Source organism: Roseobacter sp. SK209-2-6 (genome assembly GCF_000169455.1).
GTDB lineage: Bacteria > Pseudomonadota > Alphaproteobacteria > Rhodobacterales > Rhodobacteraceae > Pseudophaeobacter.
In genome coordinates this window covers 1-55,894 of the sequence record NZ_AAYC01000006.1, presented here as the reverse complement: position 1 = coordinate 55,894, position 55,894 = coordinate 1, and the positions used below count along the sequence as shown (strand labels likewise).

The following is a 55,894-nucleotide window of genomic DNA, read 5'->3' as shown; positions in this document are numbered from 1 at the left end:
CTACAGTCTGGGCATGATCCTGCTTTATGGGCGCAGCGCAACGCTTGCCGTCTCAGGAAAGCCGCGTGATTTGATGACACTAGCCGCTTTTCGGGAAAGCGGCATGTTGATGGGGGTGATCCTGGCCGCAGTTGCTCCGGCTCTTTTGGTAGGGCTCGGCGCCAGTGGACAAGGCTATGCAGAATTTGGCCTCTTTCTGGGGGGCTTGGCATTGGCCACGGCCCTACTGACCAGGCAGATTTGGCTGCGGTCGGCTGTGGTGGGACGCTCTTTGAGTTTCGCCAACCTATGGCACTCCGGGGCATCAAACCTGATCATCCTGGCCGTTCTAAACAGTCTGCCGGTCGCTCTGACGTCCACCCTTTTTTTGTTCTATGTTCAGGACTTCCTGGCGCTGCCCCGTCTGGCAGGCCCGCTGTTGGTGCTGTTCTTTTTCTCCGCCGGGGTCAGCGTACCCCTTTGGACACTCGTTAGCCAAAGGATTGGCGCAAAACCTACCCTGTTGATCGCCATGCCGCTGGCGATTGCCAGCTTTGTCGGGGCCGCCTTTCTGGAACCGGGGAATGCGTTTGGTTTTGCCTTGATTTGCCTAACGTCGGGGGCGGCGCTCGGAGCAGATATGCTGCTACTGCCCGCCCTGTTCAGCATCGCCTTGACCAAAGCAGGCCTCAGCGCAGGCACGGGTTTTGGCATATGGTCCTTTGCCGGGAAGCTTGCCTTGGCCCTTGCGGCTGCAATCGCTTTACCCCTGCTAGAGGCTCGAGGTTTCACACCCGGAGCAAATAACACTCCGGCAGCTCTTGCGGCGTTGGTCACGGCCTATGCCATCCTTCCTTGTCTTCTGAAAACTGTCGCCCTCTGCTATGCGCTGAGGCTGCCCAACGAAAGCCCTCCATCATGAAACTTCTTGCTGCCTGCCTAGCCATTTTGCTGCTTGCGGTGATTGCCAAAACCTATCTGTTTAGTTTCCGGTTCCAATCCCCGCGCGACTACGTGGAAACCGGACCGCAATTTGATCTCAGGACCCATCTATCCGGGGAGATCCTGTCCGAAGGTCTGATCTTTGGGCCCAGCGGAAAAATGACCAATAGTTTCACCGCCAAGATGGTTGGTACCTGGGAGGGTGACACAGGGACTTTGACTGAGGAATTCACCTATTCAAATGGAAAAACTCAAAACCGAAAATGGTATCTGACACTCGGCCCCAACAATAGCTTTACGGCCACTGCAGATGACCTGGTAGGGGAAGCTCAGGGCGTTGTATCCGGTTCAACGGTGCGCTTGAGCTATGAGATCATTCTACCTGAAGAGTCAGGTGGTCATATCTTACAGGCCACAGATTGGATGTATCTGACCGCTGATGGAGCGATCATGAACAAATCAGAAATGCGTAAATTTGGCCTGAAGGTTGCCGAACTTATTGCAACAATGCGACCCCTTTGAAAACTTCGCAATATTCCAAACTAAGAGCAACCAACCTGTCTGGCCAGGGGACCTAGTTGTTGCAGCCGACAGGTGCAGACCTAAAACTTGGAAATTTGAACTTTTCTGCTTTTACCCAGGTTCTAAACGCGAAAGCGAATATCTGGAGCGGTGAAGGGCCGCTATGCTCCTATTCTCTATTGGTCAATGCTAGTACCGCGAATGTCTTCAAACAGTCCTTCGTAAATTGCCTTCCTAGAGTGCGGGTCAAGGAAACGAATGTCCAGAAAGGGCTGTGAACTGGCCTAGACACCTGCAGCACTCAGTGACATCAGGAATGGCGACTTAGGGTTCATAAAGCTGCCGAAGGCCTGCTTTCACCGAAATGATGTACCCAATTTGTGTCTGCCCGATAGTGAGAAAGTGCTTCCTCAATCCTGAGCGCCGGACCAGTTGTAAGTTCTGGCATGTTTTATCAGCGCCTGAACAGAAGGATGGTCTTCACGTCCGCTGGGAATTGTCAGATACACCGACCTTAGCAAATCGTGATCCTGCAAGGTCACTGATTTCAGGTTTGCTGAAATAGCCGAACTTGCTGGCATGATCGATATACCGTGATCCTGTGCAAGCAACGATTTGATCCAATCTTCCCGCTCGCTGCTGGCAACGACATTCAGGCTCAGGTCGTTCCTGTCCACCGTCGACAGGATCATTTCGCGAAACTCGCAACGTAACCGGTCGATATAAGGAAACTCTGCCATCATTTTCAGGGGAATCGACTCGCGGTGGGCCAGCCGGTTTTGAGCGCCGCAAGAAACAACCATATTCTCTTGAAACAGTTCATATGTGCGCAGCCGAGGAACCGCTTCGACCGGGCTGCCGATGATGGCGACATCGACTTTTCCATTCAAGAGCGCCTCTTGGATGGTGGCGGCTGTAAAGTCCAGCAATTCGATCGCCAAGGCCGGGTTATCCTGCTGAAACTGGGCCAGGCAACGGCCGACCATGCCCGGATCAATGGTACACATGATCGCGATACGGATGCACGCAGTCTCAGCCTTTGCAATCCTCGATGCGAGCCTTTCGGCGCGCTGTGCCGCGTCTTCCACCTCCTGAAGAGACGCATGCATGCGTTCACCCAACCGCGTCAGGTGCGTTAGCCGCCCTTCTCTTCGGACCAATCGCCCCCCAAACTCGGTTTCAAGCTGCTGAATTGCCTTGCTCAATGCAGGTTGTGAGATCTTCAGTTCCCTGGCGGCCTGAGAAAAATTGAGTGTGCGTGCAAGAGTAAGAAAATACCGAATACGACGAAGTTCCATGGGTTCTTGTACCTCAGAGGTGCGGGCAGGTTGGTTATACATACTATAACAATAACGCATGACAGGGGACGTTAACTTTGTGATCAGACACAAGGAGACCTCTCGATGAAACTAGCCAACATTGCCGCCGCCACCGGGATTTCTGCTGTTGCCTTAGCTGGTGCAGTTCTTGCCCAATCCGCATCCGGCAATATCGCCAAGGCGACCTTCAATGACGATGGATCAGTCAATGCCCCCTCAGACTACCGCCGTTGGGTTTTCATCGGCTCGCCATTGACCCCCAATGCTTTGAACGATGGAGAGGCACCCTTTCCAGAGTTTCACAATGTCTACGTCGAACCCTCAGCGTTTGATCACTTTGCCGAAACCGGTGAATGGGCGGATGGGACGCAGATCGCAAAGGAACTGGTGATGGTCCGTGAAGGCGACAATTGCACCGAAGAAGACGGCGCTTGCTTTGAGATTTCCGGAAACGGGTATTTCCAGGGTGAATTTGCCGGCCTTGAATTGACCGTCAAAGACACCAAACGTTTTTCTGGTGAACCAGGCGGCTGGGTCTACTTCAGTTTTGGCCATGGGGGTGAACCCTATGCGAAAACAGCGGAAGCTTTCCCGGCAGAATCCTGCAACGCCTGCCACGAAGCCAATGCGGATACGGATTTCGTCTTTACGCAGTTCTACCCGGTGCTGCGCGCCGTACAGGGAAACTGAGGCGTGAGACGTCTTTTGGGCTGCCTCGCTCTGATTGGCCCTATTGGAGCGCTCCCCGGTTTGGCACAGGAGTTTACTCAGACGACCAACGGCGTCGTTGGATCAAATGGCAGCATCCGCATGCCAATGGGTGAGTTCCGTGCCAGTTGGCAAATGCTGGGTAGCTGGACCATTCTGGATGAAGGCGAAGCTACCGGGCAGCATGTGGTCTACACGCAGCAGGGCGTTGTGGAGTACTATCTGGAAAACGGGTCGTTCCCGGATGGCGCGGTTTTGATCAAGGAACTGCTGGAGAGCAAAACAGACGAATACACCACAGGAACAGCGGCCTATGCCACCGAGGTTGCCGGATGGTTTGTCATGGTGAAGGATGAACATGACCGGTTTGACGGCAATGACCTCTGGGGAGATGGCTGGGGCTGGGCTTACTTCGGGGTGGATAATCGTGAAACAACCACCACCGAAGATTATAGTTTTGAATGCAAGACCTGCCATGTCCCGGCCCGGGAAACTGACTGGGTCTATACCGAAGCTTACCCGGTTCTGAACGCAAACTGAGACCAGCAAAGTGACCGCGCAACCTGACCCGCTCCACTCCCATCCGCAACGGGATTCGGATTGGTCAAACGATCCGGGGCCCGCTGCAGATGCGAGTGGTTGAATTGCCCTGGTTCTTCCGAGGACAAGCAGCACCCGGATCCACAGATGGTGCAGGCAGCCGACAATCTAATAGAGTATACACAACAGGTAGCGCGGCCAAAGCTGCGAGCCTATCCGCATTAGCATCAGGAGATTGCATGTCAGCCTCTATCCCCACCGCACCATCGCCTTCCAAAGCCTCTGACCTGTTGGTTGCGGCGCTTGAGGCTGAAGGCGTCGAATATATCTTTGCCGTGCCGGGTGAGGAAAACCTCGACGTTCTGGAATCGCTAAGAACCTCCAGGATTGAGCTGGTGCTGACCCGGCATGAACAGGGCGCGGCCTTCATGGCGGCCACCTATGGCCGGCTGACCGGAAAGGCCGGGGTCTGCATGGCAACGCTGGGTCCGGGGGCGACCAATTTTGCCACCCCGGCGGCCTATGCGCATCTGGGCGGCATGCCGCTAATCATGATCACAGGGCAAAAGCCGATCAAGAAATCCAAACAGGGCCAGTTTCAGATCATCGATGTGGTGGGCCTGTTTGCACCAATCTGCAAGATGTCGAAACAGATTGTGCATGGGAACACCATCCCGTCCCTAATCCGTGAGGCATTCCGTGTCGCACAAGAGGAACGCCCCGGTGCAGTACTGCTTGAACTGCCCGAGGATATCGCCGCCGAAGACACCTCGGAACCGGTGCTGCAACCGCATCCGCGCCATTATGCCGTGGCCGGTGACACGGTGCTGAACGAAGCGGCTGATATGATCCGCTCGGCAAGGATGCCGCTGCTGTTGCTGGGCGCAGGCGCCAACCGCAAACACGCGCGCAGCGCGCTCAGCCAGTTCGTGGAACTCACGCAAATCCCATTTTTCAACACGCAGATGGGCAAGGGGGTGGTGGATGAGCGGTCCGGTCTGTTTCTTGGCACCGCCGCGCTGTCTGACGGCGACTACCTGCACTGCGCCATCGAACGGGCCGATCTGATCATCAATGTCGGCCATGACGTAGTTGAAAAACCCCCCTTCTTCATGGAAGACGGGGGCACAAAGGTAATCCACGTGAATTACAAGGCCGCGCAAGTGGATCAGGTCTATTTTCCGCAGGTCGAGGTGATCGGCGATCTGGCGCAATCCATTGCCCAGCTTGGGGAAAAACTGGGCGGACCGGTGGATTTTGACCGCAGCTATTTCGAACGGGTCAAACGGGAAACCGATCTGCATACCTCTGAAGGGGCGGACGACATCCGGTTCCCGGTGATCCCGCAGCGCTTTGTGGCGGATACCCGCAAAGTCATGGGAGATTGCGATATCATCGCGCTGGACAATGGCATCTACAAGATCTGGTTCGCCCGCAACTATCAGGCCTATCAGCCCAATACCGTACTGCTGGACAATGCGCTGGCGACAATGGGGGCGGGGCTGCCCTCGGCGATGATGGCCGCCAAGCTGTACCCTGATCGCCGGGTCATGGCGATCTGCGGGGATGGCGGGTTCATGATGAACAGTCAGGAGATTGAAACCGCCGTCCGACTGGGGCTGAACCTGGTGGTTACCGTGCTGAACGACAGCTCATACGGCATGATCCGATGGAAGCAGGCCCACGCGGGCTTTGACGATTGGGGACTGAAGTTCAACAACCCCGATTTCGTGCAATACGCCAATAGCTATGGCGCAAAGGGACACCGGATTGAGCGAACCGAGGATCTGGTTCCGGCCTTCGAGGCGGCCTTCGCCGCTGGCGGCGTGCACCTGATCGATCTACCGGTGGATTACAGCGAAAACCAGCGCGTGCTGATCGACGAGCTGGCCGCAAAGGTCTGTCTGATATGAGTGGCGTTCTGGAAGTCCCGAACCCTTTTGACCTGACCAGAGTGGGCAGCGTGGAGCTGAGCGGTTGGGATGATACCGACGCCATGCTGGACGCCGCCTACGCCCTTTATCGCAATCGCGACAGGTGGCTGCCAGCCTACAAGAGGATCGAAATCCTGAAGGAAACCGCCCGCCTGATGTCCGGGCGTGCCGAGGAACTGGCCCTGCTGATCGCCAGCGAGGGCGGCAAGCCGCTGGTCGATGCGCGGGTTGAAGTCGCGCGCGCCATTGATGGGGTCGAACTGTGCGTTCACGGGATCGGTCAGATGTCCGGTCGCGAGATCCCGATGGATCTGACCGAAGCTGGGTCAGGCCGCATTGCCTTTACACAGAAAGAGCCGATCGGCGTGGTAGTCGCGGCCAGTGCGTTCAACCATCCTCTCAACCTGATTGTACATCAGGTTGCCCCGGCGGTGGCCACAGGATGCCCGGTGATCGTCAAACCGGCCTTAGATACCCCTTTGTCCTGCGAGGCATTCGTCGACATTCTCCATCAGGCAGGCCTGCCGCAAGACTGGTGCCGTTTCGCCGCCTGCGACAATGAGACGGCGGAACAAATGATCACCGATCCGCGCGTTGGCTTTTTCTCGTTCATCGGCTCTGCACGGGTTGGCTGGATGCTGCGCTCAAAACTTGCACCCGGAACCCGCTGTGCGTTGGAACATGGTGGCGCAGCGCCGGTGATCGTGGATGAAACCGTTGATATCGACACTATGATCCCATTGTTGACCAAAGGCGGGTTCTATCATTCCGGGCAGGTCTGCGTCTCCGTTCAGCGTGTCTTTGCCGCTGCAGCCATGGCCGCTGATATCGCGCAGAAACTGGCCAATGCAGCGGCTGCGCTGAAGGTCGGTGATGCCCGCGACCCCAATGTGGATTGCGGTCCTTTGATCCGCCCCGCCGAGGTTGACCGTGTCGAAGAATGGGTGGACGAGGCGGTTCAGGCTGGGGCGGCCGTGCTGACCGGCGGCAAGCGTCTAGGGCCCACAACCTATGCTCCCACGGTTCTGTTGAACCCGCCCGCAGATGCCCGCGTCTCAACCACCGAAATTTTCGGGCCGGTCATTTGCGTCTATGGCTACGACAGCCTGGAAGATGCCTATCAGGTCGCAAACAGCTTGCCCTTTGCGTTTCAGTCTGCGGTTTTTACAAAGAGCCTTGATACCGCGATGCAGGCCATACAACAGCTGGATGCAACAGCTGTTATGGTGAACGATCATACCGCATTCAGAGTGGACTGGATGCCATTCGCGGGCCGCCGACAGTCGGGCTACAATACAGGCGGTATCGGTTATACCATGAAGGACATGCTACAGGACAAGATGGCTGTGATCCGGTTGTGACGTGTTGGGGTTATGTAGTGATCTGCTTATTTTACCTCATCGTCTAATAGTTCGTCAGATTACCCTCAAACCGACCCTCCGAGAAACTGCGACGGATTTACGTTTTGTCCCGTCCTCAGCGATCGCTCCCTTTTTGCAGCGATAGGGCAGTTTGGATTTGGCGCAGCTTTCACCGAAGAATGACCGCAAACGGGAAGGCTTTAAAGAAACCCGATTGTTAGCAACGCGCGTTTGGCCCGCTCGACGGTGCGAACGTGACATCCCAGGGATTGGGCGATTTTCCGATGCGGCTGGCGGGTGAGAAGCGCAGCCCGGAAGGCCGCCATTTGCCGCCATTTTCCGAGCTTGGCTGGACTGTGTTCCAAGCGGGATTTGGATCCGACCCGGACCGTAGGTATCGACCAGCCAACGCGTGATCTTTTCGCCAAGCTGCTCGGTTACGATCGAATGCTTCAGGCTGCGCTCATGTGGGATGTGGGTCTCTGTGCCGCCATATAGGCCGGTCAGGTTCCAGACGGCGGCGGGGCCCAGGCTGTCTTCCAGCTCTTCCAGCATCTCGGAAACGGTCATTCCGAGATCGATCATTTCATCACAGGTCAGCAGGGTCGGAGGAGGGGATTTTGTATCTGCCATAGGCTCTTGATGCTGATAGGCGTCGGTTTCTACCGCCCCGTCAATTGACGGGTGCCAGACCTAAAGCGCAAGGGTGGCTATCTGAGGGGACTTTGGTAGACGGGGTGAGGCGATTTGCGGGCCTCTGCGCGTCGTTTCTGTCTGAAGGCCACTCCGGGGCGGAAAAGATCTCAAGCGCGCACCTAACCCCTTTATGTGGTATTTTACGGCGAAGCTGGGATCCTTCCGCGCCTTCGATTGTTGATCTGCAGAGGGGAGCGGGCTGATCGGGACGATTGGGTCCGCGATTTAGTCTGGAATGAACGACCAGAACGGGGGCTAGAGAAACAGATCAGGCTGCCTTTTATCTTTCGGGCGACGCAGCTCAGCGGACATACGTTCCACCGTCCGGATATGAACATCGACTTCTTTGGCAATGGCCGAATGGCTGAGGCCCTGATCCAATAGCATGGCGATCCGCTGTCGGCGTCCGGTTTGACCACAGAAGTTTCCGGCAGGAACCAGCATCTTGCCGCTGCCCAGAAGCCTGTAGAGCTTTTGCGCATTGGCCAGGCCGACGATTTTTGCCAGGGAACAGTCCGGGGCAGGGTCCTTCGCGATATAGATTTCGCGCCCGCCGCACTGCTTGGCGAGGCGAATGGCCAGATCGACGCCGATTTCCTCAGCGATCAGTGCCAGCACGCCGGGCAGATAGGGTTTGAACGCCGCACTCATGTGCCATGGCCCGTCCAGTTGAATTCAATCTCGACACGCTGGCCCCAGGCCTTGAGGGCCTGAATGACCTGGTCGATTTTTTCCTGATCACGCAGGGCATCCACATCGAGCGGTATATGCCCCCAAACCTTATGGAACCTAGCCCGGATAAAGCTGTTCAGCCCCTTGCGACTGGGATCCTCCAGCACACCCGCTTCGCCAAGCTTCTTCCAAAGCACATGCACCAGGCGCAGGTTTTGGCGAGAGGCCTGGGGGCGAGATTTTCCCTTTGCCTGAACTTTGAAGCCGTCATCTTTAAGCCGGTCTAAAACCAGATTTAACTCGGCGGTGTTCATGTCGGTCATAGACGCCTTGCCGGTCACTGCAAGTCGCAGCGCACGGCGCGCGTCACTGTCGATGCCAAGCGCGCAGCAGCCGACGTGGATCTTCTTTTGCAGGTCACATTTCATGACTCAGCTACTCGTCGCAATCAGGGGTACAAAGGGGTGAAGCTCAAGGATGCGGTTGACCAGGCGGTCCACGATGGGACTGCTTTCATCATGTGCGACCTGGGCCAAGAGGCCGGGGTGCAGATTGGTCAGCTCAAGCTGGGCTTCAGTGAGGGCAAGGCGACTGTCCAGAACCAGAGAGGCCGTGTTGACCCGCGTTGCATAAAGTCTGAAGCCTTCCCGGATCGATTTGCGGATCTGTTCTTCGGTCATTGCCATGAGCGCACCTCTCAAGCCTTGGCCAGGTCGATGGTGACCGGTTCAAACTTGTCCTCCGTGCTCTCACGGTTCTGGAACTGGATGTAGCTTGCGGAACCGATGACGCGGATCGCGTATTTGATTGCCCGCTGGCCATTCTGCCAGCGTTCGTCATCGCTTTCGGTGTTCAACAGAATAAACACATGGCTGCGATTAATCGTGCCCGCTTTGTCGGTGTCAAAGGCATTGGCGACAAAAGAGCGAAGTTCGGCGCGTGTATCTTCAGACCATTCGTTCAAACATTCATCAAAGAGCGCTTTGGCCGCAAAGATCTCAGGTCCAAACGCGATCCGGTCCTGAACCCGGATCTTTACCTGCATCAGCCCGTCAAAGGTCGAATAGGTTTTATTCCCGCGCATACCGCCTTTCTGTGCACTGTACTCTTGCGCCAGAAGGGCATCAAACTGGCCCAGGTTCTCATAGCAGTGTCCCTTGAAGCGCTTGATTTGACTGGAAAGCGCCAGCGCATAGCCGAACTCTCGCCGGACCAGCTCATCTTCAAGCCGATATTGAAGACGATATTGAGATTTGACGGCTTCAACGGGTTTCAGATCTCCGCGCGCATCCATCATGTAGTCTTTGCCCTGCGCGGAGATTCCCGGTGCTGGAATTGGAGCCGGTTCGAATTCCGAAGAGCTTGGGTTTAGGGGGGCGCGCAAGCCAACCAATATCAAAGCCATCCGCTTCCATATCCTTGGCCTGCTCCATGGGGAGGGGAACACTCCATCGGTGTTCGTTTCCGGAGCTAAGAATAACCGCTCCGATAGGCGTAAAGCTGAGGTCTTCCAGCTTGGCAAAAACTGGTTCCTGGTTCATGTGGAATTCTCCTGAGTGGTGGCTGCTCATCAGATCGGGATCACCACGTCCCGATGACCGCGCCCGGCAGAACCGGGCGGAGTTTCGCAAGGGGAGGGGGCTAGGCGTTCAGGCGGTCCTTTGCCGCCTTGGCGGGTTTGAAGGAAAGGGAGGAGGAGGCCGCGATCTCGATTTCCACACCGGTGGAGGGATTGCGCCCCTTTCGTGCGGCCCGCTCGCTGCGCTTGAACACGCCAAGGCCAGGAATTGTCGTGTCCGATCCGCCCTCAGCGGCTTTGATGATCTGTTCGGTGAGGGCCGAAAGTACTGCTTTCACAGCCTCTTGAGATTGGCTGGTTTCTTCTGCAATCGCTCGGATCAGGCCGGAATAGTTCAGTTTACCCATGGTTTTGTCTCCTAAGGTTGGGTGAATGCGCAAAGGCGCGGGGTTCAGGCCCCGGTGGGGTCCAGATGGTCGGCAAGGTTGCGAAGAAAGATCGCCAGCCGGATCTTCAGAGGGAGGGGTTCGGTCACTGCTCGCCCTCTTTTTTGAACATGCGACACGCGCGGCAGGCACGGGTCATACGCACCCGGAAGGGGCTGCCTGGGTCCAGTTCTCGGCTTGCTTGCGAAAGTTACGACAAGCGGCGCTTTCGACCTTCTTGCGAAGAGCCGGGCATTGGACCGGGGCGTTCATAAAGACGTCTCGCACCGCGTTTTCGATGCCCGCCAGGTTGCCAGGATAGCAATTGCGGATAGCCTGGCTAACGACTGTGGCGCTCATGCCAAGATTAGCCGCTACAGCGTTTTGTGAGGCACTGTCGCACTCTGAAACCAAGGCGGCGATCCAGTCCGGCAGGACTTCACCCCAGGCATCCCGGGCAATGATTTCCCTATCGCTCAACATTACAAACGGCCTCCCGGTGCGTAGACGATTTTTTCCTCATTTGGGTCGATCACGACGGTCATTGATTGATTGTGCGGGGGCAGCGGGCCGCTGTTTTTTATCAAGAGGAGGGGGGGGGCTTCCTTCAGTTGCCGGGTGCGCGCAGAAACCCGCAGATAGCCTGCCTTTCGCACGACGCGGCAATATTCGAGGATTTTCCTTTTGCTGATGTCTGGGCGGGCAGGGGCCAGCGCAGCAAACAGATCAATCGGACGGCAGCGCTTTTGCCGCCTGATGGCGGTCCAGATGACGCCCTCTTTGCTATTGCGCTTGTCAGTGGCACCGTTGCGGATTTCATCCGGGGTCTTGGCCGTGTAGAAAACCTTGCCTTCGCTGCGGCCCCAAACCCGGATCGCCTGGGCGTTCTTCAGGCGGGACAAATATCGGCTGCGGGTTGCTTCGATCGGGCAGATCCCGGCCACATCTTCGGTGGTGAAGAAATCCAATTTCTGGATGTAATCCCAGATTGCGCGCTCTTCAGCCCCCTAGGTTCGGGGCTCGGCAGTTCAACCGCTTCCGTCCCTTGGGATAGGCGCTCAAGATGCAGTGCAAGCCGTTTCTGGCTCCACTCTGCACCGATGGGGCCTTGAGCGGCCAAGGCCTCAAGGTTGGTGGCCTCTTCTGCCCCCCATATGGTGTAAAACTGCGTATGCGCCTCGCGGCCGCATTCGGTGACCAGGCCTCTGCGCCGCAAAGACCGAATGAAGTTTTCACGGACCCAGAAGCTGGCGCCGCAGTGGGCGTCAATTTCAGCATGGATAAAGCGCAGGTGGCTCTGGATGAATTCCAGGATCTCTCGCTCCGAGGGGTTTTTTTACCGGGATCTGCATTACTTCAGCCCCCGGCGCTACGAGGCCGGGGAGGCCGTGGGTCCGGCCTTGCAGCGCTTTGACCAAAGTGGCCATTTTGGCGACATTGGTCAGGGGCTGAACGCTGTTGCCGATTTCAATGTGCTGTGTCATGCTCGCTCCTAGTCAGTTGTTGCCGTCGCCGAGGGTCAAAGCCAGGCGGTGTCATTTCTTTTCAGGGTTAGCCGGCGTTGTTGCCGCCTAAGCTCTTGTGGATCTCAAACCGTGCTTCAAATTCCGGGTGGTCGAAGTAGCCCTCCAGCCAGCTTGCTTCCTTGACGCCAAGGGGTTTTCCAGCCCGCTGCCGCTCCATGAGGTCCAAGGCATCCTGGAACCGCTGTTCAGGGTCCTTTGGGACCTTGAACTCGCCGGGTCTGGGCCGGGCTTTGGGTTTGGCCTTGCCGGTGTTCAGTTCCAGAATGAGGGCCTCCTGGGCCGCGTCCGATGTGCGGTGCGATTTGAAACTGGTTGCCGGAACCCGGTTGGCAAAGACCAGGGAAACTACTTTGGCCTCCGCCAGCGGCGTGGGGTCGGTGGTTTCGCGGCCCGCGTTCATATCTGCGGCAAGCTGTTTCGGTGAAATCGGCGCATGCAGAGAAGCAAGTTTCTTTTCTGCTTTGGCAATGTCGCGCTTCTGCTTCTCTCGAGTGCGGGCGCCTTCCAGATTGAAGAAGTCAACCTTTTTCAGGCACTCGGCAAAGCCCAGGTGTTCGCCTGTCGGTTGGTAAACATGAACGCCGCTGTGCAGGTCTTCAGGGTCAAAGCGGAAAACGACTTGCTTGCCTGCCTCTTGGCTCATCCAGGCGCAATGGTAGACATTCTCGTGAAAGGTCAGGCTGCCATTTCGCTTGTGCAGCTTGCCGGTGGCCTGTCCCATCAGCCAAAGATTGCGCTGCTCTTCCGTCGCCTTCAGGATCGGTGCCGTTGCGTAGCTTTCGGCAAAGGTCTCGTCAAAAGAGCGCCCTTTTGCGGTGTCAGAGCGGCGATCAGGCCGCGCGTTGTGCTCTTCCATTTTTTCGGCCAGAACCTCGACAAATTCGCTCAGCGGAATTGCCCGGCTCATATAGTTTTCCTGCTTGGCATCAGGCCGGTTGCCGACATAGGCCCCGGTAAAGCGTGGGTCTTTTGCCACGTCGCTTGCCAAGTCGCGGAAAGCCCGCACGATAGGCTTGGATTACCCGCTGGCGGGCTTTGCCCAGGTCAGCTTTATGCCCAGCTGGGTCAGAACGCCGTGTGGATCGTCTTCCCGGACTTTGAAGCGGAACCGGGTTGGGGAGCCTGCCGTCATCCATTTTTTGGTGAATTCATGGCCATTGTCGAAAACACAACGCTTGGGAATGCCCCAGGTGTCCACCATCTCGCCAAAAGCAGCCATCACCATGACTTTGTTTGGGTCGTTGTCCACCCGCCAGGACAGGAACTTGCCCGAATAAAGATCCTGAAAGGCCACCATCTGCGGCCGCTAGATTTTCCCGTTAGGCCAGAGGACAAAAACATCGAATTTGTGGCAATCCGCATTTACCCCTTCCAGGGCATGCTGGCCGGATTTGTCCCGGATCTGGGCCGGATAGCACCGGAGAAGCCCCTTTAAGCCTTCGCGCTTGTAAACCTTTGTGGTGCGCTGAGCAGCGGCATCCATCCAGCGTTTGGCGGTCTTCTGGATGGGGTAATCCCAGCCTTGCTATTGGGCGTGTTTGACGGCTGCTCTGTAGCTCTGGGCAAAGGTTGGCTGTTCCAGGAGCAGATAGGCGCTCTGCAGCCAGTCCATAGAGGGTTTGAACTTCGCCCTGTCTTCTCTTCTGGTCCGCTTTTTGGGGGGCTTTGGCGCCAGGTAGGCAAGCCGGTCCTCCTGTGCCACGCCTTCGACCACAGCAAGCCAATTATAGACAGTCCGCGGACTGACGCCGAGCGCGACAGCAACAGTTTCAACAGCATGCACATGGGTGCTTCCACTCCGGTGCATGACCCCAATTTTATGCAAGGCATCCTGACGGGTGATCGCCTCAGTTTTTGCTTTCTGGCTCAGCCCTTCATAGATGGCCCAGGCCTCGCCCCGCTCTAGGCGCTGTGGCTCTTGCTTTTCCAGGTCTTTAAGAAGCCTTAAACGGGTCTTTAAGGGCAGGATTGACCAATGGTAGAAGAGCCCGCCGCTACGCCCTGGGCGGTGTTTGATAGCATTCGGCTGTTTTGCCCAGCCCTTGCGCTCGGCAACCAGATTGACCCCGCGGACTGTGCCCGGCAGACCCGGCAGTTTCGCGGAGGCAAGATCCTTGGCTGACCACCAGACCCGCTCTGGGGTAGGTGTTCCGGTCATTGTGCCGCCTCCCGCTTGCTGCTGAAGGTGATCACCTCGGCCGTGACCTCTTGGTCTTCTTCCCCGTCTTCAGGAAGTTCCGCCAGCAGTTCGGCCAGGGCGGCACGGTTGATTTCAACAAAGTCCCGCTGGGCGCGTTTGGAGGCGTGTGCCCAGGCATAACAGAGCTTGAAAAGCTGTTGTTCAGGGGCGGATTTAATCACCGCGCCTGGGGCGTTCTTGCGGTTCAGAACTTCTTTGGCGGATTTGGCTTTGCCATCGCCCAGGGCTGGAGTAGCCCCCTGAAAGTGGTCCACCAACTGGGATAGATTGTCCCACAAATTGGAGGATCAGCGATGGCTGGGAAACGAGAGAAACCCGAAGAGATTGTATCGAAGCTTCGTCAGGTTGAAGTTCTGCAGGGACAAGGTGCGACGATTGCCGAGGCGGTGCGCTAGATCGGCGTGACGCAGCAGACCTTTTGCCGATGGCGCAAGCTCTACGGTGGGATGCAGCGATCTCAGCTCGCACGGCTGAAGGAGCTTGAGAAAGAGAACTTGCGGCTTCGGCGCGCGGTATCTGACCTGACGCTGGACCAGCTCATTCTGACGGAAGCGGCAAAGGGAGTGATAGCCGTCTAGGAATTGATCCTGCGGATCAATTCAGGCCTGAACGGGCGGAGCCCCTGAGCCCTTCGCGTCGTCGTAAATGCATCGACCATGTGCGGAAGGAGCTGGGTGTGTCTGAGCGCCGGGCCTGCCGCACTCTGGGTCAGCATCGATCGACGCAGCGCAAGGTGTCCCAAGGCCGGGCCGATGAAGAGCGTCTGACCGACGACATCATAGAACTGGCCGACCAATACGGGCGCTATGGCTACCGCATGGTCACTGGCCTGCTGAACAACGCAGGCTGGCCCCCTCTCGGCAGATTTGGCTTGGCCAAATCGCCTGCCGGGCAACGGATGATCCGCGTCGATCTTAAACTTAACTCAACCGATGTGCTGGACACGCTGACCGACCTGTTCATCCTGCGTGGGCCGCCGCAATATATCAGATCAGACAATGGCCCGCTCGCCATTGGGCTCGAACCAATGGCGCCTTCAATGGCCCGGAGTTCATTGCCCAGAAGGAGCGGGACTGGATCGCCGCCGTCGGCGCAAAAACCGCTTATATCGAACCAGGGTCACCCCTCTCGGGACATCGCCATGCGATGCCCTGCCGGGCAGTGCATGGGAGAACGGTTACTGTGAAAGCTTCAACGCCCGCTTCCGTGATGAATTGTTAAACGGTGAGCTGTTCTATAGCCTGCGTGAGGCCCAGATCATCATCGAGCAGTGGCGAGTTCACTCCAACACGGTCAGGCCACACAGTGCTTTGGGATATCGTCCGCCCGCGCCAGAAAGCATCGTTCCGATGGACCAGAGGCCGACGATGCACTAACAATCGAACCGGACCTCCCGTTGGGGGAATGCCAGACTGATTTTGCGGGTTCGAAATCACTGCCGATGCATATTTGTCGTTCTCACCTGAAATAGTGACGTCGACATCTTGCGGTTTCAATGTTGTCATTTTCTCTTCCTGTATTTTCTGATTGAGGATCTTCCCCGGCTTTCGCCGGAGATGAAGGTGCTTGATTGGCGCCTATGAATGGTTGTTTTCAGTGTGGTCAGGCCGCACTCAATTCCTCCCAGAGGGTCGCAAACTCATCTCTCGAAGCGGAGATTTTCTCATCGATGAGCTCGGCCATTTCGATGAGCGAAAGATACTTTTGAGCCTTTTGGCTTCTGCGGCTGTTTGCGCCTTCGTCTTCAATGAAAAATACCTGAGACGGATTGTTCCACTGTTGATTTTTTGCGGAAGCGTTTCGGGGTGGTATTGGAGGTATCCTGCCCCCTGTTCAAACGGGATCGAGGGGCTTGAGCCGAAGTGAGCGATTAGAAGGTCGATGGTTGTCATTTGTGTCTCCTTTGCTGATGGTCACGATCTGCGAGCGAATTTTCCGATCCGAAAGGGGGGGTGAATTCTATTTTTTGCGTGCCCCCTTTCGGACGACGCTCTCCAAAACTTCAGTTTCCGGTAGGTTTTGGGTGTCGCAGACAAAGGTCAGCCAAGACCAACCCTCATATTTGTCTCCAACCTTCATGACGTGGGTGTAGCGTTCGAGACACGCAGCGCCTTTGTGACCAGAAGTTTTGGCTACAAACTCCGCCTGAGTGCCTATTTCTGAGAGTCGGCTGATTGCTTCGTGGCGGAGGTCATGAAAGCGCTGATCTACCACACCGACCTTTTCCCGATGCCGACGGAACGCCGCTCCGACAGATCTGGGATCAAAACGGGAAAATAAACTCAGAAATTCGAGACATCACTCGAATTATGGCGATCGCCACAGGGGGGAGATCGCACCAGACGTTGTTTCGTTTCTTCTGGCGCGGATGCTTCATCTCGCGGACGCGGATCTTCGCTTCTTCCTCCCTGAAGTCTTCCCATCGAAGATTACAAATCTCACTGATGCGACGTGCGCTGAATAGAGCAAAGACTAGGATTTGGCCCACGGGAATTTTTTGCCGCTTATTCTCGAAAATGGCCGTAAGGATGCGATCGAGTTCCCACACCTCTGGCCTACGATCACGCTGCTCCGAACGTGCGAGCACTTCGTCTTCCCACATCGTCCGCATCGCGATTGCGACAGCTTCGACTGGGATGACTGTTCCTCGGTCATTCGCCCAGTTAAGCGTTCTTGCGAGATGGGACATGTAGCCAGCTACGGTTTGCGGGCTTCGTTCCTCGGATGACAAAAGGTCGGCAAAATCATACAGCTGTTGCTGATTGAGAGTGCTTACCTTGGTCTGGTCAAACTCATGATTGGCAATGAACTTCAGCGTGTGTTCTGCGGTTCGGGCAAGTTCTGCCCCACGCTGCAGACGATCTTTGATGACATCGGCAATTGTTGTATTTGCGACTACGTGTAGAGGAACTCCACGTTCTTCAATTTCCAGCAGTCTATTGTTGCGCCAACTCTTGGCCGAGGAGAGCCGAGTGAATGTCTTGCTCATGCTGTGTTGCTTGCCATCAATTCGCCGCCGAATTTGGACAGTGAAGGAAAACTTCCCGTCACCAACGGGCCGGCGGTTGATGTTCGGTTCGCTGAACTTGTCCTGTTCCGCAGGTTTGCTCGGCTTTACGTTGGCATCTTTATCTTGTGTCGAATCCTGTGAAGGCGATTTTTGAGGTGCGCGAGACGCTGCAGTGGTCTGCGGGAAGGGGGCATGACGGTCGTCCTTGCGTTCGCCAACATGATCTCTCTCAGTCTTTCCTGAGTGCTCTTTTCCATACGTGTCATTTGAGTTTCTCTTCTCTGATAGTCTTCATGGATGACTAGGGCGCAGAATTCAGAAACCGCATCGGAGGTTTGAATCCCTGAGCCCAGCGATTGGTGGAAAGAAAAGGGGGGATCTCGACAGAAAATTGATCCGTCTTCGGACCCCTGTTTGCGCCTTTGAGATGTGCTACACCGTAGCTCGCTCGAATCGAAAACCTCGTAAAAACCCCCGAAATGCGGTGAAAACAGGGGAGATCGTGCTACGCGGAGTCTAAGGTGAAGTGGAGCTAACGCTTTGAAAAACAACGCACAAAAAGCAGCGCGTTTAAGCGTGGCACCCATGATGGATTGGACAGATAGGCATTGCCGTTTTTTTCACCGTCTGCTGTGTCATGAAGCGCTGCTTTATACTGAGATGGTGACCGCACCTGCTTTGGTTCGTGGTGGGGCGCTTCATCTTTTGGATCATAATGCCGAAGAACATCCCCTTGCGTTGCAACTTGGAGGGGCGGACCCGGTTGAGCTGGCCCAGGCTGCAAGACATGGCGCGGAGGCGGGTTATGATGAAATCAACCTCAACTGTGGCTGTCCCAGTGACCGGGTTCAATCTGGTGCTTTTGGCGCCATACTGATGAAATCCCCCGATCTGGTTGCGGATTGCGTCGCTGCCATGCAGGCCAAAGTAGCGGTGGAGGTCACGGTGAAATGCCGGATTGGTGTGGATGATCAGGAGCCCAGAGAGGTTCTTCCGCGATTTCTGGAGAAAATCCGCGCGGCAGGGTGCCAGCGCGTGACAATTCATGCGCGCAAGGCCTGGTTGCAGGGGCTAAGCCCTAAGGAAAATCGTGATATTCCACCACTGGACTACGAGTTGGTGCATGAGATGAAGCAGGCCTTTCCAGATCTGCACATCTCCTTAAATGGGGGTATTGCCTCTTTGCTGGAAGCGCTGCCGCATCTGGAGCGGGGGCTAGATGGCGTCATGGTTGGGCGTGCGGCCTATCACCAACCGGCAGATATTCTGGCTGAAGCGGATCCCCTGGTTTTTGGAACCGGAGAAGTAACAGACCCTGTGGCGGCCGTCCGAGACATGCTGCCCTATATTGAGGCGGAGATGTCCAAGGGCGCACGTCTGCATCAGATCACGCGCCATATGCTGGGAGCATTTGCGGGCCGTCCCGGCGCGCGGGCCTGGCGTCGGCAACTCTCCGAAGGCGTGAGTCGCAAAGGAGCGGGGCCAGAACTGGTCGAACAGCGCTTGATTCCTGATGGTAGCAAATTCAGTTGCGCTGAAGCGTAAAGATGCTTTGAATCCTAGCCTGACAAATTCTGCCGCAGGCAAGAAAAAGAGTGCCGGAATCCAGGCTGAACAAGGGGCGCGGGTTCTGCAATATCCCTCTAGTCAATAAGCGCCGGGGTATCGAGGTATGAGTGATTACCAGCAGTTTTTGTCCCGAGGCTGGATCCGTTTCCAGCAGGACCCGGCAATTTTAACTTGGGCCCAGCAGGCGTTGCCCATGGGCCAGGCCGCAGCCCGCAATCCAGAGCACCAGCATTGGATGGATTGTGAAGGAACCTGGTTCATCGGGGTTGATGCACTTGAAAACTTCCCTGACGGGAGCCTCCCTGATGGGACGCCGCTAAAAGGCAATGCTGTGGAGTTCATCAAAGAACACCTGGGGGCGCTGCCTGCTCTGCATCGGGCGCAACTCTCTATCACCTATCCGGGCTACCCCAAACCACGCGCGGGCGAAGGAGAGGCGGCCTTTGGCTATCGCCTGCGCCGCGATGCGGCCCATGTGGATGGGGTGAAAATGTTTGGTGACAGCCGCAATCGCCGGGTGGAAGAACCCCATGCTTGGGTGTTGGGCATCCCGTTGAATCTATCCTCTCCACAAGCGGCCCCACTGGTGATTTGGGAAGGAAGTCATGAGGTTATGCGCCGCGGGTTTTCTGCGGCCTATAAAGGGATTGAGCCTGAAGAATGGCATCTGGTGGATGTGACAGAGGCCTACAAGGCGGCGCGGGCTGAGGTATTTGAAACCTGCAAGAGGGTCACCGTGTTTGCCAAACCCGGTGAGAGCTATCTGATGCATCGCCTTTGTCTGCACGGTGTTGCGCTCTGGGCTCCGGAGGCCCCAGAGCAGGCGGAGGGGCGGGCCATTGCCTACTTTCGCCCAGACCTTGTCGGAGGTGTTCCAGCCTGGCTGAGCTTGCCCTGATTGCTTGCCCGTTTACCCAATGCGAAGGGAAAGCGCATTCTTTGCACTTAGTTGGAGGCAAAGGGGGGGAGTATAAGAAAACAACAGGCCTGTTAGCGGTTCATCCGGGCAGCGCGTCCGCCACGACGCTTGGTCAGCCCTTTGGCGCGCGTGGGCAATTCTTCCATCACACCCCGTCGTTCCTCATTGGACATCTTTGACCAGCCGGTGATCTCTTCGATCGAACGGTAGCAGCCGGTGCAAATCCGCGCCTCTGGGTGCACGACGCAGATTTTCACACAGGGCGATTGAATTTCATCGCGCTGCCAAACGCCGTCGCTGTTGTTGTCAGCCATCTTTCATATGCCTCATGCGATCCAAAGCTCCCTGTAGAATATAGGAAGCGGCAACGTGATCGATAACCTCTGCGCGACGTTTGCGTGACGTATCTGCCTCAAGAAGCGCTCTTTCTGCCGCGACAGTGCTGAGGCGTTCGTCCCAGAAGGTGATTGGCAACTCGGTGAGCTTTTCCAGATTCCGGGCAAATGCGCGGGTCTTTTGACAGCGAGGACCCTCACTTCCGTCCATGTTGCGGGGCAGGCCCAGCACCAAGCCGCCGATCTCGCGGGCTTTGGTGATTTCAAACAGGCGTTCTGCGTCGAGGGTGAACTTCTTGCGGCGAATGGTTTCCAGCGGTGTGGCCACTGCACCAATGCGGTCGGAGATGGCGATACCAATGGTTTTTTCGCCAAAATCCAACCCTGCAAGCGCCGTAAAGCCGGGAACGGCCTGAGCAAATTCTTCGATAGTTTCACAGATCATTCGCTCAATCCTGCCTCTGCAGCGGTTGTTTCAATCAGAGCCAGAGCCTCGGGCGTTTCCGCAAATCGCGTTTTGGCCTCTGCATAGATGGCGGCGGCGCGATCTTGCTCTCCCAAAACCGTCAGGGCCTTGATCAACCGCGCCCACTCCGGAGGGGTTCCGCCGTCATTGGCTAACCGGTCAGAAAGCCCATCTACCATATTGCGGATCATGGCCACGCGGTCCTCAGCGCTGAGGCTCTGTGCGGCCTCTACTTCCTCGGAGGAAGGACCTGCCAAACCAGAGGCCGCGGCCGTCGGGGGCGCGATAGGGCGGTAGTCGATACCGGCGCGCAGGGCCATGTTCTCTATCTGGGCTTCAATACCCTGGATCCAAGGGGCGCCCGCGGGGCCCGCACGCAGCGTGTCGACCCAGATACGGAAAGCGATATCGGGCCGGTCCAACTGCCCTTGTAGCAGGCCGAGATAGTAGCGTGCCGGACCGTTTGAGGGATCCATGGCAAAGACCCTGTTCAGGATCTCCTCGGCCTCTGGCGAGACATAGCCCCCAGTTGCCATGATCATCAGTTCTGCCAGTTCTCCATAGTCCTGTGCTTCAAGATCGCCGGACATGATCGTGATGTAGTTCTGCTTGGCGTTATAGGCGGCTTTGAAGTTTCCGAGATTGGCCTCATGTTGTGCCAACAAAGCTTGCCCCTGGGCGTCATCCGGGCGCTCGCCCGCAGTCTTGCGCAGTTGTGCCACCAAATCGAGGTAGCTTTGCTCGGCTTGCGGTTCTGCCGCAGCAGGGGTGGCCTCCTCTGCCTCCGCTTGGCTGGGGCGGCTCTGGGCGTAACTTGCAGAGGCTTCAATACGAGTGGAAAGCCCCATATCCCCATATCCCGGAGCGCCCAGGATCTGATAGAGGCCAAGGGTGCCTGCAACGATCACAACAGCGCTGATCAGGGCTGTACTGCGGCTAAGGCCAAGTGGCTGAGATGCGCCTTGCGTTTGGCTTTGCAGCTGTGCATCTGTCGCCAAAATGCGGCGCGAAACTTCGGTTCGGATACGCTCTGCGTCGCTCGGGTTGATCACACCGCGCGCCAGGTCCTTTTCCACGTCGCGCAACTGCTGCTGGTAGACGCGCAAATCATAGGCCGCTGGCGGTTCTCCATTTTGATGGCTGCGCAGCAGGATAAGTGCCAAAAGCCCTGAAATGGCCAGTGCTACAAAGGTGATAACGATCCAGAAAACCATTGCCTCTCCGATCTGGGCGCGGCTTGGGGCACCCGTGGTCTGCTGCACCATCTATAGGGGGAGGGGGCCAGACAAAAGGTCTATGTTGGCGAATGTGACGATCTGAGGCTGATTGGGCCTTTTCTAGCGGGGGAGGGTCGAATTGACCCAATGTCGCAAAGGTGCAAGATAGCGACGATAAACGGCGCAGAATTGCGATGGGCCTCGGGCATACCAGTGGGCAGTCACGAAGCATCGGATTCGCCCATGAAACGTTATTCTGCCTTTGCGGTCGCCAGGGAAGCTCTGCGCTACCACACCGGATGGGAGCGCGCTTGGCGCTCACCTGAACCCAAACGCCACTACGATGTTGTTATCGTTGGTGCCGGCGGCCATGGCCTGGCCACCGCCTATTACCTTGGCAAGAATTACGGCATTACCAATGTCGCAATTGTTGAAAAGGGCTGGCTGGGCGGCGGCAACACCGGCCGTAACACCACCATCATCCGCTCGAACTACCTGCAGGACCCTTCGGCTGCGATCTATGAAAAGGCGCGCAGCCTCTATGAGACCATGTCGCAGGATCTGAACTACAACGTGATGTTCAGCCCCCGCGGCGTCATCATGCTGGCGCAGACCGAGCATGAAATCCGTGGCTACAAGCGTACGGCACACGCCAACGCGCTGCAGGGTGTTCAGACCGAGTGGATCTCGCCGGAGCGCGTGAAAGAAATCGTGCCGATCATCAATCTGCATGGTCCCCGTTACCCCGTTCTGGGTGGTCTCTGGCAAGAGCGCGGCGGCACTGCCCGTCACGATGCGGTGGCCTGGGCCTATGCGCGTGCCTGCTCTGATATGGGTATGGACATCATCCAGAAATGCGAAGTGACTGGCGTGCGCACCGAAGGTGGCCGCGTTGCAGGTGTCGACACCACCAAGGGTGCCATCGATTGCGACAAGATCGGTATGATCGTTGCAGGCAACGCCTCGGTTCTGTCCGAAATGGCCGGCTTCCGCCTGCCGATGGAGAGCGTTGCGCTGCAGGCCATGGTTTCCGAGCCGATCAAACCCTGCATGGATGTGGTTGTCATGGCCAATACCGTGCATGGCTATATGTCCCAGTCCGACAAGGGTGAGATGGTCATCGGCGGCGGCACCGACGGGTTCAACAACTACACCCAGCGCGGCTCTTTCCACCATATCGAGGAAACCGTGCGCGCGCTTTGCGAGACCTTCCCGATGGTCAGTCGTCTGAAGATGCTGCGCCAGTGGGGCGGCATTGTGGATGTGACCGGCGACCGCTCGCCGCTGATCTCCAAAACCCCGGTTGGCAACTGCTTTGTCAACTGCGGCTGGGGCACCGGCGGCTTTAAGTCGATCCCGGGATCTGGCTGGGCCATGGCGGAACTGATGGCCACCGGCCATTCGCCGCTGACCGAGGAGTTCTCGATGAACCGCTTCAAGGAAGGCAAATTCATCGACGAGAGCGTCGCTGCGGGCGTGGCTCACTGATGCGGTTTCCTGAGAAATCAGGAAAGAATGGTTCAGCGATCGTGCCCGTTGTCGCCCATGACACCCTGCCGAATTGCTTCGGCTCTATCATAGCCGGGGCCTGGAGAGTGTGGCGAATGGGTTTGTCTTTGTTGTTTCTTGCGGGTGCGGCTTCTGATGAGAAGCCAGACACCTGCAGCAAAGACGGCGATGGCGGTGAACGCTGTAATATACGGTCCGATACTCATGTTCTCTACCTGAGCATGCGGTCACAAATTTTCAAGCGAGGAGTAGCGCAATGCTGATCCTGGAATGTCCCTACTGCGGCGTCAAAGCCGAAGAAACCGAATTGGCCGCGGGCGGCGAAGCGCATCTGAAGCGCTTTGGCCCTGGCTCGAACGATGATGAGTTCCATGACTACCTGTTCATGCGCGAAAACCCCAAGGGCGTTCATTTTGAACGCTGGCGGCACGCGAATGGCTGCGGCAAGTGGTTTCATGCTGCCCGCTGCACCATGACCCTGGAAGTCTTTGGCACCTATAGCGCCCAGACAACCGAGCCGCCGCAGGAGATCAAGGACAAGATCTCCGCCAAGCGTCCGGGCTGGACCTGGCGCGAATTCACGGATGGTCAGAAATGATCCGCTTCCTTTCCAATCGGTCCTTGCCCGGCAGCATAGCCGGGCAGCGCCCGACCCTCCCCACGGGAGGGCGCTTCGCACCCACCCAGGGTCTGGCGCTCCCCTCAGAGTTCACTTGCAGCCTGGTCTGCAATTTCACCTTTGAAAGGTCCTCAACATGAGCACGCGTCTTGCCAATCAGGGCCGGCTGATCGACCGCTCCAAACAGATCGAGTTCACCTTCAACGGTAAACGTATGAAGGGTTATGCCGGGGATACCCTGGCCTCTGCACTGCTGTCCAATGATCAGATGATGATGGGCCGTTCGTTCAAGTATCACCGCCCTCGTGGTGTTGTCGCATCCGGTTCCGAGGAACCCAATGCGCTGATGCAGCTGGGTGTGGGTGACCGCTATGAGCCGAACCAGCGCGCCACCACAACCGAGCTGTTCTCGGGTCTGACCGCGCAGTCGCAGAACCACTGGCCGAGCCTGGAATTCGACGTTCTGTCGATCAACAACAAACTCAGCCGCTTCCTGACTGCCGGCTTCTATTATAAGATGTTCATCCACCCGCGTCCGCTGTGGAAGCACGTCTATGAGCCGATCATCCGCCGCTCTGCCGGTCTGGGCGCTGCCCCGGACAAAGAGCTGAAGGATGCCGATACCTACGAGCATTTCTACTTCTTCTGTGACGTGCTGGTCATTGGCGGCGGTGTTGCCGGTCTGCAGGCGGCCAAAGCGGCTGCGGCAACCGGTGCCAAAGTCATGCTCATGGAGCAGAACAACCATTGGGGCGGCCGCGCGCCGGTTGATGGCGGCACCATTGATGGTGACACGCCAGAGACCTGGATCGAGAAGACCCTGGAAGAGCTGCGCGGCATGGAAAATGTCACCCTGCGCGACCGCTGCATGGGCTCTGGCGTCTATGACCACGGCTATGCCCTGGGTTATGAGCGTCTGACCGATCACGTGCCGGGGCAGGGTGGTCCGCGCCACCGTCTGTGGCGGATCCGTGCCAGCCAGATCGTCACCGCGACCGGTGCCATCGAACGTCCTCTCTCCTTTGCGGGCAACGATGTGCCGGGCGTGATGCTGGCCGGTTCCATGCGCGACTATCTGGTGAACTGGGGCGTGAACCCAGGGCAGAAAGTCGTGGTCGCGACCAACAATGACGATGCCTATCGAACCGCTCTGGCGCTGCATGAGGCCGGTGTCGAAGTGGTGCGCGTGGTGGATGCCCGCGAAACCGGCGGCGGCGCCTTGATGGAAGCCGTGCGCGAAAAAGGCATCCGGGTTGAGCTGGGCCGTGCCATTGCCAAAGTGAAGGATGGCCCGCGTGTCACCAAGGTCGCGATCTGCGCCCAAAACGGTGAAGGCGGCGCCCGTGAGGAAGTCGAAGCGGATGCTGTTGCCATGTCCGGCGGCTGGTCCCCGGTTGTGCACCTCTGGTCGCACTGCGGCGGCAAACTGACCTGGGACGAAGCCCAGGCGCATTTCCGTCCCGATCCCGCGCGCCCGCCACTGGGTGCCGATGGTGAGGGCTTTGTGGTAACAGCCGGTTCCGCCAGCGGCCCTCTGGGCCTGGGCGCCGTACTGGAAGACGCAGCTGCGGCAGGCTCCAAGGCAGCGGAAGCTGCTGGTTTCCCGGCCAAATCCGTGGCTGCGTCGCAAGGTGCCTCTGAAGACGAAGCCCAGATGGAAGCGGTCTGGCTGATGCCGGCCAAAGCTGACATCAAGCTGCGCATGAAGACCTGGCTGGACTACCAGAACGACGTCAAGGTTTCCGACGTGCAGCTGGCAGCACGCGAAGGTTATGAAAGCGTTGAGCACACCAAGCGTTACACCACTTTGGGCATGGCGACCGATCAGGGCAAGCTTTCGAACATCAATGGCCTTGCGATCCTTGCCGACAGCCTGGGTTCGGAGATCCCGCAGGTGGGCACCACCACCTTCCGTCCACCGTTCCACCCGATCTCTTTGGGTGTTATCGGTGGCGAAGCCCGTGGCGACATTTTCCAGCCGGTGCGCAAGACACCGATCTATGACTGGAACGATAGCAACGGCGCGGATTGGGAGCCGGTTGGCCAGTGGCGCCGTCCCTTCGCCTATACCCGCAGCGGTGAAAGCCGCCATGACGCGGTGAACCGCGAAGTGAAGAACACCCGCGAGAACCTCGGCCTGCTGGATGCCTCCACTCTGGGTAAGCTGATCGTCAAAGGCCCGGATGCGGGCAAATTCCTAGACATGATGTACACCAACATGATGTCGACACTGAAGATCGGCAAATGCCGCTATGGTCTGATGTGCACCGAGAATGGCTTCCTGATGGATGACGGCGTTGTGGCCCGCATCGATGAGGACACCTGGCTCTGCCACACCACCACCGGCGGTGCCGAGCGCATCCACGGCTGGATGGAAGAATGGCTGCAGACCGAATGGTGGGACTGGAAAGTCTATGTCGCCAATGTGACCGAGCAATATGCTCAGGTTGCGGTTGTTGGCCCCAAAGCCCGCAAGGTACTGGAAAAGCTGAACACCAAAGCCGGCGGCGGCATGGATGTCTCGAAAGAGGCGCTGCCCTTCATGGAATGGCGAGACGGCAAGATCGGCGGCTTTGACGCCCGCGCGTACCGGATCTCCTTCTCGGGAGAGCTGTCCTACGAGATCGCGGTTGCGGCCTCTGACGGCCAGGCTTTCTGGGATGCGCTGATGGAAGCAGGCAAAGAGTTCAACGTCATGCCCTATGGCACTGAAACTCTGCACATTCTGCGGGCCGAAAAAGGCTTTATCATGATCGGTGACGAAACCGACGGCACTGTCATTCCGCAGGATCTGGGCCTCAACTGGGCGCTGTCCAAGAAGAAAGAGGATTACCTGGGCAAACGCGCGCAGCAGCGCTCGCACATGGCGGACCCCGAACGCTGGCAGCTGGTTGGTCTGGAGACCGTTGACGGTTCGGTTCTGCCCGATGGTGCCTATGCGGTGGGTGAAGGCGTCAATGCCAATGGCCAGCGCAATATGATCGGCCGGGTCACCTCGACTTACCATTCCGCAACCCTGGACCGCGGCATCGCCATGGGCCTCGTCAAGCACGGACCCAAGCGTATGGGCGAAGTGCTGGAGTTCCCCGGCACCGACGGCAAGATCTACCAAGCCAAGATCGTTGACCCGGTCTTCTACGACAAGGAAGGGGAGAAGCAGAATGTCTAATCCTGTTACTGCGACCAACGGCGCCCGTTTTTCGGGCATCGCCACTGTCGAAGATGCTGGCCTGCAGGGCATGATCACCCTGCGCGGCGATCTCTCCTCTAAGACCCTGGCGGCGGCAGTCAAGGCCGCCACCGGCGCGGGGATGCCCGCACGCGGAAAGATCGAAGTGGCAGAGGGCGGCGCTGCCGCCTGGATGTCCCCGGATGAGCTGTTGTTGCTGGTTCCCTATGGTGAGGCTGTCGCCAAAACCGCTGAACTGGCGGAGGCCCTGAAGGGCGAACATGCGCTTGCGGCCAATGTCTCTGACGCGCGGTCTTTTTTCCGGGTCTCCGGCGAAGGTGCACGCGAGGTTCTGGCCAAGATCAGCCCGGTTGATCTGTCACCGGCGGCGTTCCAGGCAGGCGATTTCCGCCGCAGCCGCACCGCACAGGTGGCCGCCGCTCTCTGGTTGCAGGAAGACGGTGCTTTTTACGTGGTCTGCTTCCGCTCGGTTGGTGCCTATATGTTTGATCTTTTGAAAACATCGGCCCACCCGCAATCTGCAGTCGGGGTATACTGACCTCAACCGATTGTTGAGTCTTTGCCAAAGAATGAGGGCGACCGGCATTCCCGGTCGCCTTTTTTCTGTTATTGATAGCTTTGCACCGGATAAGTTCCCGAAAGCTGTACGGTGAATAGGGCCTTTGGCGAATTTTTAGACCTTCCGTCCTCTGGGTTGGCGCTTTAACTATAAGTTTAGTAATTATATTTTTTCCCGACCTTTGCTTCTTTTCCAGGATCTTGAACCCTTCTGAAGTCGCTTAACCGGTCGGGTGCGTTCCTGAAACACCTGGCAGGTATTCTATTTCTTGATTTTGAGTAATTTCTCTTGTGACGCGAATTGGCGTCATGTTACAAGGATCGGACGGAGAGCAACTGAGAGTTGATGTTGTTTCCGCAAGAATGTTGAAAAATGGAATTTGGTGCTGGATCTGAAAGAGGTCCATAGTAACGGGTAGGGTCTGGGTTTAGATGTTGTTTTGCGGGCGTTTTGCCCTTGTGGGGGCCTTTTTTGCCTTTTTTTCCGCGATTGCACAGGCGAACACATATACTTGTCAGATCGAAGCTCTGACGGATGGGTTCTGGTTTCCCAAAGAGGTTTCATTTGTTCTCCAGGATGACGAGGGCAATGGGTTGCTGCTGGGAGCGCAAGAAGGTGCGCCAATTCCCGTAAAATCCTATCGACGTAGTTCGGCGACCTACCTGATGGACTGGACTGTAAATGAGGCTTTGCGTCCAAACGAGCCCGCACATGATATGGACCGTCGAGGAAAACGCTACCGTGCCTTGTTTAACGTGAAGAGGCTCCGAATGTCGTTGCAGGTCTTGGGATATAACACGTTAAATAGTTCACCCTCACGTGGTACAGGGGATTGTATTCTCTTGGATCCTTAGCCACTTTTCCCTTTGTGCAACTTAGGGGGGAATAGATTCTTTTTTCTCTCCTTTGGTGTGAATGAAAAGTCGCGGGCGTGCCCGTTGAGGAGAAGAAATTGAAAACTATTTTGACGACCCTTGCGCTGGTTATGGGCTTTGGTTCCATTTCAACAGCGGCGCAGGCAGAAGACCGCTATATTTGTGAACTAACTTCCTATTCTGATATTGGTTGGATTTCACCAAAACTACTTGTGGCCATAGACGATGATAAAAAGACCGGCTGGGTCTATGACGCTTTCATCAAGGAGTTTGTTGGCGACCCCCTGAGTGTGACTTTTGAACGGCGCAAACCGCATATCTTTACTTTTGGTTGGCGGATCAAGGAAGTGGAGTATTCCAATGGTATTGGGTCGGATAGCCCGCAGTACCGGGCAATGTTGAACCTAAAGACGATGAGACTTAACGAAACCGTTGTCCTGAAAGGCATGGATGGACTTCCATTGCGTGGACAGGGGAAGTGCGAACCTTACAAAGGGTAATGGGCTGTTTCTGGCCATTTCTCAAGATCCAGGCGATTTGCGACCAGAATTCTGGATACTGTAAGGCCTTGAAGGTGAAAGATAGTTAGATGATCAAGAAGTGCCTTTCTTTAGCTGTGATTGCTTGTCTTACAGGACAGGTAGCCATAGCCAGCGGAAAAGAAACATACTCCTGCCGTTTTGAAGGTTATGGAACAGCAGCCGAGCGCAGCTACATTCCAGAGGTTGTCAGATTGGTTCTGAACAGTGCTGAGAAGAGCGTTCTTGTTGGTGTCTCCTTCAAGGGGCCTGTTAAGGGTAAACTCTGGCCTGCTGAAGTGAGCGGTTTTGGGAAAAAGAAAACAATCGTGCGCTGGCGTTTCAATAACGTTGAAACCAAGGGCAGCACAGAGCTCTCACTGGACTATACGCTTCGGCTTCACAACGGAAACAAGACCGTGACGGTCAGGGCCTGGCCCCGCGGGTATGACGACGACATCCGCGGCAAAGGGAGTTGTCAGCTGATTAGTTGATTTTGGTATTGAGACTTCTTTTTGCTTTGTGCTTCACGGATACAGACTACTTCAGAGTAGGCTGTACCGGGGGGCACCTTTTCCAAAGGCGTCAATGATCAATTGTCACCGATGTGATAGTGTGTTTCGAGGGCCTGAACCGAGCATTCGAACCGATTGCCTCACTTTACTTGGAAAACAAGAATGTGGGAAAACGTGTTAAGGCGCGTTCGCTGAGCAAAGGGGCATTGCCCGTTTCCAAACCAGTATCTTCGCGACAGCAGCTATAAAAAGATAGCTGTTCTGCAAGAGTTTGCATGCGGTCATACCGTTCGGATTCTGCCAGAAACGGTGCATGGGTTGATAGAAAAAGCGCGGGACGCTGTTCTCTTAACCAAGGTAGAAGGTGCGGTAAAACGTCGAATTCGGCGCCTTCAATATCCATCTTGACCAGAGTGACCCTGGATAAGTTGGCGTTGGTAGCAAAGTCGTTCCAGCCAACTGTAAGGACATCTGAGCCGTGGCTGCCATCATTCAATAAGCTAGTCATGCTATCGCCAGCCTCACCGCCGAATGAGGCCATACGGGCAATCCCCATTTTCTGGCTTAGAGCCACGGAAAAGGCGGAGACATTGGTGATTTTGTTTAGTTCTAAATTCCAGGCCAAGTGGCGAAAAGCCACCGGATCTGGTTCAAAGCAAAAAACCCGCCGGGCCTTTCTCGCACCATATAGAACCGTTGGGCCAATCCAGGCGCCAATATCTAGGTAGTCGTGCTGAGCATCAAGATGTGCATCCAGAACCGCAAAGGTTTCTGGTTCCCAATTGCCAGAAGAAGCCTTGTGCCAGAATTTTGAATGATAGGGGTCAAGGCGGAAGGGGAGACCATTCAGGGATCCGTTGCAGTAGCCCCGAGCGCGGTAGTACATCTTTCGCGCTGCGGTCCAGCTTCTTAAGATCATGGTGGCTTCCCCGAATATTGCACATAGAACATGCGCTCATTTCTACTCTTGGCTCTTGACCTGCCAAAGCCTGCGCCGCATGTATCTGCTCAGGAACGCAAACTTTTTGACAGGGGGCCCAAATGGCTTTTGAACTTCCCGATCTTCCTTATGCACATGACGCGCTGGCCGCCAAGGGCATGTCGGCAGAAACCTTGGAATACCACCACGATCTGCACCACAAGGCCTATGTGGACAACGGAAACAAGCTGATTGCCGGTACCGAGTGGGAAGGCAAGTCGCTGGAAGAGATCATCGTCGGCACCTACGATAAGGCTGCAGTTGCCCAGAATGGTATCTTCAACAACATCTCCCAGCTGTGGAACCACAACCAGTTCTGGGAAATGATGGGCCCTGGGACCAGCGCGATGCCGGGTGAGCTGCAAAAGGCTCTGGTTGAGAGTTTTGGCTCGGTTGATGAGTTCAAGTCGCAGTTTTCTGCCGCTGGCGCGGGGCAGTTCGGCTCTGGTTGGGCATGGCTGGTGAAAAACGCTGACGGTTCTCTGGCTGTGACCAAAACCGAAAACGGCGTGAACCCGCTTTGCTTTGGTCAGACCGCGCTGCTGGGCTGTGATGTATGGGAGCATTCCTACTACATCGACTTCCGCAACAAGCGCCCAGCCTACCTGACCAACTTCCTGGACAACCTGGTGAACTGGGAAAACGTGGCCTCTCGCCTGGGCTAAGGGCTAGGCCCTAGCCATATTTTGTTTTTTGAAACCCCGGAAAGGCTTTTCCGGGGTTTTTTTTGCATGTAAGCTTGCAGGATTAAGTTGTTTCAACTTTGACTAAGTTGCCGCATGGTTGATTTGGTTTCGTCTTGGGTTGCTCTGACAACCCTAGATTTGCTGCGGCTCCAATCGAAAGTACACTATTAGATTTTTTATTAGGGAACATTCAGATGCGATTTTTCTTAGTTGGTCTATTGGCCTTTTCCATTGCCTCCTGTGGTCTCATCCAGCGGGAAGTGGGTTACCCCGGTGGGAACTTGGGGTATGTTGCTGATCGGCAGGCGCTGTTTGCCAAGGCGCATGAGCAGAGGGTAAACCGTTTTATTCTGACGCTTGCGCTAACGGCACCATTTGTCACTGAAACAGTGCGTAGCTCTAGCGATGCCAAACTTACTTCAGCAGCGATCGCGGAGTTGTATCGTACCATAGACCAGCTGCAAAAAGCGCAACCACACTGTGCGCTGAGTTCAGATGGAAACAAGGTCACCTTGGCGAGCAACTGTACCGAAGCCAATCTGCGAAGTAATCAGCAGACGGCCCTGGATTTTGAATCATTGGCCTTTGTCGTCAATAAGTCTCTTTATGACATGCTTAAACAGGGCTTTGACAATCTCGATCTAAGAGCAAATGTGCGCCGCATCCTGACACTGGAACCGACCGAATTGCTTAAGGTTATTCTCAGAGCCCGCCATCTGGTTCCAGTGCTGATAGAGTATCTGGCGACCTATCGTGATGTGACCATCATCTTTGGTCAGTCCGTCGTGAAATCCTGCCTTGAACAGGCCCCTAAAGAGGGTTCTGCAATGCATCGGGCTTGCGGCAAGGTCGATCGTGCATTCGTGGACCTCCTGGATCGCAGCCGTGATGTCTCGGGGGATGTTGCTGCACAAGAACGCCCAATACGGGCCATTTATCATGCGTCTCACGAGGCGATAAATCTTGGCCTGGATTGGGCGCTGAGCAAGGAGCTGCGCATTGCATTGCTACACAAAGTGAACCGCGCCTGCCGTAAACTGGAACTGCTGGCACAAGTTGACGACCAGAGTTTCAAAGGATGCGCAATTGAATGGGGAGCTTCTGCCCAGAAGAACGGCACTCAGGCGAGGGAGATCGCCGGTCAGATCAATAGAATTGCGACACCTATTGCGCAGAACCAGTGAGTAGGGTTCTTCCTGAAAGTTGACGATAAAACTAAGTTTGGAGCCTTAGCCATTGGTGGCTAGGGCTTCTAAAGCCGCTGCAGGCGTTTCTACCCAGATCAGTGCCCTGGCAATACTCTCATCAGCAAAGCCTTGGTTGACGACATGATCAATGAGAGCGCGTAGCGGCTCCCAGTAGCCTTGGGTGTTGAGGATGAGTACGGGTTTATCGTGCAGCCCCAGCTGCGCCCAGGTGATGGCTTCAAACAGCTCATCCAGCGAGCCCATGCCACCAGGCAGGACGACAACCGCATCCGCATTGTAGAGCATGACTTTTTTGCGCTCATGCATCGTCTCGGTGACCACAAAGGTTGAGAGATCCTTTTTGGCGACTTCGCGTTTCACCAGATGTTCCGGCACCACGCCAAAGGTTTCACCGCCAGCCGCTTGCGCGGCGCGTGCCACCGTGCCCATCAGCCCGACATCACCTGCGCCATAGACCAGTCGCAGCCCCCGTTCGGCCAATCCGCGACCCAGAGCCTCCGCCGCCTTTTCATAGGCAGGCATTGCTCCAAAACGAGATCCGCAATAGACACAGACAGATTTAATGCTCATGGGGCGCCTTTCTTTGGAAAAACAAGGGGGAAAACAACTCCTGTTTTGACCCTTGATACCCGCCTTGGTAGGTTGCCTCAACCAATCAAGACGGCGCACCCGTCAAAGAAGGGGCCAGAGCGGCCCGGGGGAAGGAAAGACATGGCTGAGAAGACAGGAAGTGGCGGTTCTGGCGCAGTAGTGGCTGGAGCGGCGGGTGTCGGTGCAGCTACGATTGGAGGGCTGGTGCTCTGGCTCTTGGGTGTCTTTGACTCCGAACCGATAAAACCCACGCCGCGGGTGAGCGCAGAAAACAACCAGGGTGGCGAAATCAGTACGCCATTGGTTGGGACCTCTACTGTTGAAACAGCTGCAACAGAGGCCGACCAAGATACAACGCAGGCAACGGCGGAGGCTCCTGTTTCGGAACAGCCTACGACGGAAGCGACTGTGGCAGAGGCCGTGCCTCAAACTCCCGTAGCGCAAACTGCGACATCCCAAAGCACAGAAGACGAGAGTGTCACGACCAAAGACGAGGAGCAGGCCCAAGCTGCTGCGGAGGAGAGTGAAACCGCAACCTCGCCGGAGGCTTTGCCAAATGCCGAGGGGAATACGGTCGAGCAAACTGGAGAAGGGGACGTTGCCGTAGCGGCGCAGGAAAGCGCTTTGACAGAAACCGAAGCGCCCGAGGCAGAGGCCCAAACCGCTACCGCCGAGGCAACAAGCACATCGGATCCTGCTAATGATCAGGGCAGCAACACAGCGAGCTCCGAACCGGCTGGGACTACCGATGAGACCGCGACTACAGATCCCGTAGAGGGAACTGAAGACACAACGGCTCTGGCCACGTCCCAGGAAAATACCCCATCTGAGAGTTCGGTTGCAGCAGATGGCACCATTGATGATGCAACCTCTTCGCAGGCGGGGACTGCTCAACCTGAGAGTTCAGGTGCGGAACCCTCTGCGTCGCTTGAAACATCTGAAGCGGGGGCCGATCAAGCTGCAGAAACTGTCAGCTCAGAATCTTCTGCTACGGGCGCTGGCACTGAAGAAACGCAGCAAGAGATAGCCGCTGTGGCTTTGGTGGCTCCGGCGCTGGATCTCGTACGGGTTGATCCAAATGGCGAAACCGTGATTGCCGGACGCGCAGAGGCGCTTAGCCAGTTGGATATTCTGCTCGATGGGGAAGTGTTGGACCAGATCACGGTCCAGCCAAGTGGCGAATTTGTAGCCTTTGCCTCTCTGCCTCTGAGTGGGGAACCCAGGGTGATCAGTCTGCGAAGCCGGGTTGGGGAGCAGGAGATTTTCTCCGAGGGAAGCTTTATCCTCGCACCCGCCAATCCTGCGCCGGTTCCTCCTGTTGTTGTCGCCACTGCGGAGGAAAGCACCGGAACACAGGATGAGATCAACGAGACGGAAGCCTCTGCCCAAGTGCTCCTGGAAGAGGGGGCAGATAATTCCGCAGAAGTCCCCGCATCTACCGCCTCTGAGCCTCAGCAAGTCGCAGACGCAGAGCTGAGTGCGGAGAGTGCGCAAGAGGAGGTGGTTGCCCTGGCAACACCAAAGGATCTGAGCAGTGAAGCTGCCGGTCCCATTGACAGTGGTGAGACTTCCACCTTGGAGCGGCCTGCGCCGCAGGCCGCAGCCCAGGAGGTTGCAACGGCAGCGCAGCCAGAGAGCGTAGCCGCAAGCGGCACTGAGGCAGGCGCAACTGCCTCCACCGGATCCGCGCCACAGCCAGAGCCTGCACCGGTTGCTGTGCTACGCGCCGATGCCTCGGGTGTGACGGTTGTTCAGCCCGTGGCGGAAAAACCCTTGAACAAGGTTGTGCTGGATACCATCAGCTACTCCGATGAGGGCGAGGTTCAGATCGCAGGGCGATCACATGCGGGGTCTGTTGTGCGGGCTTATCTGAACAATCGTCTCGCCAGCAGTTTTACCGCTGGGAATACCGGCAGCTGGAGTGGCGCGCTCGAACGTGTTGACCCTGGTGTCTACACTCTGCGCCTGGATGAGCTGGATGGCACGGGGGCGGTGCTCAGCCGCTTGGAAACGCCCTTCAAACGCGAAGCGCCTGAGGTTTTGCAGGCCCCAAGCGGGGAGGCCTCTGACCCGGTGTCCGCGCCCTTGGTTCGTGCTGTCACGGTACAAAAGGGTGACACCCTTTGGGCAATCTCACAAGAACGCTACGGAAATGGGTTCCTTTATGTGCGGGTCTTTGAGGCCAATCAGGATGCCATTCGCAACCCTGACCTGATTTATCCCGGTCAGGTTTTCACAATTCCGGAATAGCCAGATTGACTCGCTGGCCGCTGGATCGATCCTACCACTAGGTCAATCAAACAAAAACGCGCCCTTTTAGGGCGCGTTTTCTGCGACAGTCATGGCAATACGCGACGCCAGCGCATAGATGAAACCGGTATACCGTTTGGGGCAGGGCAGATGAGAGCGATGACAGACGAGACAGCCAGCGATGAGCGCCGCTCCGGCCTCAGGACCCTGCGGCGCATGGGGCCCTATCTGTGGCCTGCAGAGGCGCCTTGGGTCAAACGGCGCGTGGTGCTGGCGCTGGCGGTGCTGGTTCTGGCCAAGCTGATCGCGGTCTATACCCCCATGCTCTACAAAGCTGCTGTTGACAGCCTGGCGGCGGAAGGGCTGCCGCCGCTGGCGCTTGGGGCGGTAGGCCTGACCGTGGCCTATGGCATGGCGCGCATTCTGACCACGGGGTTTCAGCAATTGCGCGATGCGGTCTTTGCCCCAGTCGGTCAGCGGGCGCTACGACGTTTGGCGCTTGAGACCTTTACCCATATTCACCGCCTCTCGATGCGCTATCACATTACCCGCAAGACAGGGGGGCTGAGCCGCATCATCGAGCGCGGCGTCAAGGGTGTCGAGTTCCTGCTGCGCTTCATGCTGTTCTCCATCGGGCCTTTGGTGCTGGAGCTGCTGCTGGTCGCCATCATCCTGACGGTGCTTTTTGATGTCTGGTATCTTGTGGTCGTCGCCGTCACCATCGCGCTTTATGTCTGGTTCACCTTTGCGGTGACCGAATGGCGGGTGAAGTTGCGTCGTGAGATGAACAAGCAGGATACGGATGCCAATCAAAAGGCGATCGACAGCCTGTTGAACTTTGAAACGGTAAAATACTTTGGCGCCGAAGCACGGGAAGCAAAGCGCTATGATGGCGCTATGCGGGCCTATGCGCAGGCCGCCCTGAAAACGGCCTATTCCCTGGCGTTTTTGAACTTTGGCCAGAGCATCTTTATCACCGGCGGCCTGATCGCGGTCATGGTCATGGCTGCTATCGGTGTGGAACAGGGACATCTGACCGTTGGCGATTTTGTCATGGTCAATGCCTATATGATCCAGATCACCGTGCCGCTGAATTTCCTGGGCACGGTCTACCGCGAAATCCGTCAAAGTCTGGTCGACATGGGGGAGATGTTTGACCTTTTGGAACAGCCCGCTGATGTTACCGACCGGGCCGGGGCTGGGAAGCTGAGGGTCAATGGCGGCACCATTCGGCTGGAGGATCTGCGCTTTGGTTATGACAGCAACCGTGAGATCCTGAAGGGGATCACGATGGAAGCCAAGGCGGGTCAGACCCTGGCGATTGTTGGCTCCACCGGTTCCGGAAAATCCACCATCGGGCGGCTGTTGTTCCGCTTCTATGATGTGACCGGGGGCCGCCTGATTATTGACGGGCAGGATGTGCGCGACGTCACCCAAGAAAGCCTGCATGAGGCCATCGGGGTTGTGCCGCAGGATACGGTGTTGTTCAACGATACCATCCGTTACAACATCGCCTATGGCCGTGATGGGGCACGCGAAGAGGATGTGATCCAGGCGGCGCGGGATGCGCAGATCCATGATTTCATTGCAGCCCTGCCAGAAGGCTATGAGACCCAGGTTGGCGAACGTGGCCTCAAACTCTCTGGAGGAGAAAAGCAGCGGGTTGGGATCGCCCGAACTCTGCTAAAGAACCCGCCAATCCTGCTGCTGGATGAGGCAACATCGGCCCTGGATACCGAGACCGAACAAGAGATCAAACAGGCGCTGGAGCGGGCAGGAGAGGGGCGCACGGTTATCACCATTGCGCATCGACTCTCCACCATTGCGGAGGCTGACAGGATTGTGGTTTTGGAACAGGGCGAGATTGCCGAGAGCGGTACTCACGAAGAGCTGCTAAAGGCGGCAGGGCGCTATGCGCAGCTCTGGCAGAACCAGCAGGCAGATCAGGATGCGGCCTAGCTTAGGGCTTGGCCGCATCTGTTCTTTGGCGTGATTAGGCTTTGTGTGACGAGCTCAAGCGGCTGAGCGGCGGCGCCTATTTGCGCCAAAGCCTAAAAGAGCCAAGCCGCCTGCCAGCAATGGGAAACCCGCAGGCAGAGGAACCGGTGCGATGGGGGAAGCGGTGGCAAATGTGTAAACTTCCAACGTGTTTATCGACCAATGGCTATAGTGGTTCCCTGAATTCCCACTTCCGCCCCCACTGTCGCCTGCAACGCTAATCTGGCCTTGGCCAACATCATAAGTATAGCTGTAGCTATAGCCATCATGATTTGGGTGACTGTTGTTCCCATTGTAGGTTCCCAGGACACCAAACCCCGCGACGATATCATGGCCGCCGCCAAAGGTCGGGAAGTAATTCGGGTGTACGTAGATGCTACTCAGGTTGTGTTGGGTGGTTTGCCGCTCACCCGTGGTCAAATTGAACAAGAAGGCCGTGGGATCGTTGTAGTAGGTAGATGAACCGCCCCAATCCAGCGCAGTATAACCACCAATTCGGGCATTGCTGCCATCACCCATCGTGATGTCGAAAATTGAAATAGTCGGACCCTGTCCATCGACAGCAGCATGGAAGCTCGCTGCGGTGGAAACCCCAGCTGTGCCAGTCCAGATATTGGTGAAATCCTGATCGCCCAGCCCCAGCCAGGTTTCGAACTGATCCGCCTCTGATCCGCTAAGAAGGCTACCGCCAGAAACGACCCCTGCCTGCGCAGCTGTGCCCAGCAGGGTAGTGCAAGCTAAGGAAACTAGAAGGGATTTCATTTTACCGATTTGTTTCGTCATCGAAAGAACGCTCCACAAAAAACAGTTAAAAAATGGCAGCAAAACGCCGCTCAAAATTTAATGAACTATTAACTTTTATTAAGTCTCGGTTTGCGAGTCAAATTTGCGCACAATTTTGACCAGCGATGTGCTTCGCTCTCCGAACCAAAAAGCCCCGCACAGGGCGGGGCTTTGGGTCTTGGTTTTGTCAGGTCCTACTCGGCGGCGCGTAAAGCGCCAGAGGGCGGATCATTGGGCGTGCCCTCCTCTGCCTCAACCGGTGTAGCAGGCTTGGGTGCATCCCACATGATCTCTGTCGAGGGCAGTTTGCGCGCCTTCTTGGCCAGCCTCATGTCCTGTGCGATGCGACTGGAGCGCCCGCCAGTGATCCGCGCAAGGATGCGGCCCATCCAGGACATATAGGTCGAGAGCCAGACGCGGATCGACAGCAGAGATGGGGTCACCACCAGTGTCAGAACCGTTGCCACGCCAAGGCCAAAAACCACGGCCGTTGCCAGCTGTTTCCACCACAGCGCGGTGGGGCTGTCGATGGTATAGCCACCCCCGATGAAGTCGAGGCTGATGCCAAACATCATTGGCGCAAGACCGGCCATGGTCGTCACGGTAGTCAGCAGCACCGGACGAATGCGGGCCTCTGCGGTGCGCACGATGGCTTCGATCCGGGGCATGTGGCGGCTGAACTCCTGATAGGTATCGATCAGAACAATATTGTTGTTCACCACGATCCCGGCGAGCGCCACGATGCCTGTCCCGGTCATGATGATCGAGAAGGGCTGCTGCATCACCAGCATGCCGATCAGTACACCGGTGGTGGAGAGGATCACCGCCAGAAGCACCAGAACCGCATTATAGAAGGAGTTGAACTGGGCCAAGAGGATCACGAACATCAACCCCAAAGCCCCAAGGAAGGCCTTGGACAGGAAGGCGCCGCTTTCCTCTTGTTCCTCCTGATCGCCGGTCCATTCCCAGGTAACGGCACGGTCCAGGGGCTCTGTTTCCAGCCACTTTGTCAGCTCTGCAATCCGCTCATTCGGATTGACGGGGATGAGTTTAGCCTCCCCATCAAGTGCTTCCTGCAGGCCATCGCTGTTCTCCGCGTCAACCAGTTCGAACAAGGTATAGTTCAAACCATTTGGCGCAGAGTAGACGGCATCACTGGCCTTTAGGCCTTCGGGCAGCACCTTGAGCAGGGCAAGGGTGGATTCAACCCCGTCTTCCGCCGCGATTGTCAGCTTGCTTAATCCCGGCTCAACATCGGCTTTGACTGTGTAGAAGCGCTCTTGGTCGATGCGGCTGATGCTCGCCAGTTTGGGCACTGGCTGGCGGGTGATAAAGTTCGACAGGGGAACCAAGCCGTCTGCGGTGCGAACCTTTAGGTTATCGAGCGTCGCCAGAACCCGGTCCTGGTCCGGGAGGCGAACCCGGATCTCGATCTCCTCGTCAGAACTGTCGACACGCATGGTATCCAGCAGGATCCCACGGGTCACCAGCTGCACCATGCCGCCAACGGTGGCGACATCGGCGCCGTAGCGACCGGCCTTTTCCACATCAACGTCGATTTGCCAATCGATACCCGGCAGGGGCAAGGTGTCCTCGACCAGGATCAGGCCAGGGGTTTCATCAAAGACCGACCGGACCATTTCAGCGGAGGTCGTAAGGGCGTCCCAACTGTCACCTCGGACCCGCAGATTGATCGGCTTGCCCGACCCAGGGCCTTGCTCCAAGGCCTTGACCTCAACCATAAATCCGGGGATCTGCGCCAAAGAGGCGGTGAGCTCATCCAGAACGGTATTGCCGTCGAATTTGGTTGCGGTGACCTCTCGGGACAGTAACCCGAAGAACCAGGTTTCGCTCTGGGTGGGGCGATCTTCCCAGGGGATGATCTCAAACTGGACCTGTCCAATGGTATCGGCAGGCGATTGGCTGGCACCAGGCCCGCCGGTGTCCAGACCACCTTCGCCTGCAAAGGAAAAGACATTCACCACGGCCGGATGGGCCTTGATGATCTCTTCTGCCTCGCGGACCATCAGATCCTGCTCGGCCAGACTGATGTTGCCACGGGCGCGGACATAGGCGGTTGCCTGTTCAGGTTCGTTTTCGACGAAGAATTCGACCCCGTAGTTGTTCTCACCAAAGGTGGCAAAGACCGTCATGATCCCAAAGCCAACGGCTGCGAGTGTCACAACCGGCATGATTGGATTGCCGGCAATGAACTTGATCACATAGCCAAAGGCGGTGTGATGATAGCCCGCTTCAACCCGCTTCTCACGGCGCACGAACTTGGCAGCCCCAAGGGTGATAGAGGCGGCAAAGGCGGACAGAATGAAGATCAGCCCGCCAAAGGCAAGACCCGCAAGGGGCGCGGTCCCTTCGGACAGTAGATAGCTGGGGTTCAGCATCTGCATGGCACCAGCAAAGATGCCCCAGAGCGCAGGCAAGACCAGTGGCGCACGGATCCACCAGGGCAGAACAGCGCGCATCGCATTTGATGCCCCTTCGAAAACGCGGCTCATCCGGCCAGAAACGCCGCCCATCACGGGGAGATAGATCAGAGCCACCACCAGAGAGGCGGAAAGAACAAAGATCAATGTGACCGGCAGCATGCCCATGAATTCACCCGGGACACCGGGCCAGAACAGCATTGGCAGGAAGGCGCAGAGCGTGGTCGCTGTGGACGAGACAATGGGCCAGAACATGCGCTGTGCCGCTTCGACATAGGCATGCATCGGGCCCGTACCCTCTTTGATGCGCTTGTCGGCATATTCAACCACCACGATGGCGCCATCCACCAGCATGCCCACGGCGAGGATCAATCCGAACATTACGATGTTCGAGATGGAAACACCCATCAGTGCCAGGAAGGCAAAACACAAGAGGAAGGAGGTCGGGATGGCAAAGCCTACCAAGAGGGCGGCACGGCTACCAAGGGAGGCCAAAACCACGATCATGACCAGGGCAACAGCAGTCAGAACCGAACCTTCCAGCTGGCTCACCATGGAGCCGACAACGCGGCTCTGGTCGTTGGAGGTTCCCAGAGTTACGGCTGCACGCAGCTCTGGGGGCCATTTAGCCTGTGCTTCGGCCAGAACGGTTTTCACCTCATCCACTGTGTCGATCAGGTTGAAGCCCTTGCGTTTCACCACCTGCAGGGCAACGGTGTCTTCACCATCGAAGCGGGCTGTACCTTTGCGATCCTCAAAGGTGTAGTTGATCTGTGCCAGCTCCCCGAGCGTCACAACCCGGTCGCCATTGGTTTTGATCGGAAGGGAATAAATGTCCGAGACGTCGTTGAAAGAGGAGGGGATCTTGACCGAGAAGGTCCCTTGTTCGGTCTCAACCTCGCCTGCCGCGATTAGCTGGTTGTTGTTTTGCACAACGGTGATCAGCTCTGGTGCGGTAATGTTGTAGCTTTCCAGCCGCAAAGGATCGATCACAACTTCGACCATTTCGTCTCGGTTGCCCGCGATACCAGCCTTTAGCACGGAATCCAGCGCCTCAACCTCATCCTGCAGGTCTTTGGCGATCCGCGCCATGGTCCGTTCAGGCACGGCACCGGTCAGGTTGACGATGACGATCGGAAACTCAGAGAAGTTGATCTCGGTGATATCGTATTGCTCAGCACCATCCGGGAAATTGGCCTGTGCCGTGTTCATCGCATCCCGCACATCGGCAATCGTCGCACTCTTGTCCCAGCCAAAGTCGAACTCCAGCAGGATACCGGCGTAATTCTCGGCGGCGGTGGCCGTCATCTTGTCTAGCCCATCGAGATCTACCATCTCGGTTTCCATGGGCTTGACCAGCAGGCTCTCACTGTCTTCGGCGGAGATGCCGGGGAATTCTACCGATACAAAGAGCATCGGGATGTCGATGTCGGGCTCACCCTCTTTGGGCAGCACTGAGTAGGCGAACCCGCCCACCAGGATCGAGATTGCAATAAAAGCCAGGACCATCCTGGCACGATCAGCAGCCCAGGAGACGATACCTATCATTGGCTTGCCTCCCGGTATGCCGGTGCTACGGCGACGCCTGAGGTGACAAACTCTTGTCCTACGATGATGACATCAGCCTTTTGCGGCAGGCCAGAGACCCAGACACCGTCTGCCTCATCACGCAAGAGATCCACAGGGAAGAACCCGGCGGTCTGATCCTCACGCACGACGCGCACGCCTAATTGCCCCTCATTGTTCAAGGTCAGGGAGGATTGCGGCAATTTGTGAGCGGTGGCGCCATCAGCAGAGATCGCAATATCCGCGGTCTGACCATCGCGGATCGCTAGATCTGGATTGGGTACAGAGATTTCAACTTCAAAGGTACGGGTTGCGGGGTCAGCGGCGCGGCTGACAAAGGTCACTTTCCCCTGGACACGGTCACCGGTTGCCAGCTCTGCCCCGGCCAGGGCATCCAGAGCAATGCGATTGACCTGAGTTTCCGGCACAAAACCCACCAGTTTCATGGTGTCGAGCTGGATAACTGTGGCGCAGAGGTCGCCTGGAAGCATCAGGCTGCCGATCTCGGCGGTGTCGCTTTCCAGATGCCCGTCAAAGGGGGCCGTGATACGCAGGCGGTCGATTTCTTTTTCGGCAGCAGCAACCGCGGCCTGAGCGGATTCAATCCCGGCGCGGGTTGTTTCAAGCCCTCCCAAAGCGCTGGCAACCCCGGCAACCGCAGAGCGTTCCGTCGCTTTGGCAGCTGCAAGGCGCGTTTCAGAGGCATAGCCGCCTTCGGAAAGCTTAGAGGCGGCCGTCAGGTTGATTTTCGCTTCACTCAAACGGGCGCGGGCTTCCTCTACACGGGCTTCTGCTTCTGGCATTCTGGCGCGCGCTTCGATCAGGCGTGCCTGGGTTTCCAGCAGGCTGGCAGGACGCGTTCCAGGATCAAGTTCGCACAGGAGATCCCCTGCTTTGACCTGAGCGCCTCTGCGTTGGGGTTCTGAGATTACAATGGCAGAGGTTTCTGCCCGGACATTGACCTGGCGCACGGCCTCAGTCATGCCGCGCAGGATCACTGCGCTGTCAAAAACGCGGGCTTCGCTATGCATGGCGACTACACCCACGCGGTTCTCGGCCACTACGGCTTCAACGTCCTGTTCAGCTGTTGTTTCGTTTGCTGCTGTGGTGGTGGCAGCGGGGTCCTGGCCGCGGGCAAAAGCCAGGAGCGTCTCTCTTTCGATGACCAGAAAATACAAGCCAAGCGAAACCAAAATGGCGGTTATAAGGGGAATCAATTTCATAGCGGGCCTTCCAGAAAATCTGACCGTCTGGTGAACAGGGTGACCAAACACACCCGGGATCCCGCCAGATCCCGGGTGAATTGATAGTCGGCATATAGGTATTGTCTACACTAAACAGAACAGTTTAGGTCACAAATCTTGCTGTTTTTTGCAAATTTGAGGTGGTTTCCCTGAAGACGCGGCTCTTGGCTTGCCGCCTGTAGCAGGTTAAGAGGAGCAAAATAGTTCAATACATCGGGCTGAAATTGGGCGTGATGTGGCACTTCAGGGGCGATTTGGAATGAGCGATACCGATAGTTTTATTGAAGAGGTCACCGAAGAGGTGCGCCGAGATCGCCTCTTCCTGATGCTGAAGCGATATGGCTGGATCGGTGGGCTGGCGGTGATCTTGATCGTCGGTGGTGCCACGTTCAGAGAAATCAATAAATCCAAAGCCGAAACAGCGGCGCAGGATTTAGGTGATGAGCTTTTGGCAGCGCTTGTTCACGATGAGGATGCAAAGCGGGCCGAAGCGCTGAGTAAGATCGCTGCAGATACTGAAGGCGGCAAAGCCGTGGTCGCCCTGCTTCAGGCCGGTGCTTTGGTGAATGCGGATGACCGCGATGCGGCTGTTGCACGGCTTGAAAGCGTTGCCGTTAACGGAGAGCTGCCGATGATCTATCGTCATATCGCCAGCTTCAAAGCGCTGCTGCTGCAGCAGGAGAGCCTCAGCCTTGAGGAGCGTCGCATTCAGTTTGAGGCTTTGGCCCAGCCGGGTGCACCGCTGGCATTGCTTGCTTCTGAACAGATTGCTCTTTTGGAAATTGAACAGGGCAATACCGAGGCGGCGATTACTCGCTTGCAACAGATTACAGTTGATGCATCTGCGGCTGCGGACTTGAAAGAACGCGCCTCGCAAGTGATTGTAGCACTTGGCGGCTCGCTGGATTCTGGCGCAGGGCCGGAAGGGTAACAACCACTGCAAAAAGCGGTGGAGATAGACAAGGGTTTGCGGGGCAGAGATGACGATGATTAAGCCAGTTTCTATGGTTCGAAGCCTGTTGTGTGGTTCAGTCCTGGCCTTCGGCCTGAGTGGCTGTGCAGAGCCTGAGTTGATCCTCCCTGGTAAGCGAGAAGCGGTGCGTTCCGATGCGGATCAGGATGTCATCAATCAGTCGGTTGCGATTTCACTGCCCAAACAGGTTGCAAATGCCGCCTGGGCCCAGAGCCACGGTGATCCGCGCCATCGTACATCGCACCCGGCACTTTCTTCCTCCCCACAGCTGTCCTGGGCGACGCCAATTGGGGCCGGTGACAGCCGTCGCCAGCGCATCACGGCGCGTCCCGTAGTGGCTGAGGGTAAGGTCTTTACCCTTGATAGCGCCGCGCAGATCTCTGCGGTCAGTTCCAGCGGGCAGGTTCTCTGGCAACAGGATCTCCTGCCTGCGCGCGATGACGAGGGCCAAGCCACCGGTGGTGGCATGGCCTATGACAATGGGGTTCTCTACATTTCCTCTGGCTATGGTGTGCTGACAGCACTGGACGCAACAAGTGGAAAACAAATTTGGCGTCAGGAGTTGGAAGCAACTGGGTCCGGAGAGCCAACCATTCGCGATGGTTTGGTCTATCTCGTTGCCGGCGATGATACCGGCTGGGCCGTGCACACCAAGGATGGACGCATAGCGTGGCAGATAGAAGCGACACCAAGTGCGTCAAACGTCTTGGGCGCGCCAGCACCGGTGATCACCAGCGATTTGGCAATCTTTGCTTTCGGATCGGGCGATCTGCTTGCAACCTTCCGCCGTGGTGGGCTACGCCGCTGGAGCGCCTCCGTTGCCGGGCAACGGATTGGCAGAACCCTGTCTCGGATCAGTGATGTAACCGGCGCGCCTGTGATCGTGGGCAACAAAGCCTTTGTTGGCAATCATTCCGGCCGAACTGTTGCTTTTGACATTCGCAATGGCGACCGTATCTGGACCGCCCAAGAAGGCGCGATCGGTCCTGTTTGGCCCGCAGGAAACAGCCTGTTCCAGATCAGCGATCGTCATCAGCTGCTGCGCCTTGATGCGGGCAGCGGCGAGGTCCTCTGGGCCGTGGATCTGCCGGGCTTCCTAAAGGACAAACCCAGCAAGCGAGGTGCAATCGTCGCGCATTACGGACCGGTAGTGGCCGGCGGGCAGGTAATCGTTGCCTCAAACGACGGCCAGATGCGTTTCTTTGACCCGCGTGACGGGTCCGTAACTCGCGTCGCCGAAGTACCGGGTGGCGCATCCACTGCACCGGTTGTAGCTGGACGCACTCTATACTTGGTTTCGAGCAAGGGTGAGCTGCTCGCATACCGCTAATGCGCTGATGGCTCTGGTCGTTGGTGCTTAGATGCGCTATGGGGCGCGTCTGAAACGCTGAAAGTTTGGTCCGATGTCCTTTACCCTTGCTATCGTGGGGCGCCCGAATGTGGGCAAATCCACATTGTTCAACCGCCTTGTGGGCAAGAAACTGGCCCTGGTCGATGACCAGCCAGGGGTGACACGCGACCTGCGAGAGGGTGAGGCCAAGCTGGGTGATCTGCGCTTTACCGTCATCGACACAGCGGGCCTGGAAGATGCCACCGACAACTCGCTCGAAGGCCGTATGCGCCGCCTGACCGAGCGTGCGGTGGACATGGCTGATATTTGTCTCTTCATGGTGGACGCCCGCGCAGGCATCACTCCGGTGGATGAGGTCTTTGCCGAGATCCTGCGCAGAAAATCCGCCCATGTGATCCTTGCTGCCAACAAGGCCGAAGGCAATGCCGCCGAGGCGGGCGTGCTGGAAGCCTATGGCCTGGGTCTGGGCGAGCCAATTCCCCTGTCCGGTGAACATGGTGAAGGCATGCCGGATCTCTATTCGGTGCTGATGCCTCTGGCTGAGAAGTTTGAAGCTGAAGCGGTTGATCATTCTCCTGTTGTCGATCTCGAACTGGAAGAGGATGACTATTGGGATGAGGATGATATCCCGGCGGCCCCAGTTCCTACCCGTGAAAAACCTTTGCAGGTTGCAGTTGTCGGCCGTCCTAATGCGGGTAAATCCACCCTGATCAACAAGATACTGGGCGAAGATCGCTTGCTGACGGGGCCAGAGGCTGGGATCACCCGCGATGCGATCTCGCTGCAGGTGGACTGGTCCGGCACCCCGATGCGGATCTTTGACACTGCAGGCATGCGCAAAAAGGCAAAGGTGCAGGAGAAGCTGGAAAAGCTTTCTGTTTCCGATGGATTGCGGGCGGTGAAATTCGCCGAGGTCGTCGTGGTGCTGCTGGATGCGGATATTCCCTTTGAACAGCAGGACCTGCGCATTGCCGACCTGGCAGAACGCGAAGGCCGCGCCGTGGTTGTTGCGGTCAACAAATGGGATATCGAGGACAATAAGCAGGAAAAACTGCGTGACCTGAAAGAGGCCTTTGGTCGCCTGTTGCCACAGCTGCGCGGTGCCCCACTGATCACAGTTTCTGCCAAGACTGGCAAAGGTCTGGAGCGGCTGCATGATGCCATCATGCGGGCCTATGATGTTTGGAACCGGCGCATTCCTACTGCGGCCCTGAACCGCTGGCTGACGGGCATGCTGGAGCAGCACCCGCCCCCTGCTCCGCAAGGCAAGCGCATCAAGCTGCGCTATATGACCCAGGCAAAAACGCGTCCTCCTGGCTTTGTTGTCATGTGCTCGCATCCGGAAAAAATCCCGGCGAGTTACACCCGCTATCTGGTAAACGGGTTGCGGCAGGATTTCGATATGCCTGGTTCGCCAATCCGGCTGACGATGCGCGGGCAGGGGGACAAGAACCCTTACAAAGGCAAGAAAAAAGCAGCGCCCTCCAAGCTTAGAAAGCACCTGGAGGGCCGCAGGGACTGATCCCGGCGGGAAGCAGTACTTCCTTTATCTGATTTGTCAAAGCCCCTCTAACGCCTGTTTAGAGGGGTTTTTTTGTGCTTACCCTGCCAGTATTGCCTGCTGTTTTGAGGCTGAAGCGCATGCTTCAATGGTGCAGGAGGCTTCCATTTGGTCTGGGTGGATTTCTATCCTTGGCGGTGTTCTTTGACGCGGAATTACTTAAGGCTGATTGAAATGTAAAACGAGTTGATTAAGTTAATCGTTGATTAACGATGTACTTGCCGCTGTGGCGCAACTCCGAATGGGGCTGCCCTTTGAACGCGTGGCTATATTTTGAATTTTGCTCCCTTCCTTTTCTTAGGATTTCAAGAGGGTGTCACAAAGCGGAATTAGGGATAGGAATATGGACCTGAGAGCGTATACGCGTGACTATGTCGAGAAAGACAATTGGCTGGCTTCGCTCAGCTATTTCGGCACTTTCGTAGTGTATTTCTTGAGCCTCACGACCGCGATCACTTTTTCTGACAGGTGGGTCCTGCTGCTTCCCGCTGGGGTGGTTTTCGCTTTTGCAGCGGTGCGCCTTTATGTTCTACAGCATGACACCGGGCATCATTCGTTGTTCAAAACGCGTCTGCAGAATGAAATTGCAGGCCATGTGCTGTCTCCCTTCACCTTTGCACCTTTTGAGGTGATGAAGCAGAACCACAACCTGCATCATGCCAATATTGGCAACCTGGAGCATCGGGAGACCGGGGAAATTCACACGATGACTCTACGCGAATGGCAGGTGGCCGGGTTCTGGGAAAGGCTGACCTATCGTCTTTACCGTAACCCATTTGTACTGGTTCCCATCGGCTCTGCCTTTACCTACTTCATTCGCTATCGCTGGCCTAAAAATACCATTCGTTATGGTGTACTCGGTGTCTTGCTACACAACTTGGTCATAGTCGCTCTCTTGGCTGCGCTTTATGGTCTGGCTGGCAGTAGCGGTGTTCTGATCTGGCTGCTGTTTTCCTTCATTGGTGGAATGATTGGGGTTTTCCTTGTCTATCTGCAGCATAATTTCGAAGATACCTATTGGGACCGACGCCCCGATCTGAACCCGGCAGAGGCGGCATTGCAGGGATCATCCTGTTTGGATTTTGGCTGGTTCTTTGATTTTGCGGTGGCCAATATCACCCTGCATGACATCCATCACTTCAATGCCCGCATTCCCAGCTACCGCCTGCGTCAATGCCATTATAACTTACCGCTAGAAGTGGCACCGCGCCGCATCAAATTCGCAGAAGCGATCAGGGCGCTGTCCCTAAAGCTCTGGGATGAGGACAAAAAGCGCTTGGTTCCCTTCCCAGGATAATCACGCTGTGCAATGGTTTCGCTAGAGTGTTATGAGCATGCGAATTTGGAGGGGTGAGAGATCATGACAGCGAATACGGAATTGACGGGTGTTGGCCCGGCACTGGCCAAGTCGCTGACAAAGGGTGGGCTGACCAGTGCAGAGGCCGTTGCATCTGCAACGCTTGAGGACTTGATCCGTATTCCCGGAATTGGCGCGGCGAGAGCAGCAGGGCTGATGAAAGCCGCAGAAGGGTTTCGCGAGAGCGCGCCGCCCGCAAGACCCAAAGCGGCAAAATCGACAGTCAAGAGATCTACGCCTGCAAGGGAGAAAGGCCCGACCCCTGCGAAAACCTCTGTGAAAAATGCGGAACCCGCAGTGCAGGATCCGGGAAATGAGAAAACCCTCAGCCTGGCCTTAGCCGCCGCAGAGGCCGCCCGAGAAGCGGCAGAGCTGAAGGCAAGCAAGGCCAAAGCCAAGGCGAAAAAGGCTTCTCGTAAGGCGCAGAACCTGATGGAAGAGGTGGCTTTGGCCAAGGAGAAAGCCAAGGCCAAAGCCAAAAAGGTAAAGGCCAAAGCCCGCCGTGCCATCGAAAAGGAGAAGGCCAAGGCCCAGGCCATATTGGAAGCTCGGGACAAAGAGGCCCAGGATAAGGTGGCCAAGAGATCCAAGGCGAAGAAGAAAAAGAAGAAGGGCTGAGTGCCCCCCCCTTCTACCTCGCAGAGGTCCTGGTGGGTTTCAGATTTCATCCTGTTTGCTGGATTTGCAGGTCAGAAATGCAAAAGGCCGGTGCGATTTGCACCGGCCTTTTATGTACTCAGATTATCTACTTAGGGCTATGAGATTAAGCCAAAACGCCTTCGGCTGTCAGGGTCAGTTTGCCGCCCAGGTAGGGGGATAGGACCTCTGGTAGTTTGACCGAACCATCAGCTTGTTGACCGTTTTCCAGAACAGCAATCAGGCAGCGGCCAACCGCCAGGCCGGAACCGTTGAGCGTATGTACAAACTCGGGCTTGGCACCTTCTTCCGGGCGGAAGCGTGCATTCATGCGGCGGGCCTGGAAATCACCGGTGGTCGAGACCGAGGAGATCTCGCGGTATGTATCTTGACCGGGCAGCCAGGCTTCGATGTCATAGGTGCGGCGCGCGCCAAAGCCCATGTCGCCGGTGCAAAGCACAACGGTACGATAGGGCACATCCAGTTTTTCTAACAGGCCCTCGGCGCAACGCAGCATACGCTTTTGCTCGTTGTCGCTTTCATCGGGACGAGTGATCGAGACCATCTCAACCTTCTCAAACTGGTGCTGGCGCAGCATACCAGAGGTATCTTTGCCCGCACTACCGGCCTCAGAGCGGAAGCACTGTGTATGGGCGGTCATGCGGATCGGCAGATCCCTAGCATCCAGCACGTCGCCAGCAACCGAATAGGTCAGCGTCACCTCGGAGGTAGGAACCAGCCACCAGCCATTGGTGGTCTGATAGCTGTCATCGCCGAATTTTGGCAGTTTATCTGTGCCATACATGGCTTCATCGCGGACCAGCACCGGGGTCTGCACCTCGGTCAGACCGTTTTCGTCTACGTGGGTGTCGACCATGAATTGCGCCAATGCGCGGTGAATGCGGGCAACCCCACCTTTCAGGAAGACAAAGCGCGCGCCAGAGGTCTTGGCCGCGGTCTCAAAATCCATGTTGGCGGCAACGCCAGTGATCTCAAAGTGTTCTTTGGCGTCAAAATCCAGCTCTGCTGGGGTGCCCCAGCGGTTTACCTCGACATTGTCGTCTTCATCGGCGCCCTCTGGCACATCTGCGGCCGGCAGGTTGGCGATGCGCGCCAGAATGTCGGTCTGCTTGGCGTCCAGCTCCTTGGCTGCATTTTGCAGTGCGGCAACTTCTGATTTCTTTTCAGCCACTTCAGCGCGCAGGCGCTCGAATGTCTCATTGTCACCCTTGGCCTTGGCAGCGCCAATTTCTTTGGCGGCCTTGTTCTGTGCGGCTTGAGCGGCCTCTGCCTCCTGGATCTTGGCGCGACGCTCTTCGTCCAGCGCCAGAATCTCTGACGACACGCCCGCATCCCCACGCCGCGCCAAAGCGGCGTCAAATGCAGCAGGATTTTCGCGGATTGCACGTATGTCATGCATGGTGTCGGCTCCTCGACGGTTTTGAATCAATATTGAACCTATGGCGCAAGGGTTACCAAAGAGGAAGAGGGCAGGGGCAAAACCTGGGAAATGTTGTAGGCAAGACCTGTTTGATTAAACCTAGGCCGGTCCCAACCGGCCTGCGCCCGACCCTCCCGTCAAACCAAAGGTTTGCTTGCAGCAAAGGGGAGGGCGCTTCACGCCCACCCAGAGTCAGGCGCTGTAGCTATTTTCGAGGCCAAATCTTATCCTGTATGCCTTCCATCGGTGACGAATACTCTCACGAGAAAGTACCTGTTTGCTCCGATGCTTGGGTCGTTACAGGAGAGTTGGGATTGAAACTGTCGCATCGGCGTAGACCGAAAGTAATTTTGCGTCATCTAATCAACCTATCGAAATGTCGCCTCACAATTTCACCCTGTGGTTTAGAGGTCAAGCTAGGTGGGTGCGGCTCTCTGCCTTGGGTCGGCACCTGTGGAACTCTCCGAACGCCGCATCTTGCCCCCTCGTTTTATTCAGCTTTTCAGGGTCAAAACCTGCGCTTGCCTTGCAATGCTTAGACCCAGCGCATAGGTTCGCCGCAAATTCACGGCACCCTGCAAAAGGCGTGCTGCACAGGTAGAAGGAAGACCCCCTTGGATATGAACGCGATTGGCCAGTTTCTCCCCCTCATCCTGATCTTTGCGATCATGTATTTCCTGCTGATCCGTCCGCAGCAGAAAAAGATGAAAGAGCACCAGAACATGGTGAACAACGTGCGCCGTGGGGATCAGGTCGTGACCCAGGGTGGCCTCATCGGCAAGATCTCTAAGCTGAAAGACGACAATGAGGTTGAGGTCGAACTGGCCGAGGGCGTCAAGGTGCGTGTGGTGAAATCCACCATTGCTCAGGTCATCAGCAAGACTGAGCCCGCATCCTAAGCACCCCTCGTAACAATCTGAAAAGGCAGGGCAATGCTGCAAATTGATCTCTGGAAAAGGGTTCTCATCTGGCTGGTCTGTGTGACCGGCCTTTTGCTTGCCCTGCCAAATGGGTTTTACACCCGCGTCGAGCAGGCCAATGATGCCGCCGCGGAAATCATCGCCAAGGGTGAGACGCCGGAGCGGTTGGAAATTGCCGGTCAATGGCCGGATTACTTGCCGTCCTCGCTGGTGAATCTGGGCCTGGATCTGCGCGGTGGCGCGCATCTCTTGGCTGAGGTGCAGGTCGAAGATGTCTATGCCGCGCGCATGGACGCGCTCTGGCCAGAGGTGCGTGATGTGCTGCGGCCCGAACGGGCAACCGTTGGCAGCTTCCGCCGTCAACAGGCGCCTGAAGGAGAGATTCGTCTGAAAATCTCCAAACCCGAAGGCATGGCGCGAGCGCTGGAGCTGGTGCGCGGACTGGCGAGCCCGATTACCAGCCTCACCGGGGCCGGAGCCAATGACATCGAAGTGTCAGGCGCTGACGACATCATCACTGTGCAACTCTCCGAGGCAGAAAAACTGGCCTCTAACGATCGCACCGTGCGACAGTCGCTGGAGATCATCCGCCGCCGGATCGATGAGGTTGGTACGCGCGAGCCCACAATCCAGCGACAGGGTGCGGATCGGATCCTGATTCAGGTGCCCGGTATCGGATCTGCTTCCGAGTTGAAGGCACTGATTGGTACCACGGCGCAGCTGACGTTCAATCCGGTTGTGGGCCGGGGCTCTGACCCGGACGCTTCTGCCGGAGTAGGCAACAAGGTTGTCCCCTCAATCGACGAGCCGGGAACCTATTACACCATTGAGGCCGCACCGGTTGTAACCGGTGAGGAACTGGTCGATGCGCAGCCTTCCTTTGATCAGAACGGCCGCCCGGCAGTGAACTTCCGGTTCAATACCTCCGGTGCGCGCAAATTTGGTGATTACACCGCCGAAAACATTGGCGCACCCTTTGCAATCGTCTTGGATGATGAAGTGATCTCTGCTCCGGTGATCCAATCCCATATCCCGGGCGGTTCCGGCATCATCACTGGCAATTTCACCATCGAAGAAAGCACCAATCTGGCGATCCTCTTGCGCGCAGGTGCCCTACCTGCGGGTCTCGACTTCCTTGAGGAGCGCACCATTGGGCCGGAACTGGGCCAGGACAGCATTGATGCAGGCAAGATTGCAACCGTGGTGGCCTTTGTCGCGGTTCTGGTCTTTATGGCGCTGAGCTATGGCCTCTTTGGTATCTTTGCCAATGTGGCGCTAATCCTGAACGTGGCGCTGATCTTTGGCTTCCTCAGCCTGATCGGGGCAACGCTGACATTGCCGGGCATCGCCGGGATCGTCCTGACGGTTGGTATGGCGGTAGACGCCAATGTTCTGATCTTTGAGCGGATCCGTGAAGAGCTGAAGGCGGGGCGTGGCCCGGCCAAAGCAATCGACGAGGGCTATTCCAAGGCGCTGAGCGCCATTCTGGACGCCAATATCACCACTTTCATCACGGCTGTGATCCTCTTTGCCATGGGTTCCGGACCGGTACGTGGCTTTGCCATCACCTTAGGGATGGGCATTTTGACCTCGGTCTTTACCGCGATCTTTGTCACCCGCCTGATGATTGTCATGTGGTTTGAACGCCGCCGTCCCAAAGCGATTGAGGTCTGATCATGCGACTGAGACTTGTTCCCAAAGAAACCCGCTTTGATTTCTTCAGCAAATGGAAGGTCTGGGTTGGATTCTCCGCCCTCTTGATGGTGCTGAGCCTTGTTTCCTTTGGCCTTCAGGGGCTGAACTTTGGCATCGACTTCCGGGGTGGTACCACGGTGCGCACCGAAAGCACCCAGGCGGTGGATGTGGGTGCCTACCGTGACGCGATGGCACCGCTGGGGCTGGGCGATATCTCGATCACCGAGGTGTTTGACCCTACTTTCGAGGAAGATCAGCACGTCGCCATGATCCGCATCCAGGCGCAGGAAAGCGGGGAAGCGATCTCCGGTGAGGTGATTGGTAAGCTGCAGGCGGCCCTAGATACCGCGGCACCCGGCATAAAATTTGTCTCTGTTGAATCCGTGGGCCCCAAGGTCTCGGGCGAGCTGGTGCAGACGGCGATCCTGGCGGTTGCTTTGGCGATTGCGGCGGTTCTGATTTACATCTGGCTGCGCTTTGAATGGCAGTTTGCCCTGGGTGCGGTTGCGGCCCTGGTGCATGACGTGGTGCTGACCATCGGTATCTTCTCGGCGTTGCAGATCAAATTTGACTTGGCGATCATTGCCGCATTGTTGACCATCGTTGGTTATTCGCTCAACGATACTGTGGTTGTCTTTGACCGGGTGCGTGAGAACCTGCGTCGTTATAAGAAAAAGGCGCTGGATGAGGTGTTGAACCTCTCGATCAACGAAACCCTCAGCCGGACGGTGATGACTTCTGTCACCACCCTGCTGGCGCTGATCTCGCTTTATGTGCTGGGCGGGGATGTGATCCGTGGCTTTGTCTTTGCGATGATCTGGGGCGTTGTGGTTGGTACCTATTCTTCGATCTTCGTGGCCTCCACCATCCTGTTGCGTCTTGGGGTCAAGCGGGATTGGAGCAAGAAGACCGACACCACTGGCAATCAGTTCTCAAACATCGACGCCTGACACGGAGATGGGCTGAAGCTCTTTAACCCCCTTTGCGACGGGTGGATTTCTAGCAAAAAGCCGCGGATCATTTCCGCGGCTTTTTCTTTTCTGCGAACGGGGGAGGCGCGAAATTCTTTGGCTTTCGGTTTAGTGTGGCAGATGTCTATGTTAACCGAAGCAATAGCTAGGGATGGAACCGCCATTCCGAAGGAAAGGGAGGGGATCCGTCATGCGCCTGAACGAAGTCAGCTACAGCGATGCAGTACCTATTGATGGTTATGGGCCAGGTTTCTTTCGTATCGGCGGTGAGCTGCAGGAGGGGGCTATGCTTGTCAGCGCCGCTGGCATCGGACCCTGGAACGGCTTTGATGACAGAGAGACTTTGTTGGATCTTGCGGGGCAGATTGATGTGCTTTTTGTTGGAACGGGGGCTGAGATTTCGCATATCCCGCAGGCCCTGCGCCGTGCGCTGGAGGATGCAGGGATTGGTGTTGAAGTGATGAACTCGCCCGCGGCCTGCCGGACCTACAATGTGCTTTTGTCCGAAGGGCGTCGCATCGCCCTGGCTGCCCTTCCTATCTAGGATTGCCCCAGTGTCTAAGCCCCATCAGTGGAAAAATCGCAACAGCTGCAAAAGCTTGATTTGCCGCAAGGAAGATGGCGCGGCTTTGTGGTCTTGCGGCATGGGCAAGAGGATAGGCCGTATTTCATGGTGCTGACAGTTTCAGATCTGAGGATTGCTAGAGGCGGTATTCCGGTCCTGGAGGGACTGGGGTTTAGCCTTGTGCCCGGCCGTGCTTTGATCTTGCGTGGCCCCAATGGTAGCGGCAAAACCACTCTGTTGCGAACCATTGCGGGGCTGCAGCCTGCTCTGTCAGGGGAAATCAACGGAGCTGAGGATCAGATTGCCTATGCAGGTCATTCAGATGGCCTGAAACAGGCCCTGACGGTTGCCGAAAACCTGAGGTTTTGGGCTGACGTCTTTGGAACAACAGGGATTGCGCCAGCCCTTGCGGCTTTTGATCTTAATAGCCTTGAGAACCGGCCGGCTGGTGCGCTCTCTGCGGGGCAAAAACGCAGGCTGGGACTGGCACGAATGCTGGTTACAGGCCGCCCGATCTGGGTCATGGATGAACCAACGGTCAGCTTGGATCAGGCTTCGGTCGCTTTGTTTGCCGCTGCGGTGAAGGCCCATCTGCAAGGTGGCGGCGCTGCGCTGATCGCGACACATATCGATCTGGGCTTGGAGGCAGAGGTCCTGGATGTGGGGCCCTATAAGGCGAAGTTGTCGGCGCTGGATGATTTTGACGGAGACTTCCTGTGATTGCGCTCTTGCTACGGGATCTACGCCTTTCGGTGCGGGCGGGCGGGGGATTTGGTCTTGGGTTGGCTTTCTTCCTGATCGTAACGGTTATGGTGCCTTTCTCAGTTGGGCCACAATCAGAGCTTTTGTCTCGCATCGCGCCGGGGGTTCTGTGGCTTGGGGCGCTGCTCTCTTGCCTTTTGTCGCTGGATCGGATGCTGGCGCTTGATTGGGAAGACGGCTCGCTGGACCTGCTGGCAACAGCGCCTTTGCCCCTGGAGGCGGTGATCACCATCAAGGCCTTGGCCCATTGGATTACCACTGGTCTACCACTG

At 56.7% G+C, this 55,894-nt stretch carries 54 protein-coding genes, 1 other RNA gene and 3 pseudogenes (1 of these 58 cut by a window edge); 31 read left to right on the top strand and 27 right to left on the bottom strand.

Going from position 1 to position 55,894, the window contains the following annotated elements; all coding sequences use genetic code 11:
- Window positions 1-901 carry the 3' portion of an MFS transporter gene (locus RSK20926_RS10660; protein WP_008206595.1) on the top strand. Its footprint begins 329 nt before the window's first position, so 901 of the gene's 1,230 nt are visible here — the last part of the coding sequence; its start codon lies beyond the left edge, outside the window; it ends in the stop codon at window positions 899-901.
- On the top strand, window positions 898-1,443 hold the full coding sequence (locus tag RSK20926_RS10655; RefSeq protein ID WP_008206594.1) for a DUF3833 domain-containing protein: 546 nt from the start codon (window positions 898-900) through the stop codon (window positions 1,441-1,443). Before RSK20926_RS10660 ends, RSK20926_RS10655 begins: the two co-directional genes overlap by 4 nt.
- Before the next feature lie 410 nt (window positions 1,444-1,853).
- On the opposite strand, the gene RSK20926_RS10650 is transcribed toward RSK20926_RS10655, so the two are convergent.
- Window positions 1,854-2,741: a LysR family transcriptional regulator gene (locus RSK20926_RS10650; protein ID WP_198136570.1), complete on the bottom strand. Its 888-nt coding sequence runs from the start codon at window positions 2,739-2,741 to the stop codon at window positions 1,854-1,856.
- 105 nt (window positions 2,742-2,846) lie between these two features.
- Between RSK20926_RS10650 and RSK20926_RS10645 the strand changes: the two genes are divergently transcribed.
- The 4 genes from RSK20926_RS10645 to RSK20926_RS10630 all read left to right on the top strand — a co-directional run bounded on the left by RSK20926_RS10645 (window position 2,847) and on the right by RSK20926_RS10630 (window position 7,305).
- Window positions 2,847-3,452, top strand: coding sequence for a cytochrome P460 family protein (locus RSK20926_RS10645; protein ID WP_008206592.1), 606 nt, complete (start codon window positions 2,847-2,849; stop codon window positions 3,450-3,452).
- A 3-nt stretch (window positions 3,453-3,455) separates the two neighbouring features.
- A complete protein-coding gene (locus tag RSK20926_RS10640) occupies window positions 3,456-4,010 on the top strand; it encodes a cytochrome P460 family protein (protein ID WP_157133090.1) in 555 nt (184 codons plus the stop codon).
- 239 nt (window positions 4,011-4,249) lie between these two features.
- On the top strand, window positions 4,250-5,923 hold the full coding sequence (locus RSK20926_RS10635; RefSeq protein WP_008206590.1) for an acetolactate synthase large subunit: 1,674 nt from the start codon (window positions 4,250-4,252) through the stop codon (window positions 5,921-5,923).
- Window positions 5,920-7,305, top strand: coding sequence for an aldehyde dehydrogenase family protein (locus RSK20926_RS10630; protein WP_008206588.1), 1,386 nt, complete (start codon window positions 5,920-5,922; stop codon window positions 7,303-7,305). The genes RSK20926_RS10635 and RSK20926_RS10630 overlap by 4 nt, the downstream gene beginning before the upstream one ends.
- 54 nt (window positions 7,306-7,359) lie before the next feature.
- Here RSK20926_RS10630 and RSK20926_RS10625 read toward each other — a convergent pair whose 3' ends face one another.
- The 9 genes from RSK20926_RS10625 to RSK20926_RS10590 all read right to left on the bottom strand — a co-directional run bounded on the left by RSK20926_RS10625 (window position 7,360) and on the right by RSK20926_RS10590 (window position 11,585).
- Window positions 7,360-7,938, bottom strand: a complete 579-nt coding sequence (locus tag RSK20926_RS10625) for a hypothetical protein (protein WP_008206586.1) — start codon at window positions 7,936-7,938, stop codon at window positions 7,360-7,362.
- Window positions 7,939-8,256: 318 nt separating this feature from the next.
- The gene (locus tag RSK20926_RS10620) at window positions 8,257-8,652 is read right to left on the bottom strand and encodes a helix-turn-helix domain-containing protein (RefSeq protein ID WP_008206585.1); all 396 of its coding nucleotides are present in this window, start codon (window positions 8,650-8,652) and stop codon (window positions 8,257-8,259) included.
- The gene (locus RSK20926_RS10615) at window positions 8,649-9,101 is read right to left on the bottom strand and encodes a gp16 family protein (RefSeq protein WP_008206583.1); all 453 of its coding nucleotides are present in this window, start codon (window positions 9,099-9,101) and stop codon (window positions 8,649-8,651) included. The genes RSK20926_RS10620 and RSK20926_RS10615 overlap by 4 nt, the downstream gene beginning before the upstream one ends.
- Window positions 9,102-9,104: 3 nt before the next feature.
- Window positions 9,105-9,359, bottom strand: coding sequence for a hypothetical protein (locus RSK20926_RS10610; protein WP_008206582.1), 255 nt, complete (start codon window positions 9,357-9,359; stop codon window positions 9,105-9,107).
- Window positions 9,360-9,370: 11 nt separating this feature from the next.
- On the bottom strand, window positions 9,371-10,078 hold the full coding sequence (locus RSK20926_RS10605) for a DUF3164 family protein (RefSeq protein ID WP_008206580.1): 708 nt from the start codon (window positions 10,076-10,078) through the stop codon (window positions 9,371-9,373).
- A gap of 152 nt (window positions 10,079-10,230) precedes the next feature.
- Window positions 10,231-10,304, bottom strand: an RNA gene (locus RSK20926_RS22475) — hammerhead ribozyme type II.
- 10 nt (window positions 10,305-10,314) lie between these two features.
- Complete coding sequence (locus RSK20926_RS10600) at window positions 10,315-10,599, bottom strand: HU family DNA-binding protein (RefSeq protein WP_008206578.1); 285 nt, start codon at window positions 10,597-10,599, stop codon at window positions 10,315-10,317.
- 174 nt (window positions 10,600-10,773) lie between these two features.
- Entirely contained in the window at window positions 10,774-11,100 is a 327-nt protein-coding gene (locus RSK20926_RS10595; RefSeq protein ID WP_008206577.1) for a hypothetical protein, read from the bottom strand.
- On the bottom strand, window positions 11,100-11,585 hold the full coding sequence (locus tag RSK20926_RS10590) for a hypothetical protein (protein ID WP_008206575.1): 486 nt from the start codon (window positions 11,583-11,585) through the stop codon (window positions 11,100-11,102). The genes RSK20926_RS10595 and RSK20926_RS10590 overlap by 1 nt, the downstream gene beginning before the upstream one ends.
- A gap of 333 nt (window positions 11,586-11,918) precedes the next feature.
- Here RSK20926_RS10590 and RSK20926_RS10585 point away from each other — a divergent pair, with 333 nt between their 5' ends.
- Entirely contained in the window at window positions 11,919-12,113 is a 195-nt protein-coding gene (locus tag RSK20926_RS10585) for a hypothetical protein (RefSeq protein WP_008206574.1), read from the top strand.
- 55 nt (window positions 12,114-12,168) lie between these two features.
- Here RSK20926_RS10585 and RSK20926_RS22080 read toward each other — a convergent pair whose 3' ends face one another.
- The 5 genes and pseudogenes from RSK20926_RS22080 to RSK20926_RS10575 all read right to left on the bottom strand — a co-directional run bounded on the left by RSK20926_RS22080 (window position 12,169) and on the right by RSK20926_RS10575 (window position 14,597).
- Entirely contained in the window at window positions 12,169-12,864 is a 696-nt protein-coding gene (locus RSK20926_RS22080; RefSeq protein ID WP_232281884.1) for a Mu transposase C-terminal domain-containing protein, read from the bottom strand.
- Window positions 12,865-12,924: 60 nt separating this feature from the next.
- A pseudogene (locus tag RSK20926_RS23170) lies at window positions 12,925-13,440 on the bottom strand (transposase domain-containing protein); the annotation flags it as partial.
- 9 nt (window positions 13,441-13,449) lie between these two features.
- Window positions 13,450-13,656, bottom strand: a pseudogene (locus RSK20926_RS22470) (DNA-binding domain-containing protein); the annotation flags it as partial.
- 12 nt (window positions 13,657-13,668) lie between these two features.
- A complete protein-coding gene (locus RSK20926_RS22070; protein WP_008206569.1) occupies window positions 13,669-14,301 on the bottom strand; it encodes a DNA-binding protein in 633 nt (210 codons plus the stop codon).
- The gene (locus tag RSK20926_RS10575; protein WP_157133089.1) at window positions 14,298-14,597 is read right to left on the bottom strand and encodes a hypothetical protein; all 300 of its coding nucleotides are present in this window, start codon (window positions 14,595-14,597) and stop codon (window positions 14,298-14,300) included. Before RSK20926_RS10575 ends, RSK20926_RS22070 begins: the two co-directional genes overlap by 4 nt.
- A gap of 39 nt (window positions 14,598-14,636) precedes the next feature.
- Here RSK20926_RS10575 and RSK20926_RS10565 point away from each other — a divergent pair.
- Window positions 14,637-15,719: pseudogene (locus RSK20926_RS10565) on the top strand (integrase core domain-containing protein).
- A 583-nt stretch (window positions 15,720-16,302) separates the two neighbouring features.
- Here RSK20926_RS10565 and RSK20926_RS23165 read toward each other — a convergent pair.
- Complete coding sequence (locus tag RSK20926_RS23165) at window positions 16,303-16,557, bottom strand: tyrosine-type recombinase/integrase (RefSeq protein WP_232281879.1); 255 nt, start codon at window positions 16,555-16,557, stop codon at window positions 16,303-16,305.
- Between the two features lie 49 nt (window positions 16,558-16,606).
- Entirely contained in the window at window positions 16,607-17,332 is a 726-nt protein-coding gene (locus RSK20926_RS10560) for a site-specific integrase (protein WP_008206559.1), read from the bottom strand.
- A gap of 561 nt (window positions 17,333-17,893) precedes the next feature.
- Between RSK20926_RS10560 and dusA the strand changes: the two genes are divergently transcribed.
- Window positions 17,894-18,898 carry a tRNA dihydrouridine(20/20a) synthase DusA gene (dusA, locus tag RSK20926_RS10555; protein WP_037254713.1) on the top strand — a complete coding sequence of 335 codons (1,005 nt, stop codon included), beginning with the start codon at window positions 17,894-17,896 and terminating at the stop codon, window positions 18,896-18,898.
- A gap of 127 nt (window positions 18,899-19,025) precedes the next feature.
- Window positions 19,026-19,820 carry a hypothetical protein gene (locus RSK20926_RS10550; RefSeq protein ID WP_008206557.1) on the top strand — a complete coding sequence of 265 codons (795 nt, stop codon included), beginning with the start codon at window positions 19,026-19,028 and terminating at the stop codon, window positions 19,818-19,820.
- Window positions 19,821-19,912: 92 nt separating this feature from the next.
- Here the strand turns inward: RSK20926_RS10550 and RSK20926_RS10545 are convergent, their stop codons facing one another.
- Genes RSK20926_RS10545 through ccmI form a run of 3 tightly spaced genes read right to left on the bottom strand, consistent with a single transcriptional unit; the run spans window position 19,913 to window position 21,856 of the window.
- The gene (locus tag RSK20926_RS10545; RefSeq protein WP_008206556.1) at window positions 19,913-20,155 is read right to left on the bottom strand and encodes a DUF1289 domain-containing protein; all 243 of its coding nucleotides are present in this window, start codon (window positions 20,153-20,155) and stop codon (window positions 19,913-19,915) included.
- Window positions 20,148-20,621: a Holliday junction resolvase RuvX gene (ruvX, locus tag RSK20926_RS10540; protein WP_008206555.1), complete on the bottom strand. Its 474-nt coding sequence runs from the start codon at window positions 20,619-20,621 to the stop codon at window positions 20,148-20,150. Before ruvX ends, RSK20926_RS10545 begins: the two co-directional genes overlap by 8 nt.
- Window positions 20,618-21,856 (bottom strand): c-type cytochrome biogenesis protein CcmI, encoded by a 1,239-nt coding sequence (gene ccmI / locus RSK20926_RS10535; RefSeq protein WP_037254811.1) that lies wholly within the window; start codon window positions 21,854-21,856, stop codon window positions 20,618-20,620. Before ccmI ends, ruvX begins: the two co-directional genes overlap by 4 nt.
- 246 nt (window positions 21,857-22,102) lie before the next feature.
- On the opposite strand from ccmI, the gene RSK20926_RS10530 reads away from it, so the two are divergent.
- Window positions 22,103-23,347: a sarcosine oxidase subunit beta family protein gene (locus RSK20926_RS10530; protein WP_008206551.1), complete on the top strand. Its 1,245-nt coding sequence runs from the start codon at window positions 22,103-22,105 to the stop codon at window positions 23,345-23,347.
- 32 nt (window positions 23,348-23,379) lie between these two features.
- On the opposite strand, the gene RSK20926_RS22825 is transcribed toward RSK20926_RS10530, so the two are convergent.
- Window positions 23,380-23,574 (bottom strand): hypothetical protein, encoded by a 195-nt coding sequence (locus RSK20926_RS22825; RefSeq protein WP_157133088.1) that lies wholly within the window; start codon window positions 23,572-23,574, stop codon window positions 23,380-23,382.
- A 50-nt stretch (window positions 23,575-23,624) separates the two neighbouring features.
- Here RSK20926_RS22825 and RSK20926_RS10525 point away from each other — a divergent pair, with 50 nt between their 5' ends.
- The 5 genes from RSK20926_RS10525 (at window position 23,625) to RSK20926_RS10500 (ending at window position 29,623) form a co-directional block, all read left to right on the top strand.
- Window positions 23,625-23,966: a sarcosine oxidase subunit delta gene (locus RSK20926_RS10525; protein WP_008206550.1), complete on the top strand. Its 342-nt coding sequence runs from the start codon at window positions 23,625-23,627 to the stop codon at window positions 23,964-23,966.
- Between the two features lie 157 nt (window positions 23,967-24,123).
- Window positions 24,124-27,156: a sarcosine oxidase subunit alpha family protein gene (locus tag RSK20926_RS10520; RefSeq protein WP_008206549.1), complete on the top strand. Its 3,033-nt coding sequence runs from the start codon at window positions 24,124-24,126 to the stop codon at window positions 27,154-27,156.
- Window positions 27,149-27,715 carry a sarcosine oxidase subunit gamma gene (locus tag RSK20926_RS10515; protein WP_008206548.1) on the top strand — a complete coding sequence of 189 codons (567 nt, stop codon included), beginning with the start codon at window positions 27,149-27,151 and terminating at the stop codon, window positions 27,713-27,715. Before RSK20926_RS10520 ends, RSK20926_RS10515 begins: the two co-directional genes overlap by 8 nt.
- Before the next feature lie 973 nt (window positions 27,716-28,688).
- Complete coding sequence (locus RSK20926_RS10505) at window positions 28,689-29,111, top strand: hypothetical protein (RefSeq protein WP_157133087.1); 423 nt, start codon at window positions 28,689-28,691, stop codon at window positions 29,109-29,111.
- Between the two features lie 89 nt (window positions 29,112-29,200).
- Window positions 29,201-29,623 carry a hypothetical protein gene (locus RSK20926_RS10500; RefSeq protein ID WP_008206541.1) on the top strand — a complete coding sequence of 141 codons (423 nt, stop codon included), beginning with the start codon at window positions 29,201-29,203 and terminating at the stop codon, window positions 29,621-29,623.
- Between the two features lie 166 nt (window positions 29,624-29,789).
- On the opposite strand, the gene RSK20926_RS10495 is transcribed toward RSK20926_RS10500, so the two are convergent.
- On the bottom strand, window positions 29,790-30,530 hold the full coding sequence (locus tag RSK20926_RS10495) for an FkbM family methyltransferase (protein ID WP_008206539.1): 741 nt from the start codon (window positions 30,528-30,530) through the stop codon (window positions 29,790-29,792).
- 155 nt (window positions 30,531-30,685) lie between these two features.
- On the opposite strand from RSK20926_RS10495, the gene RSK20926_RS10490 reads away from it, so the two are divergent.
- Both RSK20926_RS10490 and RSK20926_RS10485 read left to right on the top strand, forming a co-directional pair.
- A complete protein-coding gene (locus RSK20926_RS10490; protein ID WP_008206538.1) occupies window positions 30,686-31,288 on the top strand; it encodes a superoxide dismutase in 603 nt (200 codons plus the stop codon).
- A gap of 134 nt (window positions 31,289-31,422) precedes the next feature.
- The gene (locus tag RSK20926_RS10485; protein WP_157133085.1) at window positions 31,423-32,493 is read left to right on the top strand and encodes a hypothetical protein; all 1,071 of its coding nucleotides are present in this window, start codon (window positions 31,423-31,425) and stop codon (window positions 32,491-32,493) included.
- 45 nt (window positions 32,494-32,538) lie between these two features.
- Here the strand turns inward: RSK20926_RS10485 and RSK20926_RS10480 are convergent, their stop codons facing one another.
- Window positions 32,539-33,087 (bottom strand): TIGR00730 family Rossman fold protein, encoded by a 549-nt coding sequence (locus tag RSK20926_RS10480; protein WP_037254708.1) that lies wholly within the window; start codon window positions 33,085-33,087, stop codon window positions 32,539-32,541.
- 141 nt (window positions 33,088-33,228) lie between these two features.
- Here RSK20926_RS10480 and RSK20926_RS22065 point away from each other — a divergent pair, with 141 nt between their 5' ends.
- Window positions 33,229-35,358 (top strand): LysM peptidoglycan-binding domain-containing protein, encoded by a 2,130-nt coding sequence (locus tag RSK20926_RS22065; RefSeq protein WP_008206531.1) that lies wholly within the window; start codon window positions 33,229-33,231, stop codon window positions 35,356-35,358.
- Between the two features lie 150 nt (window positions 35,359-35,508).
- A complete protein-coding gene (locus tag RSK20926_RS10470; protein WP_442852520.1) occupies window positions 35,509-37,317 on the top strand; it encodes an ABCB family ABC transporter ATP-binding protein/permease in 1,809 nt (602 codons plus the stop codon).
- A gap of 54 nt (window positions 37,318-37,371) precedes the next feature.
- On the opposite strand, the gene RSK20926_RS10465 is transcribed toward RSK20926_RS10470, so the two are convergent.
- From RSK20926_RS10465 to RSK20926_RS10455, 3 genes are all read right to left on the bottom strand, one after another.
- On the bottom strand, window positions 37,372-38,139 hold the full coding sequence (locus tag RSK20926_RS10465; protein ID WP_008206528.1) for a PEP_CTERM-anchored TLD domain-containing protein: 768 nt from the start codon (window positions 38,137-38,139) through the stop codon (window positions 37,372-37,374).
- Between the two features lie 194 nt (window positions 38,140-38,333).
- Window positions 38,334-42,128, bottom strand: coding sequence for an efflux RND transporter permease subunit (locus RSK20926_RS10460; RefSeq protein WP_008206518.1), 3,795 nt, complete (start codon window positions 42,126-42,128; stop codon window positions 38,334-38,336).
- Entirely contained in the window at window positions 42,125-43,369 is a 1,245-nt protein-coding gene (locus RSK20926_RS10455; protein ID WP_008206516.1) for an efflux RND transporter periplasmic adaptor subunit, read from the bottom strand. Before RSK20926_RS10455 ends, RSK20926_RS10460 begins: the two co-directional genes overlap by 4 nt.
- A gap of 280 nt (window positions 43,370-43,649) precedes the next feature.
- Between RSK20926_RS10455 and RSK20926_RS10450 the strand changes: the two genes are divergently transcribed.
- The 5 genes from RSK20926_RS10450 to RSK20926_RS10430 all read left to right on the top strand — a co-directional run bounded on the left by RSK20926_RS10450 (window position 43,650) and on the right by RSK20926_RS10430 (window position 49,250).
- Window positions 43,650-44,321 (top strand): hypothetical protein, encoded by a 672-nt coding sequence (locus RSK20926_RS10450; RefSeq protein WP_008206515.1) that lies wholly within the window; start codon window positions 43,650-43,652, stop codon window positions 44,319-44,321.
- A gap of 49 nt (window positions 44,322-44,370) precedes the next feature.
- Window positions 44,371-45,693, top strand: coding sequence for a PQQ-like beta-propeller repeat protein (locus RSK20926_RS10445; RefSeq protein ID WP_037254705.1), 1,323 nt, complete (start codon window positions 44,371-44,373; stop codon window positions 45,691-45,693).
- A gap of 73 nt (window positions 45,694-45,766) precedes the next feature.
- Entirely contained in the window at window positions 45,767-47,236 is a 1,470-nt protein-coding gene (der, locus tag RSK20926_RS10440) for a ribosome biogenesis GTPase Der (RefSeq protein ID WP_008206513.1), read from the top strand.
- A gap of 382 nt (window positions 47,237-47,618) precedes the next feature.
- Window positions 47,619-48,572, top strand: coding sequence for a fatty acid desaturase (locus RSK20926_RS10435; RefSeq protein ID WP_008206512.1), 954 nt, complete (start codon window positions 47,619-47,621; stop codon window positions 48,570-48,572).
- A 63-nt stretch (window positions 48,573-48,635) separates the two neighbouring features.
- Entirely contained in the window at window positions 48,636-49,250 is a 615-nt protein-coding gene (locus tag RSK20926_RS10430; RefSeq protein ID WP_008206511.1) for a helix-hairpin-helix domain-containing protein, read from the top strand.
- 145 nt (window positions 49,251-49,395) lie between these two features.
- On the opposite strand, the gene serS is transcribed toward RSK20926_RS10430, so the two are convergent.
- Window positions 49,396-50,688, bottom strand: a complete 1,293-nt coding sequence (gene serS, locus RSK20926_RS10425) for a serine--tRNA ligase (protein WP_008206508.1) — start codon at window positions 50,686-50,688, stop codon at window positions 49,396-49,398.
- Between the two features lie 641 nt (window positions 50,689-51,329).
- Between serS and yajC the strand changes: the two genes are divergently transcribed.
- The 6 genes from yajC to RSK20926_RS10395 form a co-directional block, all read left to right on the top strand.
- Complete coding sequence (gene yajC / locus RSK20926_RS10420; protein WP_008206507.1) at window positions 51,330-51,608, top strand: preprotein translocase subunit YajC; 279 nt, start codon at window positions 51,330-51,332, stop codon at window positions 51,606-51,608.
- A gap of 33 nt (window positions 51,609-51,641) precedes the next feature.
- Complete coding sequence (gene secD / locus RSK20926_RS10415) at window positions 51,642-53,303, top strand: protein translocase subunit SecD (protein WP_008206506.1); 1,662 nt, start codon at window positions 51,642-51,644, stop codon at window positions 53,301-53,303.
- A 2-nt stretch (window positions 53,304-53,305) separates the two neighbouring features.
- Entirely contained in the window at window positions 53,306-54,274 is a 969-nt protein-coding gene (gene secF, locus RSK20926_RS10410) for a protein translocase subunit SecF (RefSeq protein ID WP_008206505.1), read from the top strand.
- 211 nt (window positions 54,275-54,485) lie between these two features.
- Window positions 54,486-54,839 (top strand): Mth938-like domain-containing protein, encoded by a 354-nt coding sequence (locus tag RSK20926_RS10405; protein WP_008206500.1) that lies wholly within the window; start codon window positions 54,486-54,488, stop codon window positions 54,837-54,839.
- A 126-nt stretch (window positions 54,840-54,965) separates the two neighbouring features.
- Entirely contained in the window at window positions 54,966-55,580 is a 615-nt protein-coding gene (gene ccmA, locus RSK20926_RS10400) for a heme ABC exporter ATP-binding protein CcmA (protein WP_037254702.1), read from the top strand.
- Window positions 55,577-55,894: heme exporter protein CcmB (locus RSK20926_RS10395; RefSeq protein ID WP_008206495.1), on the top strand; the 318-nt coding region annotated here is incomplete at its 3' end. The genes ccmA and RSK20926_RS10395, both read left to right, overlap by 4 nt.

Excerpts from the sequence above, each read along its gene's own strand:
- RSK20926_RS10655 (WP_008206594.1), top strand. The coding sequence starts at position 898 with ATGAAACTTCTTGCTGCCTGCCTAGCCATTTTGCTGCTTGCGGTGATT.
- RSK20926_RS10650 (WP_198136570.1), bottom strand. The coding sequence starts at position 2,741 with ATGGAACTTCGTCGTATTCGGTATTTTCTTACTCTTGCACGCACACTC.
- RSK20926_RS10645 (WP_008206592.1), top strand. The coding sequence starts at position 2,847 with ATGAAACTAGCCAACATTGCCGCCGCCACCGGGATTTCTGCTGTTGCC.
- RSK20926_RS10635 (WP_008206590.1), top strand. The coding sequence starts at position 4,250 with ATGTCAGCCTCTATCCCCACCGCACCATCGCCTTCCAAAGCCTCTGAC.
- RSK20926_RS10630 (WP_008206588.1), top strand. The coding sequence starts at position 5,920 with ATGAGTGGCGTTCTGGAAGTCCCGAACCCTTTTGACCTGACCAGAGTG.
- RSK20926_RS10625 (WP_008206586.1), bottom strand. The coding sequence starts at position 7,938 with ATGGCAGATACAAAATCCCCTCCTCCGACCCTGCTGACCTGTGATGAA.
- RSK20926_RS10620 (WP_008206585.1), bottom strand. The coding sequence starts at position 8,652 with ATGAGTGCGGCGTTCAAACCCTATCTGCCCGGCGTGCTGGCACTGATC.
- RSK20926_RS10615 (WP_008206583.1), bottom strand. The coding sequence starts at position 9,101 with ATGAAATGTGACCTGCAAAAGAAGATCCACGTCGGCTGCTGCGCGCTT.
- RSK20926_RS10610 (WP_008206582.1), bottom strand. The coding sequence starts at position 9,359 with ATGGCAATGACCGAAGAACAGATCCGCAAATCGATCCGGGAAGGCTTC.
- RSK20926_RS10605 (WP_008206580.1), bottom strand. The coding sequence starts at position 10,078 with ATGGCTTTGATATTGGTTGGCTTGCGCGCCCCCCTAAACCCAAGCTCT.
- RSK20926_RS10600 (WP_008206578.1), bottom strand. The coding sequence starts at position 10,599 with ATGGGTAAACTGAACTATTCCGGCCTGATCCGAGCGATTGCAGAAGAA.
- RSK20926_RS10595 (WP_008206577.1), bottom strand. The coding sequence starts at position 11,100 with ATGTTGAGCGATAGGGAAATCATTGCCCGGGATGCCTGGGGTGAAGTC.
- RSK20926_RS10585 (WP_008206574.1), top strand. The coding sequence starts at position 11,919 with ATGAATTCCAGGATCTCTCGCTCCGAGGGGTTTTTTTACCGGGATCTG.
- RSK20926_RS22080 (WP_232281884.1), bottom strand. The coding sequence starts at position 12,864 with ATGGGACAGGCCACCGGCAAGCTGCACAAGCGAAATGGCAGCCTGACC.
- RSK20926_RS22070 (WP_008206569.1), bottom strand. The coding sequence starts at position 14,301 with ATGACCGGAACACCTACCCCAGAGCGGGTCTGGTGGTCAGCCAAGGAT.
- RSK20926_RS10560 (WP_008206559.1), bottom strand. The coding sequence starts at position 17,332 with ATGAGCAAGACATTCACTCGGCTCTCCTCGGCCAAGAGTTGGCGCAAC.
- RSK20926_RS10550 (WP_008206557.1), top strand. The coding sequence starts at position 19,026 with ATGAGTGATTACCAGCAGTTTTTGTCCCGAGGCTGGATCCGTTTCCAG.
- RSK20926_RS10545 (WP_008206556.1), bottom strand. The coding sequence starts at position 20,155 with ATGGCTGACAACAACAGCGACGGCGTTTGGCAGCGCGATGAAATTCAA.
- ruvX (WP_008206555.1), bottom strand. The coding sequence starts at position 20,621 with ATGATCTGTGAAACTATCGAAGAATTTGCTCAGGCCGTTCCCGGCTTT.
- ccmI (WP_037254811.1), bottom strand. The coding sequence starts at position 21,856 with ATGGTTTTCTGGATCGTTATCACCTTTGTAGCACTGGCCATTTCAGGG.
- RSK20926_RS10530 (WP_008206551.1), top strand. The coding sequence starts at position 22,103 with ATGAAACGTTATTCTGCCTTTGCGGTCGCCAGGGAAGCTCTGCGCTAC.
- RSK20926_RS22825 (WP_157133088.1), bottom strand. The coding sequence starts at position 23,574 with ATGAGTATCGGACCGTATATTACAGCGTTCACCGCCATCGCCGTCTTT.
- RSK20926_RS10525 (WP_008206550.1), top strand. The coding sequence starts at position 23,625 with ATGCTGATCCTGGAATGTCCCTACTGCGGCGTCAAAGCCGAAGAAACC.
- RSK20926_RS10520 (WP_008206549.1), top strand. The coding sequence starts at position 24,124 with ATGAGCACGCGTCTTGCCAATCAGGGCCGGCTGATCGACCGCTCCAAA.
- RSK20926_RS10515 (WP_008206548.1), top strand. The coding sequence starts at position 27,149 with ATGTCTAATCCTGTTACTGCGACCAACGGCGCCCGTTTTTCGGGCATC.
- RSK20926_RS10500 (WP_008206541.1), top strand. The coding sequence starts at position 29,201 with ATGATCAAGAAGTGCCTTTCTTTAGCTGTGATTGCTTGTCTTACAGGA.
- RSK20926_RS10495 (WP_008206539.1), bottom strand. The coding sequence starts at position 30,530 with ATGTACTACCGCGCTCGGGGCTACTGCAACGGATCCCTGAATGGTCTC.
- RSK20926_RS10490 (WP_008206538.1), top strand. The coding sequence starts at position 30,686 with ATGGCTTTTGAACTTCCCGATCTTCCTTATGCACATGACGCGCTGGCC.
- RSK20926_RS10480 (WP_037254708.1), bottom strand. The coding sequence starts at position 33,087 with ATGAGCATTAAATCTGTCTGTGTCTATTGCGGATCTCGTTTTGGAGCA.
- RSK20926_RS22065 (WP_008206531.1), top strand. The coding sequence starts at position 33,229 with ATGGCTGAGAAGACAGGAAGTGGCGGTTCTGGCGCAGTAGTGGCTGGA.
- RSK20926_RS10470 (WP_442852520.1), top strand. The coding sequence starts at position 35,509 with ATGAGAGCGATGACAGACGAGACAGCCAGCGATGAGCGCCGCTCCGGC.
- RSK20926_RS10465 (WP_008206528.1), bottom strand. The coding sequence starts at position 38,139 with ATGACGAAACAAATCGGTAAAATGAAATCCCTTCTAGTTTCCTTAGCT.
- RSK20926_RS10460 (WP_008206518.1), bottom strand. The coding sequence starts at position 42,128 with ATGATAGGTATCGTCTCCTGGGCTGCTGATCGTGCCAGGATGGTCCTG.
- RSK20926_RS10455 (WP_008206516.1), bottom strand. The coding sequence starts at position 43,369 with ATGAAATTGATTCCCCTTATAACCGCCATTTTGGTTTCGCTTGGCTTG.
- RSK20926_RS10450 (WP_008206515.1), top strand. The coding sequence starts at position 43,650 with ATGAGCGATACCGATAGTTTTATTGAAGAGGTCACCGAAGAGGTGCGC.
- RSK20926_RS10445 (WP_037254705.1), top strand. The coding sequence starts at position 44,371 with ATGACGATGATTAAGCCAGTTTCTATGGTTCGAAGCCTGTTGTGTGGT.
- der (WP_008206513.1), top strand. The coding sequence starts at position 45,767 with ATGTCCTTTACCCTTGCTATCGTGGGGCGCCCGAATGTGGGCAAATCC.
- RSK20926_RS10435 (WP_008206512.1), top strand. The coding sequence starts at position 47,619 with ATGGACCTGAGAGCGTATACGCGTGACTATGTCGAGAAAGACAATTGG.
- RSK20926_RS10430 (WP_008206511.1), top strand. The coding sequence starts at position 48,636 with ATGACAGCGAATACGGAATTGACGGGTGTTGGCCCGGCACTGGCCAAG.
- serS (WP_008206508.1), bottom strand. The coding sequence starts at position 50,688 with ATGCATGACATACGTGCAATCCGCGAAAATCCTGCTGCATTTGACGCC.
- yajC (WP_008206507.1), top strand. The coding sequence starts at position 51,330 with ATGAACGCGATTGGCCAGTTTCTCCCCCTCATCCTGATCTTTGCGATC.
- secD (WP_008206506.1), top strand. The coding sequence starts at position 51,642 with ATGCTGCAAATTGATCTCTGGAAAAGGGTTCTCATCTGGCTGGTCTGT.
- secF (WP_008206505.1), top strand. The coding sequence starts at position 53,306 with ATGCGACTGAGACTTGTTCCCAAAGAAACCCGCTTTGATTTCTTCAGC.
- RSK20926_RS10405 (WP_008206500.1), top strand. The coding sequence starts at position 54,486 with ATGCGCCTGAACGAAGTCAGCTACAGCGATGCAGTACCTATTGATGGT.
- ccmA (WP_037254702.1), top strand. The coding sequence starts at position 54,966 with ATGGTGCTGACAGTTTCAGATCTGAGGATTGCTAGAGGCGGTATTCCG.